The 57,671-nt window shown below is 68.3% G+C and carries 47 protein-coding genes (2 of these 47 only partly in view); 27 read left to right on the plus strand and 20 right to left on the minus strand.

Annotated features, from left to right (window positions below; translation table 11 throughout):
• From E5679_RS08715 to E5679_RS08740, 6 genes are all read left to right on the plus strand, one after another.
• On the plus strand, positions 1-137 hold the 3' end of the coding sequence (locus E5679_RS08715) for a TetR/AcrR family transcriptional regulator (protein ID WP_138414861.1). Its footprint begins 481 nt before the window's first position; 137 of the gene's 618 nt are visible here — the last part of the coding sequence; its start codon lies beyond the left edge, outside the window; its stop codon occupies positions 135-137.
• A 55-nt stretch (positions 138-192) separates the two neighbouring features.
• Positions 193-2,808 carry an MMPL family transporter gene (locus E5679_RS08720; RefSeq protein ID WP_138414863.1) on the plus strand — a complete coding sequence of 872 codons (2,616 nt, stop codon included), beginning with the start codon at positions 193-195 and terminating at the stop codon, positions 2,806-2,808.
• Between the two features lie 73 nt (positions 2,809-2,881).
• Entirely contained in the window at positions 2,882-4,567 is a 1,686-nt protein-coding gene (locus tag E5679_RS08725) for a helix-turn-helix transcriptional regulator (RefSeq protein ID WP_138414865.1), read from the plus strand.
• A gap of 95 nt (positions 4,568-4,662) precedes the next feature.
• On the plus strand, positions 4,663-4,959 hold the full coding sequence (locus E5679_RS08730; protein WP_138414867.1) for a hypothetical protein: 297 nt from the start codon (positions 4,663-4,665) through the stop codon (positions 4,957-4,959).
• The gene (locus E5679_RS08735) at positions 4,956-5,570 is read left to right on the plus strand and encodes a Maf family protein (RefSeq protein WP_138414869.1); all 615 of its coding nucleotides are present in this window, start codon (positions 4,956-4,958) and stop codon (positions 5,568-5,570) included. The genes E5679_RS08730 and E5679_RS08735 overlap by 4 nt, the downstream gene beginning before the upstream one ends.
• A gap of 103 nt (positions 5,571-5,673) precedes the next feature.
• Positions 5,674-7,464, plus strand: coding sequence for an acetyl/propionyl/methylcrotonyl-CoA carboxylase subunit alpha (locus E5679_RS08740; protein ID WP_138414871.1), 1,791 nt, complete (start codon positions 5,674-5,676; stop codon positions 7,462-7,464).
• Between the two features lie 209 nt (positions 7,465-7,673).
• Here E5679_RS08740 and E5679_RS08745 read toward each other — a convergent pair whose 3' ends face one another.
• A complete protein-coding gene (locus E5679_RS08745) occupies positions 7,674-9,101 on the minus strand; it encodes an MFS transporter (RefSeq protein WP_138414873.1) in 1,428 nt (475 codons plus the stop codon).
• 258 nt (positions 9,102-9,359) lie between these two features.
• Between E5679_RS08745 and E5679_RS08750 the strand changes: the two genes are divergently transcribed.
• From E5679_RS08750 to E5679_RS08760, 3 genes are all read left to right on the plus strand, one after another.
• Positions 9,360-10,793: an MFS transporter gene (locus E5679_RS08750; protein WP_138414875.1), complete on the plus strand. Its 1,434-nt coding sequence runs from the start codon at positions 9,360-9,362 to the stop codon at positions 10,791-10,793.
• Positions 10,794-10,857: 64 nt separating this feature from the next.
• Entirely contained in the window at positions 10,858-12,993 is a 2,136-nt protein-coding gene (locus E5679_RS08755; RefSeq protein ID WP_138415201.1) for a molybdopterin oxidoreductase family protein, read from the plus strand.
• A complete protein-coding gene (locus tag E5679_RS08760) occupies positions 12,990-14,588 on the plus strand; it encodes an FAD-dependent oxidoreductase (protein ID WP_249336033.1) in 1,599 nt (532 codons plus the stop codon). Before E5679_RS08755 ends, E5679_RS08760 begins: the two co-directional genes overlap by 4 nt.
• A gap of 171 nt (positions 14,589-14,759) precedes the next feature.
• Here the strand turns inward: E5679_RS08760 and E5679_RS08765 are convergent, their stop codons facing one another.
• Entirely contained in the window at positions 14,760-15,227 is a 468-nt protein-coding gene (locus E5679_RS08765) for a hemerythrin domain-containing protein (protein WP_171042300.1), read from the minus strand.
• A gap of 134 nt (positions 15,228-15,361) precedes the next feature.
• On the minus strand, positions 15,362-16,771 hold the full coding sequence (locus E5679_RS08770; RefSeq protein WP_138414879.1) for an NAD(P)H-quinone dehydrogenase: 1,410 nt from the start codon (positions 16,769-16,771) through the stop codon (positions 15,362-15,364).
• A 54-nt stretch (positions 16,772-16,825) separates the two neighbouring features.
• On the opposite strand from E5679_RS08770, the gene E5679_RS08775 reads away from it, so the two are divergent.
• Both E5679_RS08775 and E5679_RS08780 read left to right on the plus strand, forming a co-directional pair.
• Positions 16,826-17,629 (plus strand): purine-nucleoside phosphorylase, encoded by an 804-nt coding sequence (locus E5679_RS08775; protein ID WP_138414881.1) that lies wholly within the window; start codon positions 16,826-16,828, stop codon positions 17,627-17,629.
• Positions 17,630-17,644: 15 nt separating this feature from the next.
• A complete protein-coding gene (locus tag E5679_RS08780) occupies positions 17,645-19,396 on the plus strand; it encodes a phospho-sugar mutase (protein ID WP_138414883.1) in 1,752 nt (583 codons plus the stop codon).
• Positions 19,397-19,419: 23 nt separating this feature from the next.
• On the opposite strand, the gene E5679_RS08785 is transcribed toward E5679_RS08780, so the two are convergent.
• Both E5679_RS08785 and E5679_RS08790 read right to left on the minus strand, forming a co-directional pair.
• Positions 19,420-19,875 (minus strand): Clp protease N-terminal domain-containing protein, encoded by a 456-nt coding sequence (locus tag E5679_RS08785; RefSeq protein WP_138414885.1) that lies wholly within the window; start codon positions 19,873-19,875, stop codon positions 19,420-19,422.
• 1 nt (position 19,876) lies between these two features.
• Positions 19,877-20,086, minus strand: a complete 210-nt coding sequence (locus tag E5679_RS08790) for a helix-turn-helix domain-containing protein (protein WP_138414887.1) — start codon at positions 20,084-20,086, stop codon at positions 19,877-19,879.
• Between the two features lie 163 nt (positions 20,087-20,249).
• Between E5679_RS08790 and E5679_RS08795 the strand changes: the two genes are divergently transcribed.
• Complete coding sequence (locus E5679_RS08795; protein WP_138414889.1) at positions 20,250-20,621, plus strand: VOC family protein; 372 nt, start codon at positions 20,250-20,252, stop codon at positions 20,619-20,621.
• A 13-nt stretch (positions 20,622-20,634) separates the two neighbouring features.
• Here the strand turns inward: E5679_RS08795 and nirD are convergent, their stop codons facing one another.
• Positions 20,635-21,009, minus strand: coding sequence for a nitrite reductase small subunit NirD (gene nirD / locus E5679_RS08800; protein WP_138414891.1), 375 nt, complete (start codon positions 21,007-21,009; stop codon positions 20,635-20,637).
• A 313-nt stretch (positions 21,010-21,322) separates the two neighbouring features.
• Here nirD and nirB point away from each other — a divergent pair, with 313 nt between their 5' ends.
• From nirB to E5679_RS21215, 7 genes are all read left to right on the plus strand, one after another.
• Complete coding sequence (gene nirB, locus E5679_RS08805; RefSeq protein ID WP_249336044.1) at positions 21,323-23,902, plus strand: nitrite reductase large subunit NirB; 2,580 nt, start codon at positions 21,323-21,325, stop codon at positions 23,900-23,902.
• Between the two features lies 1 nt (position 23,903).
• On the plus strand, positions 23,904-24,980 hold the full coding sequence (gene cobA, locus E5679_RS08810) for a uroporphyrinogen-III C-methyltransferase (protein ID WP_138414895.1): 1,077 nt from the start codon (positions 23,904-23,906) through the stop codon (positions 24,978-24,980).
• Positions 24,981-25,005: 25 nt separating this feature from the next.
• On the plus strand, positions 25,006-26,172 hold the full coding sequence (locus tag E5679_RS08815; protein WP_138414897.1) for a uroporphyrinogen-III synthase: 1,167 nt from the start codon (positions 25,006-25,008) through the stop codon (positions 26,170-26,172).
• Between the two features lie 73 nt (positions 26,173-26,245).
• Positions 26,246-27,061, plus strand: coding sequence for a mechanosensitive ion channel family protein (locus tag E5679_RS08820; protein ID WP_138414899.1), 816 nt, complete (start codon positions 26,246-26,248; stop codon positions 27,059-27,061).
• A 128-nt stretch (positions 27,062-27,189) separates the two neighbouring features.
• Positions 27,190-27,903 (plus strand): deoxyribose-phosphate aldolase, encoded by a 714-nt coding sequence (gene deoC / locus E5679_RS08825; RefSeq protein WP_138414902.1) that lies wholly within the window; start codon positions 27,190-27,192, stop codon positions 27,901-27,903.
• A 19-nt stretch (positions 27,904-27,922) separates the two neighbouring features.
• Positions 27,923-28,156, plus strand: a complete 234-nt coding sequence (locus E5679_RS08830; RefSeq protein ID WP_138414904.1) for a DUF2207 domain-containing protein — start codon at positions 27,923-27,925, stop codon at positions 28,154-28,156.
• A 210-nt stretch (positions 28,157-28,366) separates the two neighbouring features.
• Positions 28,367-29,323: a hypothetical protein gene (locus E5679_RS21215; protein WP_249336034.1), complete on the plus strand. Its 957-nt coding sequence runs from the start codon at positions 28,367-28,369 to the stop codon at positions 29,321-29,323.
• Positions 29,324-29,373: 50 nt separating this feature from the next.
• On the opposite strand, the gene mfd is transcribed toward E5679_RS21215, so the two are convergent.
• A complete protein-coding gene (gene mfd, locus E5679_RS08840; protein WP_171042301.1) occupies positions 29,374-33,015 on the minus strand; it encodes a transcription-repair coupling factor in 3,642 nt (1,213 codons plus the stop codon).
• 124 nt (positions 33,016-33,139) lie between these two features.
• Here mfd and E5679_RS08845 point away from each other — a divergent pair, with 124 nt between their 5' ends.
• The 4 genes from E5679_RS08845 to nhaA all read left to right on the plus strand — a co-directional run bounded on the left by E5679_RS08845 (position 33,140) and on the right by nhaA (position 35,803).
• Complete coding sequence (locus E5679_RS08845) at positions 33,140-33,574, plus strand: VanZ family protein (protein WP_171042302.1); 435 nt, start codon at positions 33,140-33,142, stop codon at positions 33,572-33,574.
• 60 nt (positions 33,575-33,634) lie between these two features.
• Positions 33,635-34,138, plus strand: coding sequence for a DUF2505 domain-containing protein (locus E5679_RS08850; protein ID WP_138414908.1), 504 nt, complete (start codon positions 33,635-33,637; stop codon positions 34,136-34,138).
• Positions 34,138-34,359 carry an SCO4848 family membrane protein gene (locus tag E5679_RS08855; RefSeq protein ID WP_138414910.1) on the plus strand — a complete coding sequence of 74 codons (222 nt, stop codon included), beginning with the start codon at positions 34,138-34,140 and terminating at the stop codon, positions 34,357-34,359. The genes E5679_RS08850 and E5679_RS08855 overlap by 1 nt, the downstream gene beginning before the upstream one ends.
• Before the next feature lie 163 nt (positions 34,360-34,522).
• Positions 34,523-35,803: a Na+/H+ antiporter NhaA gene (gene nhaA / locus E5679_RS08860; RefSeq protein ID WP_138414912.1), complete on the plus strand. Its 1,281-nt coding sequence runs from the start codon at positions 34,523-34,525 to the stop codon at positions 35,801-35,803.
• Here nhaA and E5679_RS08865 read toward each other — a convergent pair.
• The 6 genes from E5679_RS08865 to E5679_RS08890 form a co-directional block, all read right to left on the minus strand.
• Positions 35,757-35,987 carry a hypothetical protein gene (locus E5679_RS08865; RefSeq protein ID WP_138414914.1) on the minus strand — a complete coding sequence of 77 codons (231 nt, stop codon included), beginning with the start codon at positions 35,985-35,987 and terminating at the stop codon, positions 35,757-35,759. The two genes, nhaA and E5679_RS08865, sit on opposite strands and share 47 nt — an antisense overlap.
• Positions 35,988-36,088: 101 nt before the next feature.
• Complete coding sequence (locus E5679_RS21040; protein WP_212746918.1) at positions 36,089-36,847, minus strand: hypothetical protein; 759 nt, start codon at positions 36,845-36,847, stop codon at positions 36,089-36,091.
• Positions 36,848-36,904: 57 nt separating this feature from the next.
• Entirely contained in the window at positions 36,905-37,630 is a 726-nt protein-coding gene (locus E5679_RS08875; protein WP_171042303.1) for a sortase family protein, read from the minus strand.
• A 124-nt stretch (positions 37,631-37,754) separates the two neighbouring features.
• Positions 37,755-38,627, minus strand: coding sequence for a hypothetical protein (locus E5679_RS08880; RefSeq protein ID WP_138414917.1), 873 nt, complete (start codon positions 38,625-38,627; stop codon positions 37,755-37,757).
• A gap of 87 nt (positions 38,628-38,714) precedes the next feature.
• Positions 38,715-39,650 (minus strand): RodZ family helix-turn-helix domain-containing protein, encoded by a 936-nt coding sequence (locus E5679_RS08885; protein ID WP_138414919.1) that lies wholly within the window; start codon positions 39,648-39,650, stop codon positions 38,715-38,717.
• Positions 39,651-39,682: 32 nt separating this feature from the next.
• Positions 39,683-40,450 carry a sortase family protein gene (locus tag E5679_RS08890; protein ID WP_171042304.1) on the minus strand — a complete coding sequence of 256 codons (768 nt, stop codon included), beginning with the start codon at positions 40,448-40,450 and terminating at the stop codon, positions 39,683-39,685.
• A 649-nt stretch (positions 40,451-41,099) separates the two neighbouring features.
• On the opposite strand from E5679_RS08890, the gene E5679_RS08895 reads away from it, so the two are divergent.
• The 4 genes from E5679_RS08895 to E5679_RS08910 all read left to right on the plus strand — a co-directional run bounded on the left by E5679_RS08895 (position 41,100) and on the right by E5679_RS08910 (position 51,217).
• Positions 41,100-41,705: an N-acetyltransferase gene (locus E5679_RS08895; protein WP_138415209.1), complete on the plus strand. Its 606-nt coding sequence runs from the start codon at positions 41,100-41,102 to the stop codon at positions 41,703-41,705.
• Positions 41,702-44,296, plus strand: coding sequence for a WecB/TagA/CpsF family glycosyltransferase (locus E5679_RS08900; RefSeq protein WP_171042305.1), 2,595 nt, complete (start codon positions 41,702-41,704; stop codon positions 44,294-44,296). Before E5679_RS08895 ends, E5679_RS08900 begins: the two co-directional genes overlap by 4 nt.
• Before the next feature lie 124 nt (positions 44,297-44,420).
• Entirely contained in the window at positions 44,421-49,721 is a 5,301-nt protein-coding gene (locus E5679_RS08905) for a DUF4082 domain-containing protein (protein ID WP_171042306.1), read from the plus strand.
• 32 nt (positions 49,722-49,753) lie between these two features.
• Positions 49,754-51,217 (plus strand): glycoside hydrolase, encoded by a 1,464-nt coding sequence (locus E5679_RS08910; protein WP_138414925.1) that lies wholly within the window; start codon positions 49,754-49,756, stop codon positions 51,215-51,217.
• Here the strand turns inward: E5679_RS08910 and E5679_RS08915 are convergent.
• The 7 genes in view from E5679_RS08915 to E5679_RS08945 are tightly spaced (at most 23 nt apart) and all read right to left on the minus strand, a layout consistent with a single transcriptional unit that may run on beyond the window.
• A complete protein-coding gene (locus E5679_RS08915; RefSeq protein WP_138414927.1) occupies positions 51,201-52,541 on the minus strand; it encodes an O-antigen ligase family protein in 1,341 nt (446 codons plus the stop codon). The genes E5679_RS08910 and E5679_RS08915 overlap by 17 nt on opposite strands.
• Complete coding sequence (locus tag E5679_RS08920; protein ID WP_138414929.1) at positions 52,538-53,173, minus strand: hypothetical protein; 636 nt, start codon at positions 53,171-53,173, stop codon at positions 52,538-52,540. The genes E5679_RS08915 and E5679_RS08920 overlap by 4 nt, the downstream gene beginning before the upstream one ends.
• A gap of 23 nt (positions 53,174-53,196) precedes the next feature.
• Positions 53,197-54,003: a hypothetical protein gene (locus tag E5679_RS08925; protein ID WP_138414931.1), complete on the minus strand. Its 807-nt coding sequence runs from the start codon at positions 54,001-54,003 to the stop codon at positions 53,197-53,199.
• A 2-nt stretch (positions 54,004-54,005) separates the two neighbouring features.
• Positions 54,006-54,908, minus strand: coding sequence for a glycosyltransferase (locus tag E5679_RS08930; RefSeq protein WP_138414933.1), 903 nt, complete (start codon positions 54,906-54,908; stop codon positions 54,006-54,008).
• Positions 54,898-56,082: a glycosyltransferase gene (locus E5679_RS08935; protein WP_171042307.1), complete on the minus strand. Its 1,185-nt coding sequence runs from the start codon at positions 56,080-56,082 to the stop codon at positions 54,898-54,900. The genes E5679_RS08930 and E5679_RS08935 overlap by 11 nt, the downstream gene beginning before the upstream one ends.
• Positions 56,079-57,128, minus strand: coding sequence for a glycosyltransferase family 2 protein (locus tag E5679_RS08940; RefSeq protein ID WP_171042308.1), 1,050 nt, complete (start codon positions 57,126-57,128; stop codon positions 56,079-56,081). Before E5679_RS08940 ends, E5679_RS08935 begins: the two co-directional genes overlap by 4 nt.
• Positions 57,128-57,671 carry the 3' portion of an oligosaccharide flippase family protein gene (locus E5679_RS08945; protein ID WP_171042309.1) on the minus strand. Its footprint extends 902 nt past the window's final position, so only the last 544 of its 1,446 coding nucleotides appear in the window; the start codon falls outside the window, past its right edge — the gene reads right to left on this strand; it ends in the stop codon at positions 57,128-57,130. Before E5679_RS08945 ends, E5679_RS08940 begins: the two co-directional genes overlap by 1 nt.

The raw sequence follows: 57,671 nt of genomic DNA on the forward strand, positions 1-57,671 counted from the left end.
TGTCCTGCGGCAAGGCGGCGCTCGAGGTGTGGCTGGCCGAGCGCGGAGGCGACCTCTCGCCGTCGTCCCTCAGCCGCCTCCGCGAGCTCCTGGTGACTTCGTTCGAACACCTCAAGTCCGGCTTCAAGACCTCCTAACCCCTTCTCACCCACCCCCCTTCTCACCCACCCCCGCCACCCCCAAGAAGGCATCATGGCTTCCCTCCTCTACCGGCTCGGCCGGTTCGCGTACGATCGCCGCTGGCTCGTTCTCTCCGCGTGGATTGTGGTCCTCCTCGCGGTCGGCGGCTCCGCTCTGGCGTTCCACGGCGCGCTGAGCAACACGTTCCAGATCCCGGGCACGGAGACCCAGCGGATGGCGGACAAGCTCAAGACGGACCTCCCGTCGTCCTCCGGTGGCAGCGCCAGCATCGTCTTCGAATCGCCGGACGCACCGTTCACGGCGGACCAGAAGAAGGGCATCACCGACGCCCTGAACAAGATCAAGGGTCTCGACGGCGTTCAGAACGCCACCGATCCCTTCTCCACTCAGGCCCAGCTTGATGCCGCCGCGGCGCAGATCGCGGACGGTCAGAAGCAGATTGCGGCTGCCGAGGCCCAACTCGCTGCGGGCCGGCAGCAGCTCGCGGCGTCCGCGCAGCAGCTCGCCGATTCGAAGGCGAAGCTCGACGCAGGGCAGGCACAGCTCGATGCGCAGAAGCAGGCGCTCGCGGCGCAGGGCTACCCGCAGGCCGCCGTCACGCAGGCCACCGCGTCCGCGCAGGCGCAGCTCGACGCGGGCAGGGCTCAGCTCGCCGCGGGCCAGGCGCAGTACGACGCGGGCAAGAAGCAGGCGGACGACGGCGCCGCGCAGCTTGCGCAGAAAAAGGCTGAGCTTGCGCTCGGGGAGCGTCAGGCGCGGGCCTCGCAGGGACTCCGTTTCGTCTCCACCGACGGCAAGGCCGCGATCGCCACGGTCCAGTTCACGAAGTCGACCGACGGCCTGCCCGCCGACCTGCGCCAGAAGGTCCAAGACCTCGCCGCCGCGGTGCCGGGCGTCCAGTCCCATGCGAGCAAGGAGCTCACGCAGGATATCTCGAGCCTCTTCGGCGCTTCGGAGGCTATCGGCGTGATCGTCGCCGCGATCGTGCTGCTCGTCATGCTCGGCACGTTCGTCGCGGCGGGCCTGCCCCTGCTCATGGCCCTGATCGGGGTGGGAGTGGGCGTTGGCGGCACGTTCGCGCTGACGGGCGTCATCCAGATGAGCTCCACCACGCCGATGCTCGGCCTCATGCTGGGCCTCGCGGTGGGCATCGACTATTCGCTGTTCATCGTGAACCGGCACCGCACGCAGCTCCTGCAGGGCATGGCCCCTCGCGAGTCGATCGCCCTCGCCACGGGAACGTCGGGCAATGCGGTCCTGTTCGCGGGCCTCACGGTGATCATCGCCCTGGCCGCCCTCGTGGTTCCGGGCCTGCCGTTCCTCGCCGTCATGGGCGTGGCCGCGGCGGCAACGGTGGCCGTCTCCGTGCTGGTAGCAGTGACCCTGCTCCCGGCCGTCCTCGGCTTCGCCGGCCGTCGGATCATCTCCAAGCGGCGGTGGGCCAAGGCTGAGAGGAAGAACGCGAAGTCTGACCACGAGCAGGAGGAGGCTCGCGAGGACCTCGCCAAGTCGCAGCGCGGCTGGGGCGGCTGGGTCACCAAGCACCCGTGGCTCGCACTTGTCGCATCGGTTGTGCTCCTCGGCGCGCTCGCGCTGCCGGCGGCGCAGCTCCGCCTCGCCCTGCCGGACGGCGGCTCGGAACCCGTGGACTCAAGCGCCTTCAAGGCCTACGACGCCACCGGCAAGTACTTCGGCCAGGGCATGACCGGCCCCATCATCGTGGTGGGCGAACTGCCCGCCGGGCTCGACGCGAACGCCGCGAAGTCCAAGCAGTTCGATGTCGCGGACCGGCTCAAGTCGGTGGCCAACGTGACGGCGGCAGTCCCCGTGGCCTTGAGCCCGGACCGGCGCACGGCCGTCTTCCAGGTCATCCCGACCGACGGCCCGGCGAGCGCGAGCACGGTCCAAGTGGTCCACGACCTGCGCGCCAAGGGCGCCCAGATCCAGGCGGACACGGGCACCACGATCGGCCTCACGGGCCAGACGGCCGCGAACGTCGATGTCTCCACGAAGCTCGCTGACGCGCTCCCGCCCTACCTGGCGATCGTCGTCGGGCTCTCGCTCGTGCTGCTCCTGCTCGTGTTCCGCTCGCTCCTGGTGCCGCTCCTCGCCACGGGTGGCTTCCTGCTCTCCCTCGGCGCGGCGTTCGGCGCAGTCGTCGCCGTGTACCAGTGGGGCTGGCTCGGGCCGGTGTTCGACGTAACGCACCCCGGCGCGGTGCTGAGCTTCCTGCCGATCCTGCTCATCGGCATCCTCTTCGGCCTCGCGATGGACTATCAGGTGTTCATCACGTCCGGCATCCGCGAGGCGTACGTGCACGGCCAGGAGGCGCACCTCGCCGTGAAGACCGGCTTCCGCCACGCCGCCCGAGTGGTGACCGCGGCCGCCATCATCATGGTGAGCGTCTTCGCGGGCTTCATCTTCAGCCACCTGACGATGATCCGTCCGCTCGGCTTCGCCCTCGCGCTCGGCGTGCTGCTGGACGCGTTCGTGGTCCGCATGACCCTGGTTCCCGCCGTCATGCGCCTCCTCGGGCGCTCCGCGTGGTGGCTGCCGCGCTGGCTGACGCGGATCCTGCCGGACTTGGACATCGAGGGCGCCAAGCTCGAACGGACGACGGCGGCGCACCACCCGAAGCATCGGGAGCCCGAACCCGCGGGACGCTAGCAAGCGCGCGCCGCCGGGGCTATCCTGACCGCAAGGCGCGCCCAGGGGGAGCGCGGACAGCCCGGAGAGTTCAGTGTCGACGTCGAGCGCTGTGGACCGCGGACGCACGGCGTATGCCGCGCGCCGGTGGCAGGACGCGTTCGAGGAGCTCACTGAGGCCGAACGGGACTCGGGTCTCGCCGCCGAAGACCTGCTGCGGCTGGGCACCGTGGCCATCCTCATGGGGCATTTCGGCGATGGCATCGGTCATCTGGCGCACGCCCACGAGGAGTACCTCCTCGTGGGCGACGTCCGCACCGCATCACGGATCGCCGCGTGGCTCGGCATCTATTTCATGGCCGCGGACGAGCCGGCCGAGGCCTCGGGATGGCTCGGCCGGACGCTCCACCTGCTCGACGAGCTCGACGAGTCCGTCCCAGAGCAGGCGTTCGCGCTCTTCCCCCAGGCGCAGGAAGCCCTCTACGGCGGTGACCCGGCGGACGCCCTCGACCTCTTCCGCCGCGGAGAGAACCTTGCGAGCTCCGGGCAGGATCCGGAGATCACGACCCTCTGCCATCTCGGGCGCGGCCAGGCCCACGTCAAGCTCGGCAGCATCGAAGAGGGCATGGAGCTGTTCGACGAGGCGCTGGTGGCAGTGATGTCGGGAGAGGTCGGCGCCTTCGCGTCCGGCATCGTCTACTGCTCGGTCATCGAAAGCTGCCAGCTCGCGTTCGATGTGGCTCGGGCCCAGGAGTGGACCAGCGCCTTGGATCGCTGGCGCCTCTCGCAGGGGGGCCTCGTCGCCTTCAGCGGCCGCTGCCACTACCACCGGGCCGAGCTCTTCTGCCTTCATGGCGCTTGGGACGAGGCGGAGGAGGCTGCCCGCCAGGCAGTGAGCATGCTCAAGGCCGGCGACCGTTCGGCCCGCTACGGCGCCTACTACCAGCAGGGCGAGATCCAGCGCCTCCGCGGTCATTTCGACGCCGCCGACGTCTCCTATGAGCAGGCCCGGCGCTCTGGCTACGAACCGCAGCCTGGATGGGCGCTGCTCAGGCTGGCGCAGGGCCGCCCCGGCGAGGCGCTGTCCATGCTCCATCGGGCGGCCCACGGCGTCGGCCCCACCGAACGCCGGCTGCTCTTGCCTGCCTTCGTGGAGACAGGCCTCGCGGCCGGGGATGCTTCCACCGCCCACGACGCTGCCGAGGAACTGGCCGCGCTGACTGCCGCCCGCCCCATGCCATGGCTTCAAGCACTCTCGGACTACGCCACAGCCGCCGTCCTGCTCGCTCAGGGCAGGGCCGAAGAGGGGCTTGAGCGGGCAACCGCCGCCTGGCGCCGATGGTGCGAGCTGGACGCGCCCTACGAGGCGGCCCGGTCGCTCGTCCTCAAGGGACGCGCACTCGGCGCCCTCGGCGACGAGGACGCGGCTCGGCTGGAGCTGGCTGGCGCGGGGCGCATCTTCGCCGAGTTGGGCGCAGCCCCGGACCTCGACCAGCTGAGCCGGCTTGCGCCGTCGTCGTCCGCTGCCCTCCCAGCCCCCACCCTCCTCGCGGAGCCGCCAGCCCCCGACCCCGGGCCGCTCAGCCCCCGCGAGCTCGAAGTGCTCGCCCTCGTGGCCTCCGGCGCGGCCAATCGCGCGATCGCCGCCGAGCTCTTCCTCAGCGAGAAGACCGTGGCGCGCCATGTGAGCAACATCCTGCTGAAGCTCGGGCTCCCCTCCCGCACGGCCGCAGCCGCGTACGCCTTCGAGCACGGGCTCGCGGGCACCGTCGCATGGTGACTGCGCAGAATTGCCCAGTCTGCACCTGAGGACCGCGGCGAGATTGCGCATTTCTCCCGACGCGGCGGCCTCTCCCCGATTCGTACCGTGGAGCCATGGAACTCCCGGTCCTCGCAGGCATCATCTCCACGGTGCTCTTCGCATCCAGCAACCTCCCGATGCTGGTCAAGGCGGCGCGGACCAAGGACCTGCGGTCCTACAGCCTCTCGAACCTCCTCCTCGGCAACGTGGGGAACGCCGTCCACTCCATCTACGTCTTCAGCCTCCCGGCCGGTCCGATCTGGGTGCTCCATTCGTTCTACATCGTGGCGATGCTCCTGATGCTCATCTGGTACGTGCGCTACGGCGCCCGCCATCATGAGGCGTCGGCCGGACTAGGCTTGACCACGTGATTCCACTCATCCTGGCCTCGAAGTCGCCCGCGCGGACGAAGCTCCTGACGGAGGCCGGGATTCCGCACAGCATCGTGGTCTCGGAGGTGGATGAGGAGGCGCTTGCCGCCTCGCATCCGGACGCGACGCCCGGCGAGACCGCCCTGCTGCTGGCCCGTGCGAAGGCCGAGGCGGTGGCCGCACTGCCCGACGCCGCAGGCGCCTTCGTCCTCGGCTGCGATTCGGTCTTCGAGTTCGACGGCGACGCCCTCGGCAAGCCCTACACCCCCGACGTGGCGACCGAGCGGCTGCGGGCCATGAGCGGCCGCGCGGGTGTCCTGCACACGGGGCACTGGCTCGTCGACTGCCGCGACTCGCGCGCGGGATCGGGGCGGCTCTCCTCGGCGGGGGTCGAGTTCACCGAGATGTCCGACGACGACATCGCCGCGTATGTGGCGACGGGCGAGCCCCTGCACTGCGCCGGGTCGTTCACGATCGACGGGCTCGGCGGCGCATTCCTCGCCCGGGTCGACGGAGATCCGCACACGGTGGTGGGCCTGTCCGTGTCGACGCTGCGCTCGCTCTTCGCGGAGGCTGGCGTGCGGCTCACTGACTTCTGGGGAGATTTGTAGAAGGTCCACAAAGGATCGGCCCCTCCCCCGCTGAAATCGCCACCAATATGGGCGATTCCACCAAAGGAGCGCTAGGCTCACGGGAGTACAGAACGGAGTTGCCTTGTCCCCCAATGCTGGAAGCAAGCCCATCACGAAGGTCCTCATCGCCAACCGCGGCGAGATCGCCGTTCGCGTCATCCGCGCGGCGCGCGACGAGGGCATCGCCTCAGTGGCCGTGTACGCCGACCCGGACCGGGACGCACTGCACGCACGCCTGGCCGACGAGGCTTTCGCTCTCGGGGGGACGACGGCGGCCGAGTCCTATCTGGTGATGGACAAGATCCTCGATGCTGCGCGCGCCTCCGGTGCGGATGCCATCCACCCCGGCTACGGCTTCCTCTCGGAGAACGCCGAGTTCGCCCAGCGCGTCCTCGACGCCGGCATTACGTGGATCGGCCCGTCCCCCGACGCCATCGCGGCCCTCGGCGACAAGGTCCGCGCCCGCCACATTGCCGAGAAGGTCGGAGCACCGCAGGTACCCGGCTCGAAGGATCCGGTCGGCTCGGCGGACGAAGTCGTTGAGTTCGCCCGCGAATACGGACTGCCCGTGGCCATCAAGGCCGCGTATGGCGGCGGCGGGCGCGGCATCAAGGTTGCCCGCACCATGGAGGAGATCCCCGAGCTCTACGACTCGGCCGTTCGCGAGGCCATTGCGGCGTTCGGCCGCGGCGAGTGCTTCATCGAGCGCTTCCTTGACGCGCCCCGCCACGTCGAGACCCAGTGCCTCGCAGACTCCCACGGCAACGTCGTCGTCGTCTCGACCCGCGACTGCTCGCTGCAGCGCCGCAACCAGAAGCTCGTCGAGGAGGCCCCCGCGCCCTTCCTTACCGAGGAGCAGACCAAGCGGCTCTACGAGTCCTCCAAGGCGATCCTCAAGGAGGCCGGGTACCTCGGCGCGGGGACGTGCGAGTTCCTCGTCGGCCAGGACGGCACCATCAGCTTCCTCGAGGTCAACACGCGCCTCCAGGTGGAGCACTGCGTGTCCGAGGAGGTCACGGGGATCGATCTGGTGCGGGAGCAGTTCCGGCTCGCCCGCGGGGAGGAACTCGGGTACGACGACCCCGAGATCCGCGGCCACTCGATCGAGTTCCGCATCAACGGCGAGGACCCGGGCCGCAACTTCATGCCCGCGCCCGGCACCGTCGAGACGCTCAAGTACCCAGCCGGCCCCGGTGTGCGCGTGGATTCGGGCATCGAGGCCGGCGAGGTCATCAGCGGCAACTTCGACTCGATGCTCGCCAAGCTGGTCGTCTCGGGTGCGACTCGCGAGCAGGCCCTTCAGCGATCCCGCCGCGCCCTCGACGAACTTGTCATCACCGGCATGCCCACGGTCGTGCCGTTCCACGCAGCCGTAGTGCGCGACCCTGCGTTCGCCCCCGAGTCCGGCCCCTTCCGCGTCCACACGCGGTGGATCGAGACCGAGTTCGTCAATGACATCCCGGCGTGGACCGGGCAGCCCGCCGCTGGCGATGCGACGGACGACGGCGGCGAGCGCCAGAACGTCGTCGTCGAGGTGGGCGGCAAGCGCCTCGAGGTGACGATCCCCGCTGGGCTCGGCGGCGTCGTCGCGAAGCCCGGCAAGGGCAAGTCGAAGAAGGGCCGTGGCTCCCGCGGCGGGGCTGCCGCGGCGGCCGGCGGCAATGCCCTGACCGCGCCCATGCAGGGCACCATCGTGAAGGTGGCCGTCTCGAACGGCGACCAGGTCGCGGAGGGCGATCTCGTCGTCGTCCTCGAGGCCATGAAGATGGAGCAGCCGCTCACGGCGCACCGCGCGGGCACCATCCACGGCCTGACCGCGGAGCCGGGGCAGACGGTCTCGGCGGGTTCCGTGATCGCCAGCATCGAAGACTGAACCCCAGGCAGCAGAAAGGGAGGCCGGCGCAGAGCGCCGGCCTCCCTTTCGTTGTACCGAGTTCCCCAGTTTCACCGCCGAATTCCCCAACTTTCGGCTTCAGCCCGCGGCGCGGCGCCCGGAATTCCCGGTGCGTCGAGCCGTCTGCAACTGAAGTTGTGGGGAGCTCGGCGGCAAAGCTGGGGAGCTCGGCCGGAGCGGACTAGCCGTCAGGCCGAGATGTTGTCCTCGAACTCGCGGTCCTTGGTCTCGCGGGTGAGGAGCAGCGCGACGAGCGTGAGCACCGCGGCGACGGCCAGGTACACGCCGACCCACACCGTGCTGCCCTTGCCGAACTGCCAGAGCGCAATCGCCACGAACGAAGCCGGGGCAGCGCCGAGCACCGAGGACAGGTTGTACGCGATCGCCGAGCCCGTGTAGCGGACGTTCGCGGGGAAGAGCTCGGGGAGGATGGCCGCCATCGGGCCGAACGTGAGCCCCATCAGGGTGAAGCCCACGATCAGGCCCACCATGGCTGCGGCCGTGCCGGGACCGAACATGAAGCCCCATGCGGCGCCGAACACGAGGATGCCGACCGTGACCCAGATGAGGAACTTGCGGCGGCCGTACCTCTCGGCGAGCGGGCCGGAGACCACGGTGAAGATGCCGAAGAACACGACGCCGATGATGAGCATCCACAGGAAGAGGCCGCGGTCGATGCCGAGGCCCGGCACGAACGAGGCGGGATCGAACTTCTGCCCGGCCTTCTGGGCTGCTGCGCGGGCCACGTCGACCTTGTCCGTCGCGGTGCCGTAGGTGAGGGTGAAGCTCGTGGTCAGGTAGAAGAGCACATAAGTGGCGAGCATGATGAACGTGCCGGCGATGACGGCGCGCCAGTGGTGCTTGAACGTCGCGGCGAGCGGCACCTTGGCGACCTTCTCCTCCTTGACGACCTTGCGGAACGACGTGCTCTCCACGAGCTTGAGACGCACGTACAGGCCGAGCGCCACCATGATGATGCTGAAGAGGAACGGGATGCGCCAGCCGAAGTCCTCGAACTGCTTCGCGGTGAGGAAGCTGTTCATGATCACGTACATCGTGTTCGCGATGATGAAGCCTATCGGCGCGCCGAGCTGGGGGAAGGTGCCCCACACGGCGCGCCTGTTCGCGGGCGCGTTCTCCGTGGCGAGCAGCGCCGCGCCGGACCACTCCCCGCCGAGGGCGAGGCCCTGGAGGAAGCGGAAGACGACGAGCAGGAGCGGCGCGAGCACGACCCAGCCGGGCGTCGCCGCCGGCGGCAGGAGACCGATCAGGAAGGTCGCGACGCCCATGGTCAGGAGGGACGCGACGAGGGTTCCCTTGCGGCCGAGCTTGTCCCCGAAGTGGCCGAAGATGATCGAGCCGACCGGCCGTGCCACGAACGCGACACCGAAGATCGCGAACGAGGACAGGATCGCGTTGATGTCCGACGCGCTCGGGAAGAAGAGCTTGGGGAAGACGAGGACCGACGCGGTCGCATAAGCGTAGAAGTCGAAGAACTCGATCGTGGTGCCGATCAGGCTCGAGAAGATCACCCGTCCGCGGGTGTTCCCTGCCTGCTGCTGGCCGGAATTCTGCGGATTCTGCGCAGACGGCTCGGCCACCGCTGGTGTAGCCATGGGTGCTGGTGCCTTTCGCATTCTGGACCCCGCGTTGACAGGCGTCCGAAAGATGAGTACAGGCCACCATAGGCCAGATGTCCGATAACTGAACATTCGGTCCGAATGCCGAGACGCGCCTCACGTCTCACAGCCGGAACCAGTGAGGCGAGAGGTCGATGTCACGGAGCGTTTACACCTCGCGCCGCTTCCGGAAACGCGCCGTTCCTAGCGTGGAACCAGATCGAAATTCCCCCACGCACTCACCTAGGAGGGCACATGAGCACCGACCCCCAAGCGCCCGCTCGCAGCACGACGGCGCCTGCCTCCCCCGCGATCCAGCTGGACTTTCGCTCTGGTCGCTGGATCGAGCACTGGAATCCCGAGGACACGGCCCAGTGGGAGCGCGAAGGCCGCCGGATCGCCAAGCGGAATCTGAACTGGTCCATCTTCGCGGAATTCCTCGGCTTCGTCGTCTGGCAGCTCTGGTCGATCGTGGTCGTCTCGCTCCCGGCGGCGGGCTTCTCGTTCGACACCTCGCAGACGTTCTGGCTGATCTCCATGCCGAGCCTCGTCGGCGCAACGCTCCGCATCCCCTACACCTTCACGGTCTCCCGCTTCGGCGGCCGGAACTGGACCATCGTCTCCGCCCTGCTGCTCCTCATCCCCACGATCGGCCTGGCCCTGTGCGTGGCCAATCCGGGGACGCCGTTCTGGCTCATGCTCGCCGTCGCCGGACTGGCCGGTCTCGGCGGCGGCAACTTCGCGAGCTCGATGGCGAACATCACCTTCTTCTTCCCTGCGCGGGAGAAGGGCTGGGCCCTCGGCCTCAACGCGGCCGGCGGCAACCTCGGCGCGGCCATCGCCCAACTCGCCGTTCCGATCGCGGTGAGCCTCACGGCCGTCGTCACCACCGGCGCCGCCAGCGCGAAGGGCGGCTCGAGCCTCGCCATCGCGGGCCTCATGTGGGTTCCCCTCATCCTCATCGCGGCGATCGGCGCCTGGCGCCGCATGGACAACCTCTCGAACGCGAAGGGCGACCTCGCGGGTTCGCTCGCGGCCCTCAAGGAGCCGCACCTGTGGATCGTGGCTTTCCTCTACATCGGCACGTTCGGCTCGTTCATCGGCTTCTCGGGCGTGTTCCCGAAGCTGATCAAGGACTTCTTCCCGTCGTACTCGTCGTTCGCCATTGGCGCGGCCGCGCTGTCCCTCGCGTTCCTCGGCCCGCTCGTCGGCTCGCTGTCGCGGCCGTACGGCGGCAAGCTCGCCGACCGGTTCGGCGGCGCGCGGATCACCGTCATCGCCTTCGCGGTGATGGCCGCCGTGACGCTCACGGTCATCGCGACGCTCCCGCTCAAGAACTTCTGGCTCTTCCTGGCCCTGTTCCTGGCCCTGTTCGCGGCGAGCGGGATCGGCAACGGCTCCACCTATCGCATGATCCCGGTGATCTTTGCCCGGGCGAGCCGCGCGGCGAAGGCCGGAGCGGCGCCGTCGCACACCAACCGCCTCGCCTCGGCGGCACTCGGCCTCGTCTCGGCGATCGGCGCCTACGGAGGGTTCGTGATCCCTCAGCTCCTCGGCGCCTCGAGCAGCGCCACGGGTTCCTACGTTCCGGCGTTCTTCTGCTTCGTCGGCGCGTATGCACTCATGCTGATCGTCGCGTGGGCCTGCTACCTGCGCCGCAGCAGCGCGGTCGCACAAGCAGGAGCCTGACGTGGCCAGCCCTCTGGATCCCCCTACCGCCACCCACTGCCCGTATTGCGCGCTCCAGTGCGCCATGAGCCTCTCCCCCGTTGAGAATCACGCCTCGCCCCTTGAGGTCGCGGGCCGGGACTTCCCCACGAACCGGGGTGGACTCTGCCGCAAGGGCTGGACCGCCGCGGAGCTCCTGCGGCACCCCGATCGGCTCACCGAGCCGTTGGTCCGCGACCAGAGCGGCGTGCTGCGGGCCGCGAGCTGGGACGAGGCACTCGGGCGAGTGGCGGCGGAGATCCAGAGGGCACAGGCCGCCCATGGGCCGGACGCCGTCGGCGTCTTCGGCGGCGGGGGCCTCACGAACGAGAAGGCCTACCTGCTCGGCAAGTTCGCCCGTGTGGCCCTCCGGACCTCGCGGATCGACTACAACGGCCGGTTCTGCATGTCCTCCGCTGCGGCTGCGGGCAACCGCGCCTTCGGCCTGGACCGTGGCCTCCCCTTCCCGCTCGCGGATCTCGATGCCGCGGACACGATCCTGCTGCTCGGGTCGAACGTCGCGGAGACCATGCCCCCGTTCGTCCAGCATCTCGCGGGCGCGCGGGCGGCGGGCGGCCTCATCGTCGTCGACCCCCGGCGATCGGCGACGGCCCGCCTCACGGACGACGGCGGAGGAACCCACCTCGCTCCCGCCCCGCACACGGACCTGATCCTGCTGCTGGGGCTCGCCCATGCAGTCATCAACGATGGCCTCCTCGACTCGCGCTACCTGCGCAAGCGCACCCACGGCCTCGAGGCCGTCATCCGCTCGGTGGCGCCGTGGTGGCCCGAGCGCGTCCAGGCGGCGACTGGAGTCCCTGCCGACCTCGTGCGCTCGACGGCGCAGCAGCTCGCGCGGGCGGCCCGCAGCGGCTCGTGCTACATCCTCACGGGCCGGGGCGTCGAGCAGCATGCCGACGGGACGGATACCGTCACCGCTGCGATCAACCTCTCGCTCCTCCTCGGCCTCCCCGGCTCGGAGCGAGGCGGCTACGGCACCCTCACGGGCCAGGGCAACGGGCAGGGCGGCCGCGAGCACGGCCAGAAGGCGGACCAGCTCCCCGGCTATCGCAAGATCACCGATCCCGAGGCGCGCGCCCACCTCGCCCGAGTGTGGGGCGTCTCCGAGGCGAGCATTCCGGGACCGGGGGTGCCCGCCGTCGAGCTCCTGAGCACCTTGGGAACGGACGACGGCGTGCGCGCCCTCCTGGTCCACGGCGCCAACGTGGTGGTCTCCGCGCCGGACGTGTCCGCGGTCCAAGCCGGTCTCCGTCGCCTCGACTTCCTCGCGGTGTGCGACTTCTTCCTGTCCGAGACGGCGCGTGAGGCGGACGTCGTCCTCCCGGTGCTGCAATGGGCGGAGGAAGAGGGCACCATGACAAACCTCGAGGGTCGCGTCCTGCGGCGGCGGCGGGCGATCGAGCCGCCGGCTGGGGCGCGGTCCGAGCTGTGGATCCTGAACCGACTGGCAGAACTGCTTGACGCGCCGTCGTCGTTCCCGGCCGATCCGGAGACCGTGTTCGAGGAGCTCCGGGAGGCCTCCGCGGGCGGCCTCGCCGATTACTCGGGCGTCTCCTACCGCCTGCTGGACGCGGGCGCCGAGGCCTACTGGCCGTATCCGAAGGGGTCTCGCGGCACCCCGCGCTTGTTCCGCGACCGCTTCGCCCACGAGGACGGGCGTGCGAGGCTCGTGGCAGTCCGCGCCGGAAACCCGGGCTGGGCCGCCGCCAGCCCTGCCCTCGAGGAGTTCCAGCTCGCTACCGGCCGTCTGCTCGAGCACTACCAGTCGGGGGCCCAGACGCGGCGTGTGGCAGCGTTGGCGGAGTCGCAGCCCGAGCCGCGGCTCCAGCTCCACCCCGCGCCTGCGGCGCGGCTGAGGATTGCGGACGGGGCGTGGGTGCGGGTGACGCGCTCGAATGGGGCGGAGCAGGCCGAGCCCGAGGTCTTGTGCCGTGCGGAATTGACGCTCGACATCAGGCCCGACACGGTCTTCCTGCCCTTCCACTTTCCGGGCCTGGCCGCAGCGAACCAGGTGACCGAAGGCCGAACCGATCCGATCTCGGGCATGCCCGAGTTCAAGACCACCCGTGTCCTCGTCCAGCCGGCCGATTTTCCCCCAGCAGATGTGCCCCCTGTCGGCAGCAGGCTGGTCTCAGCCGTCCCACGAGAGGAGCGCCTGTGAGCGCGAGCTCTGTCCCTTTCCCGCCCCCTGCACGCGGTGTGACGACAACGCCGGAGAGGATCGTCGTCGTCGGCTACGGCCCTGTCGCGGCGCGCTTCGTGGACGAGCTGCGACCAGCCGCCGCTGCGGGCGCTGCCCAGGTGACGGTGGTCGGCGAGGAGGAGCACGCTGCCTACAACCGCGTGCTCGTGGCGGATCTCGGGGTCGGTCGCACCTCGCACGCCGCCATGCAGCTCTCCGATCCGGAGGAGCTGGCCCTCGACGGCGTCCGCGTCCTGGTCGGGACACGCGCCGCGCGCTTCGACCGCAGCCGCCGCCTGCTGCACCTCTCAGACGGCGAGGCGCTCCCGTACGACCGCCTTGTCCTCGCAACCGGCGCGCGCGCGGCGATCCCGAATCTCACGGGACTCAACCCGGACCCGCTGCACCCCGTGCTCCCCCAGGGAGTGACGTCGATGCGCGACCTCGCCGACGCGGAACGGCTCGGCGAGGCAGTGCGAGGTCGACGGCGGATCGTGGTCCTTGGCGGCGGGGTCCTCGGCCTTGAGGCCGCGCTAGCTGCCGTCGAGGAGGGGGCAACGGTCACCCTCGTGCACCACGGCGACCGGCCGCTGGGCCGGCAGATCGACCGCGGCGCCGGCTCCACGCTCTCAGCAGCTCTGCGCCGGCAAGGCCTGCGGCTCGCCCCCAACGCGCGCGCGACCGGCATCGAGACGGGGACGGACGGCGCCTTCCGCGCCCTCCTGCTCGACGACGGGTCCGCGGTCGACGGCGATCTCCTCGTCCTGGCGTGCGGGGCGCGCCCGCGCCGCGAGCTCGCCGAAGGCGGCGGGCTCGCCGTCGATACCGGCATCCTGGTGGACCACACCCTCGCCGCGCTCCACACCGAGCACGTCTTCGCGATCGGCGACTGCGCCGAGGTCCGCTGCGCAGACTCATCGTGCCCGGCGTGCCGCCGCAGCACCGGACCCAGCGGGCTCATCGCCCCGGGATGGCGGCAGGCAGACTGGCTGGCCGCGGCGTTCCGCGCGCGCCTGCTCGGTGAGGCGGCCCCAGCGCCCCTTCCCGAAGAGCGCCCCGGCGTCATCCTCCTCAAGGCTCGGGGCATCAATCTGGCCGCAGCGGGCGATGTCCAGACGGATCCCTGGGACGCCGTCGCCTGGGATGCGGACAGCGCCGGCCGGGCGCCCCTCGAGGTCTCGCTGTGGGCAGACCCCGCGCACGGGCGCTATGTCAAGATGTGCACCCGTGACGGTGTACTGGAGGGCTTCGTTGCGCTCGGCATGCCCCGCGCGGCGGGCGAGCTCACCCTCCTCTTCGGGAGCGGGGCCGAGCTCCCGGCCGATCGATCGGTGCTCCTGCGGCTCGACGGCCCCGAGAGCTCCCTCGGCGTGCCCGGCTCCTCCGCAGGACCTGAGTCGACCCTCTGCCGCTGCGCCGGCGTGAGCCGGGGAACCGTCCACGATGCCGTCACGGGGGGCTGCTCTACGGTCGAAGAGGTCTCGAAGGAGACCAGGGCCGGGACGGGCTGCGGGGGATGCCGTGACACAGTGCGCGAACTCATCGAGGCACATTTTTCTGCTCTGCCGGCGTAACCTTTCGGCACCGCCGGACGATCACCTGAGTGGAGCCTTCGAGCTGGACTGCCCCCAGCTTCTGGCTCTGCCCCCAGCAGCTGGGTCGGGCTGGAACCTTCCCCCAGTAAGTTTCAGCCCGACCGGGCTCCACTGCTGCTAAAGATGCCGGCTGCTATACGGAAGCGGCTGCTATACAGCGCCGACGACCTCCTCGAGCCCCTCGACAGCCGCGCCGAACCCCAACTCCGGATCGCCGGCCAGGGCAGGAAACAGCAGGCTGTCCTCCTTGTCAGCGTGCAGGGCGAACGCCCGCACGATCGACTGCCCCACTGCGGCCGCCCGAACGCCGTCGGACGCCCTGAGCTCCTCGATGAGCGCGGCGATCGCCTCGTGATCGTGCCGGAGGGCCTCGACCAGAAGTCCCGCGCCGGCTACTCCGTCAGCGAGCCCGTACAGACGCTCCTCCGCCGTGCAATGCGGCACGAGGTCGTCCGCGCACCACTCGATGAGGTTGCCGCGCTCGTCATACACGGTCGACGCGTCGCCAGCCTCGACCGCAGCCGTGAGGGTCTGCGACAGCGCGCTCGCGCGGTCCAGCATCGACGTGTGGTGCTGCCTGACGGCGGCGAGGGCTTCCCGATCCGAGAGGTGTGACATGCACGCCATGATGCGCGCCCGGCGCGGGGGCCTCAAGGGTTGGCGCGCTGCAGGTGCCTTACGTGTGGACAGGTGCCTTACGTGTGGACAGGTGCCTTACGTGTGGACAGGTGCCTTACGTGTGGACAAGTGCCTTACATGTGGACGTGCAGTCGGCGCGCGGCCTCCGAGATCGAGCCGGACAGTGATGGGTACACGGCGTAGGTTCCCGCGACGTCGTCGACATGCAGCTTCTGCTCGACCGCGAGCGCCAGCCCGAAGATGAGTTCCGAGGCGTTCGAGCCCATGACCACGGCCCCGATCACCGTCCCGGTTCCCTTGCGGGCGATGATCTTGACGAACCCGTCCGTGGTGTTGCGCATCTTGGCGCGTGCATTGCTCTTGAGCCTGAGCGTCACGACGTCGCCCGCGACCTTGCCGCTCGCAACGTCGGCCTCGGAGACGCCCACCGAGGCGATCTCCGGCGACGTGAAGATGTTCGAGGCGACGTGGTTCAGGTTGAGGGGGGTCACCTGATCGCCGAGGAAGTGCGCCACGGCGATCCGCCCCTGCATCGCCGCCACCGAGGCGAGCGCGAGAACTCCCGTGCAGTCGCCCGCGGCGTAGACGTTGATCGCCGTGGTGCGGGAGACGCCGTCGACCTTGATGTGCCCGCTCTCGGAGAGGGCGATGCCGGCCTCCTCGAGGCCGATGTCCGCCGTGTTCGGGATCGAGCCGACGCACACGAGGCAGTGCGATCCGGTCACCTTGGTGCCATCTCCGAGGACGACGGCGACCCCGTCGCCCGTGCGTTCGACGGCGGCAGCGCGAGAGCGGGCGAGGACATTGACGCCGCGGCGGGCGAAGACGCGCTCGAGGAGTTCGGCGCCGTCCTCGTCGTTGCCGGGGAGGACACGGTCGCGCGAGGAGACGAGCGTGACCTGGGAGCCGAGGCCGTTGTACGCGGACGCGAACTCCGCCCCGGTGACGCCAGAGCCGACCACGATGAGGTGCTCCGGGAGCTCTTCGAGCTTGTAGAGCTGGGTCCAGTTGAGGATCCGCTCGCCGTCGTAGCGGGCGGTCGGGAGCTCGCGGGGATGCGCGCCCACCGCGAGGATCACGGCGTCGGCCTCGATGCGCTCGACCCCATTCTCCGTAGTTGCCTCGATCGTGTGAGGTGTGAGGAGCTTGCCCTCCCCCATGATGATCCGCACGCCGAGCTGCTCGAGTCCTGCGCGGATGTCCTCGGACTGCTGGTGGGCCAGGCCGAGGAGGCGCTCGTTGACGGCTCGGATGTCGGCGCGCTTGATGGCCTTACCGTCGTTCGTGCCGAAGCGCACGCCCAAGGCCGAGGCCTCCTCGACGCGCGTCATGAGGTCTGAGGTTGCAATGAGCGTCTTCGAGGGCACCACGTCGGTGAGGACGGCCGAGCCGCCCAGGCCCGCTCGCTCGACGACGGTCACTCGGGCTCCGAGGGATGCCGCCACCGAGGCCGACTCGTATCCGCCGGGGCCGCCGCCCAGGATCGCAATATGGGGAACGCTGAAGTCCGGGTTCATCGTCACGGAAAAACATTCTGCCACCCGCGCACAGGTTCCACTCGTTGATAGGTTCTACCTGTGACCACTTCCGAGCCTTTCGCGTTGGCACAGGCCGCCGCTGACCACATTGCCCGGGCCACAGGCGTGCCCTCGCACGAGATCGCGCTGGTCCTGGGGTCCGGCTGGGGCGCTGCCGCGGACCTCATCGGGGAGGTCGTCGCCACGCTCCCGGCCGACGAGGTCCCCGGGTTCTCCGCCCCCGCGGTCGTGGGCCATGTGGGCACGATCCGGTCGATCCTCACGCGGGACGGCAAGCATGCGCTCGTGCTCGGCGCCCGCACGCACTACTACGAGGGGAAGGGCGTGCGCGCCGTCGTCCACGGGGTCCGCACGGCGGCGGCTACGGGGTGCCGTGTCCTCGTGCTCACCAACGGCTGCGGGGGGCTGAACCCCGACTGGCAGCCAGGGACCCCCGTGCTCATCCGCGACCACATCAACCTCACGGCGGCCTCCCCGCTCGAGGGCGCGACCTTCGTCGATCTCACGGATCTCTATTCGTCGCGGCTTCGGGATCTGGCGCGAGAAGTGGATCCGAGCCTCGGGGAGGGCGTCTACGCCCAGTTCCCCGGCCCGCACTACGAGACGCCGGCCGAGGTCCAGTACGCGAAGCGGATCGGTGCCGACCTGATCGGCATGTCGACGGCGCTCGAAGCGATCGCGGCCCGCCACACAGGACTCGAAGTGTTCGGCATCTCTCTCGTGACGAACCTTGCCGCGGGCATCAGCCCCACGCCGCTCAGCCACGAGGAAGTCCTCGAGGCCGGCCGCGCCGCTGGTCCCCGCATCTCGCGCCTCCTCGCGGACATCGTCGCGAAGATCTGACGACTGGACTCTCCCATGACAACGATTGACGAAGAACTGCGTGCCCGTGCCGAAGCCTGGGCTGCCTCCGACCCTGACCCTGAAACCGCGGCCCAGCTCCGCGCCGCCGTCGAGCAGGCTGACCACGGCAACGCGGCGGCGGCCCAAGAGCTTGCGGACTCGTTCCACGGAACGCTCCAGTTCGGAACGGCCGGCCTGCGCGCTCCCCTCGGCCCCGGGCCGAACCGGATGAACCGGGTGGTCGTCCGGAGGGCCGCGGCGGGAGTAGCGGCCTTCCTCCTGGGCCGCCTGAGCGGGGCGCCCACGGGCGACCGGCCCCGCGCCGTCGTCGGCTTCGATGCGCGCAAGAACTCGCAGGCTTTTGCGCTCGACACCGCGGCCGTCTTCACCGCAGCGGGCGTCGAGACTTTCCTTATGCCGGCTCCCCTGCCGACGCCAGTCCTCGCCTATGCCCTCCGCGTGCTCGAGTGCGACGGCGCGGTCATGGTGACCGCGAGCCACAACCCTCCCCAGGACAACGGCTACAAGGTGTACTTGGGCGGAAGGGCGGTCGACGACGACGGGCGCGGCGCGCAGATCGTCGCTCCCATCGATGCGGAGATCGCCGGTCTCATCGATGCCGCGGGGCCCGTGGGCGACATCCCGCTCGCCGCCTCGGGGTGGAACCTCCTCTCGCCGAACCTCGCCGCGGACTACCGCGCCGCCGTCGTCCGCCTTGCCCGAGCCGACCTGTTCCCAGCGCGCGACCTCAAGATCGTCCTCACCCCGCTGCACGGCGTGGGCGGCACCACCGCCGTCGGCGTGCTGCGCGAGGCCGGATTCGCGGACGTCTCGCTGGTGGCCGAACAGGCCGTCCCCGACCCCGGCTTCCCGACGGTCGCGTTCCCGAACCCCGAGGAGCCCGGCGCGCTGGATCTTGCGCTCGCCGCGGCGCGCGAGGCTGGGGCCGACGTCGTCATCGCAAACGATCCGGACGCCGATCGGTGCGCAGTAGCCGTGCCGCAGCCCGAGAGCGGTGAATGGCGGATGCTGAGCGGCGACGAGGTGGGAGCGCTGCTCGGCGCCCATGTGGTGCGCCGGCTGGGCCTCTCCCCCGCGGAAGGCGCTGGAGATGCCGTGAATGAGGACTGCGTCTTCGCGAACTCGATCGTCTCGTCGCGGCTGCTCGGTCGTATCGCGGCGGCCGCGGGGATCCGTCATCGGGAGACGCTCACGGGCTTCAAATGGATCTCCCGCGTCCCCGATCTGGCTTACGGGTATGAGGAAGCCCTCGGGTACTGCGTGGCGCCTGAGCTCGTCAAGGACAAGGACGGCATCTCCGCCGCGCTGCTCGTCGCCGAACTCGCCGCCGACGCGAAGGCCCAGGGGCAGTCCTTGTTCGACCTGCTCGATGCCCTGCACACGCTTCACGGCGTGCATCTGACCGACCAGCTGAACGTGCGCGTCGCCGATCTCGGGCTGCTCGAGGCGATGATGCTCCGCCTGCGGGAGAACCCTCCCAGCTCGTTCGCCGGCTCGCCCGTGGAGACGGCCGTGGACCTTTCCGAGGGCTCGGATGAGCTGCCGCCCACCGAGGGGCTGCTCTGGGTCACGCGCGACGACACACGGGTGATCATCCGCCCGAGCGGCACGGAGCCGAAGCTCAAGTGCTATCTCGAGGTGATCCGGCCCGTGGACAGCTCGGCGGAGCTCGCCGACGCTCGGCAGGCGGCTCGTCAGACGATGGATGCGGCGCTCGACGACGTCCGCGAGGCTTTGGGGCTTTAGCGCCGCAGGCGCGGCTAGCCCTCTTAGCCCTCGAGACGGGACTTCACGTCCTCCGCAACCACCCCGAGCCTGGCGAGAAGCGCCGCCGCCGGGTCGGGGGTCCGGTTCTCGAGGAGGGCGAGGACCACGTGCCGGCCAGTGATCGTCCGGCTTCGGTCTGCCGCCGCGCGGCGAACGGAGTGGGCCAAGACGCCCTTCGCTGCAGAGGTCATCGGCAGACGGCCGGCGGCGGGTCGCGGCATGGCGAGCGGCCCTGGCCCGGGATCAACACCCACGGCAGCGAGAGCCTCCCGATCGAGAGCCTCTTCGGCGGCCCGCGCCGCCTCCAGGCTCACGCCCAGGGTGGCCGCGCTCGACGGATCGTGGAGGAGCCCGAGGAGGAGATGGTCCGTCCCCACGCGGCGGTCTCCACGCCTCGCCGCCTCCTTCACGCCCTCTGTGACGGTGCAGCGGGCCGTCTCGCTGAAGCGCTCGAACATCTCAGCCGTCCTTTCCGTATTTGGCGTGGACGGACTGGCGCGACACGCCGAGCGCGTCGCCGATCTGCTCCCACGTCCACCCGCGCTCGCGCGCTGCGGCGACCGAGCGGGCCTCGGTGAGCTCGGCGAGCCGATGAAGGGCGCCGACGGCACGGAGGCCGACCGCCGGGTCGTCGGCGCGGAGTGCATCGGATAGGTCAGGTCCATCCATGCCTGTCAGTCTAGATTGACAGGAAGATGTCTGTCAATGCAGGCTGACAACACCCTCCGGATCTGACGGCGCAACGGGAGGAGGCGGCAGAGGATTGCGCCGCGGACGGGGCCGCGCCACCCTGATCTCGTCAGAATCACGGCACCTTCCCCAGGAGGTCACGATGCTCATTGCAACCATGGTCGTCGCCACGATTCCCGTCACCGATCTGGAGAAGGCGAAGCAGTTCTATGGGAAGGTCCTCGGCCTGACTCAACTCTGGGAGAATCCGGCCTCGGTCCGCTACCGCTGCGGGGAGTACAGCGAACTGTCCGTGTTCAGGCGACCAGCCCTGGAAACGGTCCACACGCTCGCCCACTTCGAAGTCGAGGACATCGAGCAGACGGTGGAGGATCTCGAATCCAAGGGCGTCGACTTCCTCGATTACTCGGAAGGGCCGCTCAAGACCACGAAGCACATCGCGCACCTCGGGCCGGCCTTCGGTGCGTGGTTCAAGGACCCCGACGGCAACACGCTGGGGCTGCGGCAGGGCTGACTGGCGGTCTTCGTCAGGCGGCGACCTGGACGATGCCGTCCACGACCCGGGCGGGGAACGCGGCGAGCGGGGCGCCGTCGGCGTCGAGCCGCTCGCCCGTACGGAGGTCGTAGACCTGTTTGTGGAGCGGGGAGGCGATCGTCGGGCGATCCCCACGCGAGCCGACGATGCCGCGGGCCATGACGTGCGCCTCGCTCGCGGGATCCTTCTGATCGACGGCGTAGACCTCCCCGGACGGGAGGAGGAAGAGCGCAATCTGGCGCCCGCCGACAAGCGCGGCCTCGCCCCAGTTGGGCTCGAGGTCACTCAGGTTGCACACGCTGTGCCACGTCGAGAGGACGGAGGCTTCGAGGGCGTCCATGTCAGGTGCAGAGGCAGTGATCGTCATGCCTCAACGCTACGAAGTGGTGCGTTTCGCCCGGGTTGAGTCTGTGTCACGCGAAAGTAAAACCGGCCTCACTGATGCTGAAACATGCTCGTGACAGCGAAGTTAATCGGCCGTTACACCGGGGCAACTGACGCGAAATCGCCGATTCCTAGGCTGAAGGAAATCCTGCGCCACCGTTTTCCTGTGGCGCCCCTTTCGACGGAAGGCACTCCCAGTGAGCAACTCCCGCGCCACCGAGCCCAGCACTCCCGACCAGCCGCGACGCGTCGTCGTCATCGGGGGCGGTCCCGCCGCCCACCGCTTCGTCGACGCGATGGTCGCGCGCGGCCTCGACGGCTTCCAGATCACGGTGCTGACCGAGGAAGCACACCTCCCCTATGATCGCGTGGCCCTCTCCAAGGCCCTCCTCTCCGACGTCGACCTCACCCTCGGCGAACCGTCGATGTGGGGCACCCGCAACGTCGCCCTGAGGACCGGAGCGAAGGCGGTGCGCCTCGACACCGAAGCGCGCGTGGTCCACGCGGAGGATGGCAGCACCCACGAGTACGACGAGCTGGTGCTCGCCACCGGTTCCAACGCGGCCCGTCTCCCTATCCCGGGGGCGGCCAAGTCCTACGTGTACCGCACTCTGGAAGACGTCTGGTTCCTGCGGGCGGAGATCGGCCGCCTCGCCGAAACGCTCGACCGCAAGCCCCGCGTCGCCGTCATCGGCGGCGGTCTCCTCGGCATCGAGGCTGCTGCTGGCGCCCAGTCGCTGGGTGCCGAGTCCGTCATCATCGACGGCTCGCCATGGATGATGAACCGGCAGCTCGACGAAGGCGCCGGCCAGGCGCTGGGCCGCCTCATCGCGTCCAAGGGCTTCACCGTCCACGGCGGGGTGTTCCCGTCCGAGATTCTCATGACTGAGTTGGAGCCGGGGGCCGATGCCGCGCCAGAGCCCGACGGCGGCACCGTCACCGGAGTCCTCCTGGCCGACGGGCGCGTGATCGACGCAGACCTCGTCGTGGTCGCGATCGGGGTGCGGCCCCGCGATGAGCTGATCCGGGCCGCGGTCGACGAGGGAGCCCCGCTGGAGGTCGGCCCGCGCGGCGGCGTGGTGATCGACGAAACCTGCGCCACCGCCGTCGACGGCGTGTGGGCGATCGGCGAGGTGGCCTCGTTCGGTGGCATGTGCCTCGGCCTCGTGGCCCCGGCGAATACGATGGCGGAGATCGTCGCCGACCGCCTCCACGGAGGCGAGGCCACCTTCCCCGGCTTCGACACCGCCACGAAGCTCAAGCTCTCGGGCGTCGACGTGGCGAGCTTCGGCGACGCGTTCGCCAAGGAGCCCGGCGCGCTCGAGATCGTCTACGCCGACCCGGCCCGCGGCGTCTACCAGAAGATCGTCACGACCGACGACGCCACGACCCTCCTCGGCGGGATCTTCGTGGGCGACGCGACCCCGTACCAGAGCCTCCGACCGCTCCTCGGCCGCGAGCTTCCAGCCGAGCCCGGCGCGTACCTCACGGCCGCTGGCGGAGGCGAGGCCCCGGAGACCGAGCTCCCCGACGACGCCATCCTCTGCTCCTGCAACAGCGTCGCCGCGGGCACCCTCCGCGACGCCGTCAACGCGTGCGGCACGTGTGAAGGCAAGGAACCGGTGCGCGACGTTCCCGGCCTCAAGGCCTGCACACGGGCCGGAACGCAGTGCGGCTCGTGCGTGCCCATGATCAAGAAGCTCCTCGAGAAGGAGCTGCAGAAGTCCGGCATCACCGTCTCGAAGGCGCTCTGCGAGCATTTCGACCTCTCCCGCCAGGAGCTCTTCGACAAGATCCGCATCCTCCAGCTCACCTCGTTCGAGGACATCCTCGCCCGGTTCGGAACCGGCGCAGGCTGCGACATCTGCAAGCCCACCATCGCGTCGATCCTCGCGTCGCAGCACTCCGCATACGTGCTCGACTCCGGCCGCGGCACGCTCCAGGACACGAACGACCGGGCCCTCGCGAACATGCAGAAGGATGGGACCTATTCGGTAGTCCCGCGCATCCCCGGGGGCGAGATCACCCCGGACAAGCTCGCGGTGATCGCCAGCGTCGCGAAGAAGTACAACCTGTACACGAAGATCACGGGCGGCCAGCGCATCGATATGTTCGGCGCCCGGCTCGAGCAGCTTCCCGAGATCTGGAAGGAGCTCATCGACGCCGGCATGGAGTCGGGCCAGGCGTACGGCAAGAGCCTGCGGACCGTGAAGAGCTGCGTCGGGTCGACGTGGTGCCGTTACGGCGTGCTCGACTCCGTGGGGATGGCCATTAAGCTCGAGCTGCGCTATCGCGGTCTGCGCAGCCCGCACAAGCTCAAGCTGGGCGTCTCGGGCTGTGCCCGCGAGTGCGCGGAGGCCCGGGGCAAGGACGTCGGGGTGATCGCGACCTCGGACGGCTGGAACCTCTACGTCGGCGGCAACGGCGGCGCGAACCCCGCGCACGCGCAGCTTCTTGCCGGCGGCCTGGACGACGAGACGCTCGTGAAGTACATCGACCGCTACTTCATGTACTACATCCGCACCGCCGACCGCCTTCAGCGCACCGCCCACTGGCAGGCTGACCTCGACGGCGGGCTCGACCACGTGCGCCAGGTCGTCGTGGAGGACTCGCTCGGCATCGCCGAGGAGCTCGAGGCCGCCATGGCGGCCCACGTGGAGAACTACGAGGACGAATGGGCGGCGACGCTCAAGGACCCCGACCGCCTCCGTCGCTTCCGTTCCTTCGTCAACGCCCCGGATGAGCCCGACGGTTCGATCGTCCACGTCGCCGAACGCGATCAGATCCGGCCCGCGAGCCCCGCGGAGCGCGAGGAAATCGGCCGCGTTTCGCTCGGCGCCACCATCCCTGTCCGTTCCCAGCTCGAGGACGCCTAGCATGCAGCTCGACATCTCCCTCAACGGGACCGCCGTGGTCCTGCTCGGCGAGGCGGACGCCACCCGCCAGGCCGCGCGCCGCTACCGCCGCGCGGGCGCCCGGCTCGCACACTTCGACTCGCCCGCCGCGTTCCGCTCCGCCGTCGCCCTCCCGGCGCGACCGGGGCTCGTCGCCGTCGTCGGCAAGGCCTCCTCAGGGCGCGGCGCGGACGACGGCGAGTGGGCACCTGTGCTGGAGCACTACCGCAACGCCGGGGTGCCGATCGTGAGGGAGTCCTCGGCAGGACCCCGCGGGCACGTCACCCTCGTGGGCGGCGGCCCCGGCTCGCGCGGGCTCCTCACCCTCGACGCGATCGAGGCGCTGCGGGACGCGGACGTCGTTCTCTTCGACCGCCTCGCACCGTGGCGCGAGCTCGAACAGCTCACGACGGCGCAGCTCATCGATGTCGGCAAGCTCCCCGGGCATCACAAGGTGCCGCAGGAGGAGATCAACAGGCTGCTGGTCGAGCACGCGAAGGGCGGCGACGGCGGCCGCGGCTGCAACGTGGTGCGGCTCAAGGGCGGAGATCCGTTCGTGTTCGGCCGCGGCGGCGAGGAGGCGGCGGCCTGCGCGGAGGCCGGCGTTCCCGTGCGGATCGTCTCGGGGATCTCGAGCTCGATCGCGGTTCCGGCCGCGGCCGGCATCCCGGTGACCCACCGCAACGTGAGCCACTGCTTCACGGTCGTCTCCGGCCATGCCCCGCTCAGCGCGGACGAGCATGAACACCTCGCCGGACTCGGCCGGTCGGGCGGCACGATCGTGGTCCTCATGGGCGTCGCGAATCTTCCGCACCTCGCCGCAGGCCTGCGCAGGGCGGGCCTTCCGCTCGAGACGCCGCTCGCCGTCGTCGAACGCGGCCACCAGGCGGGCCAGCGCACCACGGTGACCGAGCTCGGCCGGGCCGAGAGCGAGACCTCCGCGTGCGGCAACCCGGCGGTCATCGTGATCGGAGAGGTCGTGCGGCTCATGGACACGGTCAGCGGCAGCAGCGATGACCGCGAGCTCCGGGACCTCGCGGCCTCGTTGCTGGATGCGTGACCATGAGAAGGGGACGGAAGTTCAGATGAACGGAGCAGCAGCCATCATGACCACGGAAGCGAAGCCCGCGCCGGCCGAGCTGGAGACCGCGCTCAAGGGGTTCCGGGTCGGGGTGACGTCGCACCGCCGAGCGGAGGACCTCATCGAGGCTCTCGAGCGACGCGGCGCGGAGGTGCTCCACGCGCCCGTCCTGACGATCGCGCCGGTAGGGCAGGACCTCGGCGTCATCGAGGACACCAGGCGGACCATCGACGCCCGCCCCGACCTCTGCATCGTCACGACGGCCTACGGCATGCGCCGCTGGCTCGAGGTCGCCGACGCGGCCGGGCTCGGAGAGGACCTCCAAGAGGTGCTCAGCGCCTCCGCCCTCTACGTGCGCGGCCCCAAGGCGCGGGGTGCGGTGCGCGCCGCCGGACTCGCCGACGTCGGCATCTCCCATGACGAGACGACCGCCACGCTCGTGGACCTCGTCCTCCGCGACGCCGGCGGTCGACTCGACGGGAAGCGCGTGGTGATCCAGCTGCACGGGTACACGGATGGGGCGCAGCTCGACCGGCTCCGTACCGCGGGGGCAGAACTCATCACGGTGACGCCGTACCGGTGGGTGCGGCCGGAGGGCGAGGACCGGCTCGAGGCCCTCATCGCCGCCGTGTGCGCGGGCGAGCTCGATGTCGTGACGTTCACGAGCGCCCCCGCCGTCGACGCGCTCTTCAGCGCTGCCCACGAGCTCGGGCTGCACGCGCAGCTCATCGCGGCGTTCCGGCAGCGGGTGGCCACGGCCGCCGTCGGCCCCGTCACCGCCGCGCCGCTCGAAGCGGCGGGCCTGCGCCCGTGGGTGCCGGACCGCTTCCGCATGGGCGCGCTCATCAAGCTCGTCACGGACAACCTCTCGCGGCGCCAGGTGCGCCGGGTCGAGACCCCCGCCGGCCCTATCGAGCTCCGCGGACGGACCATGACACTCGCCGGGGACGAGCTGTGCCTCGCGCCCGCGGCGATGCTCCTGTTCCGTGCCCTGTTCGATGCCGGCGGGGCAGTGGTGCCACGGGAAGCCCTCGCCCGGCTCCTCTCGCAGAGCGGCTCGAGCCACGCGCTCGACATGGCCGTGAACCGCCTCAGGAACGCCCTGCCCTCCCCCGATCTCGTGCAGACGGTGGTGAAACGCGGGTACCGGCTCCGCGTCGAGCGACGCTAGACATATCCGTTTAGCGGAATGTGATCCGGGCAACACCTTCGCGTACTACTCGCTCTAGCGAAGGAAAGCGGCAATGCAAGACGTCCTTGCCGACATTCTCCGGAATCTCGCCGACTTCCTCCCGAAGTTCGTCCTGTTCCTTGTCATCCTCATCGTCGGCCTCATCATCGCGGCACTCATCGCGAAGGCCCTTCGGATGCTCTTCAACCGCCTCGGCTTCGACCGCCTGATCGACCGCGGCGGCATGCGGAGCTTCCTGGCCAACGCGCGCCTGGACGCGGCCGAACTCATCGTCAAGGTGATCTACTACGCGATCGTCCTTCTCGTGCTGCAGTTCGCGTTCGGTGTCTTCGGGCCCAATCCGATCAGCGCGCTCCTGAACACCATCGTGGCCTACCTGCCGAGGGTCGCGGTCGCGCTCCTCATCATCGTGATCGCGGCGGCCATCGCCGGCGGGGCGCGCAATCTCGTCAACACGGCGCTCGCGGGCACGAGCTACGGGCGGGCCCTCGGGACGGTCACGTATGCGGGGATCCTCGCGATCGGGATCATCGCGGCGCTCAACCAGGTGGACATCGCCGTGACTGTCACCACCCCGATCCTCATCGCGGCCCTCGCGACGCTGGCCGGCATCCTGATCGTCGGCGTCGGCGGCGGTCTGATCGGGCCCATGAGCCGCCGGTGGGAGGGCTACCTCTCGCGGGCGGAGGACGAGGCTTCGCGCCGGCGAGGTGCTGCCGGGACAGGAGCTCGACGGAGTGCCGTCGGGGCAGACGCCATGAGCTCTCCTGCCGCCACGACGACAACCCCATCCACTCCGTCCACGGTCACAGATGAGGAGCTCTCGCGCCGGCGGGCACGCGGCGACGTCCCGCCGACGCAGTACTGATCCCATCGTTTGAGTCCGCTTGCGGAGGGGCCGGCGCCGCGCCGGCCCCTCCGACGTGTTCGGGAGCCGTTCTCCTCCGCCCCACGGGCGTGTGCCAGTATGGGATCACCCGAAGAAAGGACGCCGCTGTGTCATCCGAGCCCGTGTCTTCCAGGCCTGCAGCCCTCAGCCCGACGGACATCGCCGGCTTCATCGACCACACCCTTCTCAAGCCCACCGCGAGCGAGGCGGACATCCTGCAGCTGTGCAGCGAGGCTGTGGAATATGGCTTCAAGTCCGTCTGCGTGAACCCCCGCTGGGTCAAGACCGCGACGACGGCCCTCCGGGGCAGCGGCGTCCTCACCTGCTCGGTGGCCGCGTTCCCCTTCGGGGCGACGCCGACGGATGTCAAGGTGTACGAGGCGCGCGGCGCGACGCTCGACGGCGCGGACGAGGTGGACGTCGTCATCGACATCGCGGCGGCGCAGGCCGGGGACCGCGGCGCCCTCGTCGACGACCTGACGGCCGTCGCCGAGGCGGTGCACGGGAGCTCGTCGATCCTCAAGGTCATCATCGAGACTGCCCTGCTGACCGACGCACAGAAGGTGCTCGCCTGCGAGGCCGCCGTGGAGGCCGGAGCAGACTTCGTCAAGACGTCGACCGGTTTCAACGGGGCCGGGGCGACCGTCGAGGACGTCGCCCTCATGCGGCGGATCGTTGGCCCGGGGATCGGCGTGAAGGCGTCCGGCGGCGTGCGCACCCTCGAGGATGCGCGGGCTATGATTGCAGCTGGTGCCAACCGGATCGGCGCGAGCTCCGGGGTGGCCATTGTGACCGGCGGCAGCGGCGCCGGATCGTATTAGAAGGATCTAAGGAGAGAGCATGGCCGAGAACGCCAAGAACCGACCGGTCGAGAACGAGAACCCGCTCGTCGGCAACGTCATCATCTTCGTGGTGATGATGGCGCTCTTCCTCCTCGGCCTCGTGCTCGTCTCGTGGCTCGACTTCACCACCGTCTGGCCGATGGCCGCCCTGATCCTCTGCTTCGCGGGCGCCTTCTTCATTCCGATGACGTTCCTCGGCCGCTCGGACTCGGGCGCCGACCACCGCCGCTAACCCCTCCCCCGTCTCGGGTACAGATAACTTCGTGCTGAGGCGTTTCGGGTACGGATAACTTCGTGCTGAGGCGTTTCGGGTACGGACACGGCCCGGCTGGATCATCCCAGCCGGGCCGTCTTTGTCCCTGCACAATCAGTTCGTGTACCCGAGACCTCTGGGCTGTGGATAACTCCCGGTGGCTCGGCGGGATCTGTGGCTCAATGAGGCATGCCCCCAGAACGGTCCTTGCCTCGTGAGCTGCTGACGTCGTCGTTCTCCGTCGAGGAAGCTCTCGCCTTAGGTGTGAGCCCGCGTCGCCTGAAGGCCGCCGATCTCATCCGGCCCAGCCGAGGAATCCGCACCCCCGAACTTGCCCGCGAGACCCTCCTTCAGCGTGCGCGCCCGTACACGGCCATCCACGATACGACGGTCCTCAGCCATCTGAGCGCAGCCATGGTGCACCGGATTCCGTTGCCCTCCTGGGCGCAGGACCCGACGTTGATCGACCTCTCGCGCATCGGTGCCGCCGCCCCTGGGAGCAAGGAGCGCCTCGGCCAGCCGCGGAGGCCAGAGATCCGCGGCCACAGACTGCGACTCAAAGAGGACGAGGTGGCGGTCCTCGAAGGCTCCAAAGTGACAACACCGGCGCGGACCTGGCTCGATCTCTGCGGCAACCGGCGGCTGCGGATGGATGACATCATTGCCGCGGGCGAGTACCTCGTGTCCCAGCACGAGCGGACGTTCCATCGGCGGACTGCGATCGTGCCGCTCGCTGACCTGCGGGCCTATGTCGAGAGCCGGCATCGCGTGGTGGGACTGGGCCGGGCGCGCATCGCGCTCGACCTGCTTGCCGTGGGCGTGGATTCCCCACAGGAGTCGTACCTGCGCCAGATGCTCGAGCGCGCGGGGCTGCCGCGCTTCATCCCCAATTGCCCGGTCGTGGACCCTTGGGGAGGAGTTATCTGGGTTGACGTGGGCAACGTCGAATACCGGACGGCCCTTGAGTACGAAGGCGAGCACCATTTCACCGAGGAGCAGATGGCGCTGGACGCTTGGCGCGACCGACGGACACGGGCTTCGGGCTGGAATCAGGTGAAGATCACCAAGCACGACATGGCCCGCGGCGAACCGTACGTCGTCAGGCTTGTGGTCGATGCCCTCAGAGACCATGGGTATCGAGGGTGAGCTGGTGCACCCGAAACGCGGTGGGGCGGGAGTTTGTGTACCCGAGACGGTTAGTCGGTGAAGATGGCCGCGACCACTTGGTCGGCCCAGTCGAGGATCTCCTTGTCCTGCAGGTCACGGCCGCCGACGGCCGCCGTCTTGGGCTTGGGGATCAGCGCGGCGTTGAGGCTCGCCTTGTACTGCGCCCCCTTGTACATGCGGGTGAGCCGCATGACCTTCGACTCCGGCAGATCCGCCGGCGCGAATCTCACCATATTGCCTTGGAGGGCGACGTCGGTCAGGCCGGCAGAGCGGGCACGAACCCGGAAACGGGCGACGGCGGCCAGGTTCTGCACGGGGGCGGGGGGCTCGCCATAGCGGTCGGTCAGCTCGTCCATGACCTCGGCGATGGCAGCGTCGTCGCTCGCGGCGGCGAGCTTGCGGTACGCCTCGAGGCGCAGCCGCTCCCCCGGCACGTAGTCGTGCGGGAGGTGTGCGTTGACCGGCAGCTCGATCTTCATCTCCGCGGTCTTCTCCTCGGACTCCCCGCGGAAGTCCGCGACGGCCTCACCGACGAGACGGATGTAGAGGTCGAATCCAACGCCCGCGATGTGCCCCGACTGTTCGCCGCCGAGGAGGTTGCCGGCACCGCGGATCTCGAGGTCCTTCATGGCGAGCTGCATGCCCGCACCGAGCTCGTTGTGCGCGGCGACCGCCTTGAGCCGCTCGAGTGCGACCTCGCCGAGCGGCTTCTCCGAGGGATAGAGGAAGTAGGCGTACGCCCGCTCGCGGCCGCGGCCAACGCGCCCGCGCAGCTGATGCAGCTGCGAGAGGCCATACGAGTCGGCGCGATCCACGATCAGGGTGTTCGCGTTCGAGATGTCGAGGCCGGTCTCGATGATCGTGGTGCAGACGAGCACGTCGAACCGCTTCTCCCAGAAGTCCACGATGATCTTCTCGAGCCTGCTCTCGGACATCTGCCCGTGCGCCACCTCGACACGTGCCTCGGGAACCAGCTCGCGGATGGACGCGGCGGTCTTCTCGATGGTCGAGACGCGGTTGTGCACGAAGAACACCTGGCCTTCGCGCATGAGCTCGCGGCGGATCGCGGCCGAGACCTGCTTGTCCGTGTAGGGCCCCACGTACGTGAGGACGGGATGCCGTTCCTCGGGCGGAGTCGCCAGGGTGGAGGTCTCGCGGATGCCTGTGAGGGACATCTCGAGCGTGCGCGGGATCGGGGTCGCGGACATCGCGAGGACGTCCACGTTGGTGCGCATCTTCTTGAGCGCCTCCTTGTGCTCCACGCCGAAGCGCTGCTCCTCGTCCACGATGACGAGGCCGAGGTCCTTGAACTCGATCTCCTTGGACAGGAGCCGGTGCGTGCCGATGACCACGTCCACGCTGCCGTTCTTGAGGCCCTCGACCGTCTCCTTCGCCTCGCCGGAGGTCTGGAAACGGCTCAGCGCCTGCACCCGCACGGGGAACCCCGAGAACCGCTCGGAGAACGTCTCGTGGTGCTGCTGCGCGAGCAGCGTGGTGGGCACGAGGACCGCGACCTGCTTCCCGTCCTGGACGGCCTTGAACGCGGCGCGGACGGCGATCTCGGTCTTGCCGTAGCCGACATCGCCGGAGACGAGGCGGTCCATGGGGATGTCCCGCTCCATGTCCGCCTTGACCTCGTTGATGGTGGTGAGCTGGTCCGGCGTCTCGATGTAGGGGAAGGCCTCCTCGAGCTCGCGCTGCCACGGCGTGTCCGGCCCGAAGGCGTGACCGCGGGAGGCCATCCGAGCCGAGTACAGGCGGATGAGCTCGCCTGCGATCTCCTTGACGGCCTTCTTGGCCTTGGACTTCGTCGCGGCCCAGTCCGCGCCGCCCATCTTCGAGAGCGCCGGCGTGTCGCCGCCAACGTATCGGGTGACCTGGTCGAGCTGGTCCGTGGGGACGAACAGGCGGTCCCCGGGCGCACCGCGCTTCGAGGGCGCGTATTCGACCACGAGGTACTCCCGCGTTGCATCGGTGCCGGCTCCCGCACGCCGCTGCACCAGCTCCACGAACTTCCCGATGCCATGCTGCTCGTGCACCACGAAGTCGCCGGCGTGGAGCTGGAGCGGGTCGACGGCGTTGCGCCGCCGGGAGGGCATCTTGCGCATGTCGCGGGTCCCCGCGGCGCTGGCCCGCCCGAGCAGGTCGGCCTCGGTGAGCAGCGCCAGCTTGAGCCCGTCGAGCACAAAGCCCTTGCCCGCCGTCGCCGTCGTGATCTCGATGATGCCCGGCTCGGGCTCGCGCGCGAGGCTGTCGACGCGGCTGCACGGGATGTCGGCGTCATGGAACAGCTCCGCGAGGCGCTGGGCCGGGCCGGGGCCGTCGGTGGCGACCACGATGCGCCACTGGTCGGCCACCCGCGAACTGATGAACTGCGTCATCTCCGCGACATCCCCACGGTAGCCGCGCGGCTCACGCGCGGCGATGGTGAGGACGTCGATGTCGAGGACGGTCTCCTCGTCGACGCCGAGCGAGGTCACCGACCACCAGGAGATGGAACGGGAAACCGCGGCAGCCCGCGTGTCCGCGAGCGTCGCGAAGCTCGCGTCCTCAAGCCTGCCCGCGTGCGCCTCCGCCTCTCGGTCCGATGCAGCGCCGGCCACGCTCAGATCCAAGGGCGCGGCGCCGCCATCGGACGCTGTGGCCCAGGCGGCTGCGAGGAACTCGTCATTCGTGGCGGCAAGGTCGTGGGCGCGGGTCCTCACCTTCTCGGGCTCCATGAGCAGCGCGACCGACCCTGAGGGGAGCTCGTTCACGAAGGGGACCATCGCGTCGACGAGAAGCGGCGCGAGGGACTCCATGCCCTCGACCGCAATGCCCCCGGCAATCTTCTCGAGCATGTCCTCCGCGGCTGGAAGACTGCCCTTGAGCCGGGCGGCCCGGCTCATGACCGACGGCGTGATGAGAAGCTCGCGGCACGGCGCGGCGAGCAGTGCGGTCGGATGGTGGATGTGGGGACCCGTGAGCGAGCGCTGGTCGGCGACGGCGAACCATCGCATCTGCTCGATCTCGTCGCCGAAGAACTCGACGCGGACGGGGTGGTCCTCAGTGGGCGGGAAGACGTCGATGATGCCGCCGCGGACGGCGAACTCGCCTCGGCGGCTCACCATGTCCACCCGGGCGTAGGCGGCGGCTGCGAGGCCGCGCACCACCTCGTCGAACGGGCTGTCCTGCCCCACCATGAGCGAGACGGGCGCGAGTTCGCCGAGCCCCGCGACGAGCGGCTGCAGCACCGCGCGGATCGGGGCGACGACGACGCGCAGCGCCGGGCCGGGCGAAACCTCCGGATGCGCCAGACGCCGGAGGACGGCGAGGCGGCGGCCGACGGTGTCGGAGCGCGGCGAGAGCCGCTCGTGCGGGAGGGTCTCCCAGCTCGGGAACAGCGCAAAGGTCCCGGCCGGCAGATACGCGGCGAGCGAATCCACGAGGTCCTCGGCCTCGCGCTCCGTGGCCGTCACGGCAAGGAGGACGCCCTCGTTCTCTGGGAGCGCGTCGAGGATTTCGGCGGCGATGACCGGCCGCATTCCGGGAGGCGCCGCGACTTGGAGATCCTGACTGCGCCGGTCGGCCGGCTTCGCCGCGTAATCGCGGAGGCGTGCGACGGTCGGGTCCTCGGCCAGGGCGCGACGCAGGCCTTCGAGGGATGTCGGCGGGAGCACATCGACGGACACAGGATCCTCCAGGGCAGCACAGAAAACCCGGAACAGCGCCAAATAACTATGCCAAGTAGCTATGCGGCAAGCCCGGGGATTACTCCAAGCCTACAGCGTGGCGTGAACCCCTAGGATGGACCCGATGACCGAGATCCCCGTACCCCGGACCCCCGGGCCGGTCGTGCGCGTGCTCGGGGCGCTCTACCTCGCGTTCATCGCAGGGGTCGTGTTCTGGCCCACCCCGGTGGACCGGCCGGCGTCGAAGACCATTGCCCAGATCTTCGTGTGGCTCCACCGACACGGCGTTCCGAACTGGATCGGGTACTCCTTGTTCGAATGGCTCTCGAACGTCGCGTTCTTCGTGCCCTTCGGCGTCCTTGCGGTGCTCGTGACCCGGCGGGTGCTGTGGTCGGTCGCCCTCGGATGCGGGATTTCGACGGCGATCGAGCTCACCCAATGGCTGGTCCTCCCGGAGCGCACCGGGTCAGTCCTGGATGTCCTCGCAAACACGAGCGGGACGCTCGTTGGCGCGGCGATCGCAGCCCTGTGGCTCCGGAGGCGTCGCGAGGGCACCTAGGATGGTCCACGGCGCTCATCCCCGCCGAGCGCCTGAGCCCAGACAGATTGGAAGGACTCCATGGCCCTCGAAGCCACCACTACCCTGAACCACCCGGTCAACCAGGTTGCCGCAGTGTTCGCCGACGAGGCGTTCCAGCGCCACGTGAGCGAGCTCGTTGGCGGCAAGCTCGAATCGTTCACCGTCGACGGCGACACCGCGAGCGCCTTCACGGCCACGATCGTCCGGCAGGTCCCCACCGGCCGCCTCCCCGAGCTCGCGAAGAAGTTCGTCGGCGAGCACCTGACCGTCACCCAGGTCGAGAAGTGGACCGCGCCGGACGCCGACGGCTCGCGGCACTCCGACATCTCGGTCAAGGTCGCCGGCGCCCCCGTGGACGTCACGGCCGTCCAGCGGCTCATCGCCGAAGGGGCCGGCACGCGCCTCGAGCTCTCGGGCACCGTCTCGAGCTCCATCCCGCTGCTCGGCGGGAAGATCGCCGACGCGGCTGAGCCGTTCGTCGGCAAGGCCCTCAACATCGAGGCCACCCAGGCCGAGGCCTGGCTCGCGGGCGAGATCCACTGATGCAGCTGCCCGCCGCCCTCTCGTGGCTCCTCATCGTCGCCGGCGTCTGGAGCATTGTGGTGTGGCCGCAGTTCCTGCGCCGCGTCATGAAGGATCCCCGCGCGCGTGACGAGTCCGGGCGGCCAACGCGTTTCCTCTCGGTGCACATCTTCCTCGTGGCCATCTCGGTGACGCTCGGCGTCGCCGTGGCGGTCGTCGGTGTGAGGACCCTGTTCGCCTAGGACATCCGTCACCTGAGGAGCTTGCTCATCGACTGCTCCGTAACTGTCGTTGTGAGGGCTCAGAACGACAGTTACGGAGCAGCGGATCGCTAGACTTGAAGAACTGGTGTGCCGGGAAGTCTGGTCGGCGTGTTCCTTCGACGTCGACAGCACCAGGAGCCTCATGGTCTTCCCCACGCCACCATCCGCCGAATACCGCCGCATCAGCGAGATCCTCCGCAAGGAGACGGTCGGCGGCGCCCTCCTTCTCCTCGCGACGGTCGTAGCCCTCGTGTGGGCGAACTCGCCCTGGTCCCCGTCGTATGACTCGCTGCGCGACCTCCGCGTGGGCTACGCGCCCTGGCATCTCGACCTCACGCTGGGCGAGTGGGCCGCCGACGGCCTGCTGGCGATCTTCTTCTTCGTGGCCGGCCTCGAGCTCAAGCGCGAGTTCGTTGCAGGCGATCTCCGCCGCCCCGCCACCGCCGTCGTCCCCGTTGTCGCCGCATGCGGCGGCGTCGTCCTGCCGGCGATCCTGTTCACCGCGGTCAACCTGACCAGCGGAGGCGATGCCCTCCGCGGCTGGGCGATTCCGACGGCGACCGACATCGCCTTCGCCCTCGCCGTCCTCGCCGTCATCAGCACCCACCTGCCGGCCGCGCTTCGCACGTTCCTCCTCACCCTCGCCGTGGTGGACGACCTGCTCGCGATCGCCATCATCGCCGTCTTCTACTCCAGCGGGGTGCATCTTCCGTTCCTCGCGCTCGCCCTCGTCCCGCTCGCCCTGTTCATCTGGCTCGTCCAACGCCGCGTCCGCGCGTGGTACCTCCTCCTCCCGTTGGCCGCGGCCACGTGGGTCCTCATGCATTCCTCGGGGATCCACGCGACGGTGGCGGGCGTTCTGCTGGGCTTCGCCGTGCCCGTGCTCCGGAGCGAGAAGGCGGGCGGCCCCGAGGCAGGGCCCGGGCTCGCCGAGCACTTGGAGCATCGTTTCCGTCCCCTGTCGGCGGGCGTTGCCGTACCCGTGTTCGCGTTTTTCTCGGCGGGGGTAGGAGTCGGGGGCTGGGACGGGATTCGAGGCGCGCTCGCCGATCCGGTCGCCGTCGGCATCGTGGTGGCGCTCGTCGTCGGCAAGACGGTGGGAGTCTTCGGTGCCACGTGGCTGGTGACGAAGTCCCGGCATGCAGGTCTCGATCCTTCCCTGGCGTGGATCGATGTGCTCGGCCTCGCGCTCCTCGCGGGCGTCGGCTTCACCGTCTCGCTGCTCCTGGCCGAACTCGGATTCGGTGCGGGTTCAGTGCACGACGACCACGCGAAAGTCGCCATCCTCGCAGGTTCGGTCATCGCGGCAGTTCTGGCCGCCGTCGTCCTCCGCTCGCGGAACCGCCACTATCGGAAGGCGTCCGCCGAGGAGGAGGCTAGAGCGGCGGGAAGAATTCCGCCGCGAGGGTCTCCCGCAGAATAGGGCACGGCCAAGGCTGGCCGCACTTGCAGCACGGCTGCCCCACGTATTCGCCGCAGGGCCGATGGGCATCGACGAGCGGCGCCCAAGTGTCCGCCTCGACCTTCTGCTGCGCCGACCCGCGCTGCTGGACCGCCCGCAGCCGCTCCACGATCTGCTGGTAGAGGGGCTCGGCGCGATCCTGCATTGGGTTAGATTAGCCCCTTTGCTCTCGCCTGACAGGCAGCACTCGTCGCGGGCAGCAGAACGGGTCGCGCAACCCGCGCGACCCGTTCCAGAGGGCAACTGCTATGCGTGGCGTCCACGACGCGGGCGTGCCGCCTTGGCCCCGACGAGGGACAGGAGCAGGAGCAGTCCTGACGCGAAGAGGGACGTGGAGACGGTCGAGTCGGCCGCAGGAGCACCAACTCCGGTCTGCGCCTGGATGGTCACCTCGCCGGCCTGCCCGGCACCAGCTCCGGCACCCGCTCCCACAGCAGCACCGACGCCTCCCGCTGCGACCACGGCGCCCGATGCTGCGGGCGAGGTCGACCCACCGACTCCCGGGACCACCGGAGCGGTAGTGCTCTGCGTGGCGGTGGGCGTCGGAGTCTTCGTCTCCGTCTTCGTCGGCGTCGGAGTCGGCGTCTTCGTCTCAGTCTTGGTGGGCGTAGGCGTCGGGGTCTTCGTCGGCTTTGGAGTGGGGCTCGGCTTCGGAACCTTGCAGCCGTTGTCCCAGATGGCCTTGCCAGACGCAGTCCAGTTCAGTCCCGGGAACGAGATGGTCTGGCCCTTGCCATTCACGTAGGTGAACGCAGGGATGATGTCCCGCTGGTCCTGGTGCTCCCCGTGGGCCTCTGCGATCGAGGCCTTGTCGACGGTGATGACGACGAACGGATTCGTCTCGGAACCCGTGGCGTGGCAGATCGTCACCTTGTGCGAGGTGTCGCCGGACGGCGGGCTGGCGAGCGCCGGACTGGTGGCAACGCCGGCGGCCATGAGCCCGAGGGACCCGGCGAGGAGCAGCGAGCTCACTCGGTTCTTCTTGATCGTGGAAATGAGCGGCATAGCGACCGCCTCCTTTTTCACTGAGCGACATTGTTGAAGAGACCAGGGGTGGCATTTTCAGGTGCACTGTCCGCATCGGAAGGTGAGGAGGACGATGTCGGCGTCGGGATTCTCCACGCTGCAGGAGAAGACGACGACGAGGCAGGGGTCGTTGGGAAAGGTGAAGGCTTTGGACTTATCGGTGATCCTCCGATCTTCGAGGGTGCAGGGAACGGCTGTGCCGCTGGCATCGGTCAGGGTCGCCGGCTGCCCGGCGGACCAACCCGCGTAGCTGAGCCTGTTGAACGGGAACGTGCTGTCGTTGCAGAGCGGCACCTGCACATGGCAGGTGTGGGCGGCGAGGACCACGGGTCGCAGGGCCGCCGATTGGCCCGTGCCTTCAAGCCAGTGGCCTACCGGATCGAAGTTGTTCGCATCCAAGGGCGGGTCGACGGTCTGGCCCGGCGTCCAGGCCATCGGCACAACGTCCACCGCAAGGCCCGCCGCCGGCCACGCGAAGGCCTTCGGCGGGAGGGCGAGCGGAGGCGGGCTGGGCGGCGCCTCAGTGGCGGCGATGGCGGACGACGGCGGCGCGGTCACCTGCGGCGGCGAGGAGACGGCCGACGGCGGCGAGCTCGCGAGCTGCTGGGCGGCGCTCAGCCGGGCCTGGTCACGGGCGCTGGCATCGACCTGATGGACGACTGCCACGAGGGCGAGGGCGAGCGCGAGTACGAGAGGGAGCAGCCTGAGCCACCCCCAGTGGATGCGTCCCCGTCTCCGCCGGCGCACGCCGTCCCCCGTCATCCTCGCTTTCGCGCGCGGTCTCAACTGCTGGAACGCGCGAGCTTTGTGTCAACAGCGGGTTCAGTTCAGCACTGGTGTGAAAGCGCGAACTAGCACCAGAGAATGTGCAGTTCGGGATGTCGTCTCAGCGAATTCCTCTTTTTCCGGAGGACTTCTTTGGGTGGGAAAACTGCCGGTTGGCGGCCTGTTCCAGCGTCAGCCCGTCGCCGTTGTCCAGCAGGGAGACGAAGAGCGCCAGCGCCGCCGTGCCCAAGACGGACTCCCTCCGTTCGTGGTCCAGCAGGGGTTCGTCCACGCCGGCAAGGAGACGCACCCCGAGGCCCTCCGAGACCGACTGCAGGATGACGTTGAGCTGCCACGCGGAGACCCCCGGGCGGAGCGCAAGGTCGAAGGAACCGGCGATCTGCTCGTAGAGCTCGAACCAGGATGCGGTCAGGGAAGAGTACATCTGCTTGATGGACCGCGAGACCCCAGGGTCCGCGGCGGCCGAGGCAATGGTCAGCAGCTGCAGGCGATAGGCCGGCAGTTCGAGCACGAGCTTTGCTCCCTCATAGGCAACGCGGTGCACGGCGGTGGCGAAATCAGTCCCGGCCGAGAGCAGCTCCGTCGACCACTCCGCCAGGGCTCGGCGCATGCTCGCGTGGCGGGCGAAGAGGGCGTACGCGATGAAGTCCTCGAGGAAGTCCTGATGGCCGGCCCAACGGTCGCGGAACTTCGCCTCCGTGGGAACGAGCTCGGGGTAGTCCTCCCTCGCTCGGCTGAGGACCCGAGGTCGCGAGAGGTAGGCGAGCGTCGGCGGAACAGACTCGGCAGGGTCACCCCCGCCCAGCGAGAACACGTCCTCGGTGAGGGCGAGACCCGAGTTCAGGAAGGCCCGGGTCAGCTCGGAATTGGCGAGACGTGCCCGGTTCTTCGCCTTGATGCGGTTGAGCTTGGTGACGGTCGCGGAAAGGTCCTCGTCCTCGATTCCCGGGACGTCAGACTCGGGGCTGGGCATACGGCGAACCTCCTCAAACATCCGTGCCGTCGTCCCAACGCGGTTGGCGTCGGGACGACGGCACGCCCCCCAATGGGTCTTCTCTGCTTACAGATGACGCCCGCGCCGCCCCTTGGAGAACCGCGGGACCAGGGCGCCGAGGAGCATGAGCACTCCCGATGCGAAGAAGGCGTTCGAGGCCGTGGAGTCAGCCGCTGGCGCGGAGGCGGCCGTCTGAGCGCGGAGGCTCACCTCGCCGCCCTGGGCCACTGCCTGGCCCGCCGCCGCCGGCTGCACAACCGCCTGCTCGCCCCCGACTGGCGCCCCAGAAACGCCAGCCGAGGGACTCGCCGGCGTCGTCGCCGTCGACGACGTCACGCTCGTCGAAGGCGCAGGGGCCGACGACGGGCTGTTGCTCACCACCGGAGGCAGAGTCTTCTGCGTCGAGGGAGCGGGAGTCGTGGGCTCAACCACCACGGGGTCCGACGTCGGCGTCGAGGGCACAGGTGACGCCGACGTCGGGGCTGTTGTGGGCTCGGAGGTTTGGGTCGGCGGGGTGGTTACCGTCGTCACAGTAGGCTCCGTCGGCACAATCGTGGGGACGATGGTGGGAGTCACCGTCGGGATCACTGTGGGAGTCACCGTCGGGATCACTGTGGGAGTCACCGTGGGGGTGGGAGTGTTGACCGGGGCCACGCAGCCGTTCGCGTAGAGCGCCTGGCCCGCCGCATCCCAGTTCTGCCCGGCTACTTCCTGCGTCTGGCCCTGTGAATCGGTGTACGCGAAGGGCGGGAACACGTCATTTGTGTAGAGCGGCCGCGAGTTCACGATCGACGACTTGTTGGTCAAGACAGATACGTACTTGTTCCCCTGCGACCCAGTCAGGTGGCAGATCGGGATCTGCGGGGAGTCCGCCGCGCCGGGAGCGGCCATGGCAGGGCTCGTGACAACCCCGGCCACGAGGAGCGCTCCCGCGCCGGCCGCCAACAGGCCGCCGCTGTAATTCTTGGATTGAGGGTTCTTCTTAAGTGCGGGAATCAGCATCTTCCTGCCCGCCTCCTTTCAGTCTGGGATGGTCACGTGCATTGCCCGCAGCGGAATGTCACGAGGACAATCTGGCCGTCGGGATCGTCGTAATTGCAGGAGAAGGCAACCACGTCGCAGGGGTTGTTCTCGAAGGAAAATGCCTTCGACTTGTCGACGACTTTCCGGTCCACGAGCGAACAATTCACGACCTGTCCCTTCCCATCGGTCAGGGAGGCTGGCTGCCCCACTGCCCAGCCCTGATAGCTGAGTCGATTGAAGGGAAAGGTCGCATCGGTGCAGAGCGGCACACCCTGATGGCAGGTGTGCCCGGCGAGCACCACCGGCCGGACGCTCGATGACTGCCCCGTACCGACGAGCCAGTGGCCCACCGGGTCGAAGCCTTGGGCATCCAGCGGAGGGTCGACGGGCGCCGCCGGGCTCCAGTCCATCGGAACGACGGCGGCCGTGAGTCCCGCCGCCGGCCAGGAGAACGTCCGAGGCGGCAGGGCCATCTGCGCCAGTTGGAGGGCAGGCTGCGATGGGACGGCAGGCTCCGACGGGGCGGGAGCTGCCGACCGGACCGGGGCCGGCGGAGTAGCCGTGCCCGGCACTGCCGTGGGAGTCGCCGTGCCAGATGAGGAGAGTGGGGGCTCCGGAACCGAGGCCGCCAGCTGCTGCGCTGCCTCGGCCCGGAGCTGCTGGCGCGCATCGTCCCCGAGAAGATGCAAGCCCGCGAAGACGGCGAGCGCGGAGGAAAGGCCGAGGGCCAGAATTCTGACCCACCGCCATTTCTTCACCCGCGCATTTCGCCGCCGCATCACGACCCCCGAAATCGTTGTCCCCAGCTTTGACGGAGTGGTATTCGCCGGAAGGCCCCCGCACCTCCGGAATTTCCCAGCACGCCGGCTGGGCCGACGCGTCCGGCTGAATACCGAACTCCATGTATTCCAGTACAGCGGGCGGAATCCCGGGGGTCACCAGTAGTCGGTACCCGGCTTCCAGAGGGGCCCTGAAAGGCCACCTCTCAGGAGTACGCGGAATTGGAGAGAGGGGTACGCAGGTGGACTACGCAGACGGTCCGGGGGTGAGCGCAGATACTTGGAAATCGGCGTCTCGGCTCGAGCGGGAAGCCGCCTTCACGGAGCGCACCGCACTCACGCCCCACTAGGGCCGTGTGGCCCGTCTTGCTCGGTTCTTCCATGATTTTTCACAGTTTTCCGGCCCTCGCGCATCCCCGTAGTGAGTACGCAGGCACGCTCCGGCCCCCTCCGCCGACTACTTGCGGCCCTCGCGGACCCGTACTCGGGGGCTCGCAGCTCAAAACGTTGGCATCACCCGATTCTGGGGCGGGGAGGACCCGTTTCGTCCCGACCTCCTTGTCCGCCCTCTCCCCCGGTCCCGACCTTAGAAGTCAGGAGCAGCCGCGTGGCAGCTGCGCACCAGACGGTGACGGGGTTGGAGGGGTGCATGGTCCGGAACCATCAGACCGCGGAAATCGAAGAAGGAGCCGAGGTAGGCGAGGGAACCGTGGTGTGGCAGCACGCGCATATCCGGGCGGGAGCCCAGGTTGGCCAGGAGTGCATCATCGGCCGCGGCGTCTACGTGGGACCCGGTGTTCGCATCGGGAATCGGTGCAAGATCCAGAACTACGCGCTCGTCTACGAGCCTGCAGTCGTGGAAGACGGCGCCTTCATCGGTCCCGCCGTGGTCTTCACGAACGACCTGAACCCCAGGGCCGTCAATCCGGACGGCACGCTGAAGAGCTCCGACGATTGGCTCGCCGTAGGCGTGAGCGTGGGTACCGGGGCGTCGATCGGCGCCCGCGCGGTCTGCGTGGCGCCCGTCCGCATCGGTGCGTGGGCCACGGTGGCGGCGGGCGCCGTCGTCGTCAAGGACGTCCCCGACTACGCGCTCATGGCGGGAGTGCCCGCCCGGCAGATCGGCTGGGTCGGCGAAGCCGGCCACCGCCTCAAGGAGGACGTCCGCAACGGCAGCGGCGCCACGTGGCTGTGCCCGGTAACCGGGCGGCGCTACGTAGAGACCGATGGACGCCTGTGGAGGGCCGATTCGTGAGCAACCGGGTGACGCTCGGCGGCACTGAGGTGACACTGCTGGACACCGGCGATTCGGTCGACGCGATCCTCGGGGGGTGCCGGGAGCGCGAGCGGCCGCTCGGCGTGGTCTCGGCCAACCTCGATCACGTGTACCATTTCGGCACCGGCGGGAGGTGGCAGCGTTCGCTCGGGTCGTCGGACGTCGACTGGCTCACGCTCCTGGATGGCGCTCCACTCGCGGCGGAGGCGGAGCGCCTGACGGGCCGGCCTTGGCCCCGGCTGGCCGGCAGCGATCTCATCGGACCCATCCTGGACCGCTGCGAGGCCGAGGGGCTGACGGTCGGCTTCCTGGGTGGGAGCCCCGACGCCCAAGTCCTCCTGCGCGGACGCCTCGCGGAGAGACGGCCCCGCCTGCGCGTCTCCGGGTTCTGGGCCCCGAGCCGGGGCGAGCTCGAAGATCCGGCGATGTCCGCCGTCGTCGCCCATTCGATCGCCGCGGCCGGGACCGACGTGCTCGTCGTTGGTCTCGGCAAGCCGCGGCAGGAGCTGTGGATCGCAGAGCATGGGCCGGCAACCGGGGCGCACGTCCTGCTCGCGTTCGGCGCCGTCGTCGATTTCCTCGCAGAGCGCATCAAGCGGGCCCCTGTCTGGGTTGCCGAGCACGGACTCGAGTGGGCCTGGCGGCTCGCGCTCGAGCCCGCTCGCCTCTCGGAGCGCTACCTGGTCCAGGGCCCCGAGGCCTACGTGCGGATGCGGCGTCACAGCACTGATTCCGTGGCCAGCGGCCCAGTAGCGCTCTCAGCCGAAGCCCGCCGCTCCGCCGCCGTCGCCTCGGCCCGGTTCGCGCACCCAGCCGGCCAAGGCCTCTTCGCCCCCTCGGGCGAGCCTGCCGACGTCGCGGTGCTCATCCCGACCTACAACAGCGCCGACTCTCTGCCCCAGCTCATCGATTCCCTGCGCAGCGCCGCGCGGAGTCTCCGGCTGCGGGTCGTGGTCGCGGACAACTCCCCCGACCGCCTCACGCTGGACGCCATCGCACACTGCAAGGACGTCATCGCCTTCCGCACTGGCGGAAACCTGGGCTACGCCGGTGCCATCAATGCGGCGACCGCCGCGGCCGGCGAGGCCGAGGCGTTCCTCGTGCTCAACCCCGATACCGAAGTGCTCCCCGGCGCCGTCGACGCCCTCCTTGCCCGCTTGCGGGCCGCCGGCGCCGGGGCCGTCGTCCCCCTTATCCTCGAGGACGACGGCGCCCGCTATCCCTCGCTCCGACGCGAGCCCACCGCCATGCGAGCCTGGGGCGACGCACTGTTCGGTGCGCACCTCCCGCGGCGCCCCCAGTGGAGCGCCGAGACGGACTACGACGCCGAGAGCTACGCCCACGCCCACACCGTGGACTGGGCGACGGGCGCCGCGCTCATGGTCTCCGCCGACGCCGCCCGCGTGGTGGGGCCCTGGGACGAGCGCTTCTTCATGTACTCCGAGGAGACGGACTACTTCCGGTCGCTGCGGCAGCACGGGTTCGAGATCTGGTTCGAGCCCGCGGCGCGCGTGATGCACTCCGGAGGCGGCTCGGGAACCTCGAGCGCCCTCGCCGCGCTCATGTCAGTCAACAAGATCCGCTACATGCGCAAGCACCACCCGGGTGCCGCGGCGGCGTTCGCTACCGCCGCCGTCGTCACCCGGGAGGTGCTTCGCGCGTACGACGGCGATCATCGCCGTACGCTTGCACTCCTCCTCCGCCCCGGGCGGTGGGAGGCACTCCCCCGGCCCACTGCCCATCCTTCGGCGCAGGAGCACCCGGAGGGGTGCGTGATCATTCCTGCCCACAACGAGGAGGGCGTGATCGGCCGCACCCTCGAAGGGCTGCGCCCGGCGCTCGAGAGCGGGCGGGTTGAAGTCATCGTCGCGTGCAATGCGTGCACCGACCGGACCGCAGAGATCGCGGCCCACTACTTGGGGGTGCGGGTCCTTGACCTGCCGGAGCCCGGGAAGGCCCGCGCCCTCAACGCCGCTGACGCCGTCGCGACCCGGTGGCCCCGCGTCTATCTCGACGCGGACATCGAGGTTCCGCCCGCGGCGCTCGCCGGGATCCTCGCCGAGCTGTCGCGGGGCGAATACCTGGCCGGGCGGCCCGACTTCCGGTACGACACGTCCGGGTGCGACCCGTTCGTGGCCGCCTACTACCGGGCGCGCGTGCGGATTCCCTCGAATCGCACCGCGCTCTGGGGCGCCGGGTGCTACGCCATGACGGAGGAGGGGCACCGGCTTATGGGCGCCTTCCCCGAAGGCGCCGCCGACGACTACTTCGTGGACACCGTGTTCGATCCGGGGCACAAGGTGTTCCTCGACGGCGAGCCGGTGGTGGTGCGACCCCCACGGACCACGTCGTCCCTCGTCTCCACCCTCCATCGCGTGTACCGCGCCCCCGCCTCCACAGGAGGGGGCACCCCGATGCGGACGTTCCAGGGCCTCGTGGCCTCCGTGCGCGGACCGCTCTCCGCCCTCGACGCCGCGGTCTACGCGACGTTCGCCCTGATGGGGCGGCGGCAGTCGCTCCCGTCCACCGGCTCCCAGCTGTGGGAGCGCGACGAGAGCAGCCGGCGATGAGGCTTCCGATCAGCCGTGCCGTGACCGAAGTTCCCCAGTCCAAGAGCCCTTCCGAATCAAGAGCCCTTCCTAGCGAGGAGTCGCCGTGGGCCAGCGAGTAGCATCCCGATCCAGCCGCCGTTCCGTGTTCCAAAGCACCCGGCGGCCCCTTGCCGCGTGGGTCTCTGCGCTGCTGTTCGCGGCAGTCTTCGTCGCGATCGCTCCCCAGACGGCGGCGCCGCCTGCACAGGCGGCCGCCAATCCCTGCGCCGCGCCGGTGGTGAGCGCGGTGGCCTGTGAGAACACGCAGACCGGCACGCCCCAGACCGACTGGATGATCTCCGGCGCCGGCGACTCGACCATCCAGGGCTACGCCACGCAGATGAGCGCGAACGTCGGCGAGACGGTGACGTTCAAGATCAACACACCGGCAAAGGCCTACCACTTCGACATCCTCCGTCTCGGGTACTACAACGGGGATGGTGCGCGGAAGATCGCCGCGAACCTTCTGCCCACCGCGACCCTTCCTCAGACGCAACCCGCATGCCAGACCTTCTCTGACACGGGGCTCATCGATTGCGGAAACTGGGCGGCCTCAGCGTCTTGGACTGTCCCTGCCAACGCCGTCTCGGGCGTCTACATCGCTCACCTCGTCAGAAACGACACTGGCGGCAGCAGTTGGATCACCTTCGTCGTGCGAAACGATGCGTCGACCAGCTCTATCCTCTTCCAGACATCCGACGAAACCTGGCAGGCCTACAACACCTACGGAGGCAACAGCCTCTACCAATGCACCGTCGCCTGCCCGCCGGGCAACCCGCTCGCCTACAAGTCGGCCTTCAAAGTCTCCTACAACCGTCCGTTCCACACCGCTCTGGACGATCAGGGACGCAGCTGGCTGACCCAAACGGAACTCCCCATGATCCGGTTCTTGGAAGCCAACGGCTACGACCTGAGCTACCAAGCCGGAAACGATACGGCAACTCGCGGTTCGCTCCTCCTCAACCACAAGGCCTTCCTGACCTCAGGACACGACGAATACGTCTCCTATGATCAACGCACCAACATCGAGACCGCCCGCGACAAAGGCGTGAACATCGCCATGTTTTCCGGCAACGAGCTCTTCTGGCGGACGCGGTGGGAGCCGAGCCAAGCTGGAACTGCAACTGCCGGGCGCACACTCGTCTGCTACAAGGACACTCATTTCAACGCCCCCACAGATCCCGTGACGTGGACCGGAACGTACGCCGATCCGCGCTTCGGAACCGCAAACGGCGCTGGCAACCCCCAGAATTCGCTGACAGGCCAGTTCTTCAACGTCAATTCCGGTTCCACTGACATCACCGTGCCAGCGAGGTTTGCCGGATTGCGAATTTGGCGGAACACCCAGGTCGCTTCCCTCACGGGCAGCCAGACGCTCACCCTCGGCGCCAACCTTGACACCCTCGGCTACGAATGGGACATCAATCCTGACAACGGGTTCAGGCCTGCAGGGCTATTCCCGCTCTCCTCTACGACCAACACCAGCTCAGAGGTCTTCACGGACTACGGGAGCACAACGACGACCGGGAAGACGGCCACGCACAATCTCACCGAATACCGTGCTCCAAGCGGCGCGCTGGTCTTCGGCGCCGGCACGGTCCAGTGGTCCTGGGGGCTTGATAACTTCACGACCGGCGCCAAGACGGACGCGAACATGCAACAGGCCACCGTCAACCTGCTCGCCGACATGGGGGCACAGCCCGTGACCCTTCTCGCTGGACTCAAGGCCGCCACGGCGTCGACCGACACCACCGCGCCTACATCGACGATCACCGCCCCCGCGGCTAACGCCTCCGTCGCAGACGGCACCGCCATGACGATCTCGGGAACGGCGAGCGATACCGGCGGCGTGGTTGCCGGAGTCGAGGTCTCGACCGACGGCGGCACCACCTGGCATCCCGCCACCGGCACCACGAGCTGGACGTACTCCTGGGTTGCGCACGGCAATCCGACCACAACCATCAAGACTCGCGCAGTCGATGACACCGGCAATCTGGAGAAGCCGGGCGCCGGCATCGTGCTGAGCGTGAACTGCCCATGCTCGCTCTTCGGCACGGGGACCAAGCCCGCGAACCCCGATTCGGGAGACCCGAGCTCGGTCGAGGTCGGAGCTCAGTTCTACTCGGACGTGGCCGGAACCATCACCGGCGTCCGCTTCTACAAGGCCGGCACGAACACGGGCACCCACGTCGGGAACCTGTGGACCACTTCCGGCACCCTGCTGGCGACTGCGACCTTCTCGGGCGAATCGACCTCCGGGTGGCAGAGTGTGACGTTCTCCAAGCCTGTCGCCATCACTGCCGGGACGCGGTACATCGTCTCCTACTACGCACCGAAGGGTCACTATTCCGAGGACTCGGGCTACTTCTACAACAACCCATCACCGCAACCGGCGGGCGGAGGCTCGGTCGACTTCCCGCCTCTTCACTTCACGCGAAGCCTGCCGGGCGCACCCAACGGCTTCTACGTCTACAACAATGGGTCGGCGTTCCCGAACAACCCGTACAACGCCGAGTACTACTGGGTGGACGCGATCTTCCAGCCGTCGGGGCCCACTCCTCCGGCAGTCACTTCGACATCGCCGGCATCGGGCGCAACGGGCGTGGCAGTCAACGCTGCCCCTAGCGCAACCTTCAACCAGGCCGTCACGGCCTCGTCAGTGTCCTTCACCCTCAAGGACGCCAGTGGAGCGACAGTCAACGGCACGACGGCGCTCAACGGAGCAGGCACCACGGCAACCTTCACGCCTTCCTCCTCGCTCGCGTACAGTACGCAGTACACGGCGACCGTCACCGGCGCGACCAACTCCACAGGGCAGACCATGTCTCCGTATTCGTGGAGCTTCACCACGGTTGCCGCGCCGCCCGCGCCGACAGTCAGCTCGACCTCGCCTGCTTCCGGCGCGACCGGAGTAGCGGTCAGCGTTACGCCAAGTGCGACCTTCAGCCAAGCCGTCACCACGTCCTCAGTGACCTTCACGCTCAAAGACGCGTCCGGGACATCCATCTCCGGCAGCACCTCCCTGAACGCTGCAGGCACGACCGCGACATTCACGCCGTCGTCGGCTCTCGCCTACAGCACGCAGTACACGGCGACGGTGAGTGGCGCGACCAACTCCACGGGGCAGACGATGGCCTCCCCGTACACGTGGAGCTTCACGACCGCCGCGGCGCCGCCGGCACCGGCAGTGAACTCGACCTCGCCGGCTTCCAATGCCACGGGTGTTGCGATCAGCGTGACGCCGAGCGCAACCTTCAACCAGGCCGTGACCGGTTCATCTGTGACGTTCACGCTCAAGGACCCTGGCGGTAATGCGGTCAACGGCAGCGCGGCACTCAACAGCGCAAGTACGACGGTGACCTTCACGCCGACGTCGGCTCTCGCCTACAGCACGCAGTACACGGCGACCGTCAGCGGAGCCACGAACTCCGCAGGTCAGACGATGGCCGCGCCGTACACGTGGAGCTTCACCACCGCCGCGGCGCCGCCCGCGCCGAACGTGTCCTCCTCCAATCCGGGGCCCGGCGCCACAGGGGTGGCAGTGACGGCAACTGTCAACGCGACCTTCAGCCAGAACGTGTCCGCATCGTCGATCCAGTTCGTGGTCACGGACCCGACGGGCGCGAGTGTCGGCGGAAGCGTCTCCTACTCGAGCGCCACAACAACCGCGACCTTCACGCCTGCTGCCGCTCTCGCCTACGGGACGCAGTACACCGCAACGGTGAGCGGCGCCACGAACTCGACGGGCCAGACGATGTCGCCCTACAGCTGGAGCTTCACCACTGCAGCGGCACCGCCCGCCCCCAATGTGTCCTCGACGATCCCCGGCCCAGGGGCCACCGGAGTTGCAGTCACTTCTCCGGTCAGCGCGACCTTCAATCAGAACGTGACGGCATCGTCGGTCCAGTTCGTGCTCAAGGATGCTTCGGGCGCTACGGTAGCCGGCTCGGTTTCCTACTCGAGCTCGACGACGACGGCGACGTTCACTCCGACGTCAGCGCTCGCGAACAGCACGCAGTACACCGCGACTGTGAGCGGCGCCACAAACTCGACGGGTCAGACGATGTCGCCCTACAGCTGGAGCTTCACCACAGCACCGGCCTACACCTGCCCGTGCTCGGTCTTCGCCTCGAGTGCCACGCCCGCAACCGCGAGCGCCAATGACACCAGCGGTGTCGAACTCGGGATGAAGTTCCAGACCGACACAGCGGGCCAGGTCACTGGGGTTCGCTTCTACAAGGGTTCGCTCAATACGGGAACGCACGTCGGAAATCTGTGGTCGGCGAGCGGAACAAAGCTTGCGAGCGTGACCTTCTCCGGCGAATCGGCCTCTGGCTGGCAGCAGGCATCCTTCTCGACGCCAGTAGCGGTAACGGCCAACACGACCTACGTCATCTCCTACTACGCGCCGAATGGCGGTTACGCCTACACCGGCAACGGCTTCGCGTCTGCCCAGGGATCCTCGCCGATCTTCGGTCTCTCGAGTGGTTCGTCGGGCGGAAACGGCGTGTTCTCCTACGGCTCGGCCTCGACCTTCCCGACCGGATCGTTCAACGCCACGAATTACTGGGTCGACGCGGTATTCAATGCCGGCTCGACCTCAGCGCCGAAGGTCGTGAGCGTTTCCCCGAGCCAAGGGGCAACATCGGTTGCGGCCACGACCACTGTGTCCGCCACCTTCGACCAGGCGATTGACACTTCCTCGGCAACCTTCAGCCTCGCCCCGAGCGGCGGGTCCGCGGTTGCCGGGAACACGACGACCGCTTCGACCAACGGCACCTACACGTTCACTCCGAGCTCGGCGCTTGCGGCCAACACCACCTACACGGCTACCGTGACGGGCGTGAAGAATGCTACAGGCCAGGCGATGACTTCCGCCTACAGCTGGAGCTTCACGACGGGATCTGCGTCGTTCACGTGCCCCTGCAGCATCTTCGGCGCCTCGTCCACTCCTGCCACGCCGAACGTCAACGACGCGAACGCCGTTGAATTGGGTGCCCAGTTCACTGCAGACGTCTCGGGATCGGTGACGGCAATCCGGTTCTACAAGGGAGCGCAGAACACGGGAACCCATGTCGGCCACCTATGGACGGCGAGCGGGACCCTGCTGGCAACCGTGACGTTCACCGGTGAAACCTCGAGCGGATGGCAGACTGCGACGCTCTCGAGTCCGGTCGCAATCAGTGCGAACACGACCTATGTCGTCTCGTACTACGCTCCGAACGGTTTCTACTCGGCGAACGGAGGCTACTTCAACACCGCGGCTGATGCTCCCCCGCTGCACGGCCTGGCGAGCACGGCAAGTCACCTGAACGGGCTGTACCGGTACGGCGCCTCGGCATTCCCGACGGACAGCTACAACGCGACCAATTATTGGGTCGACGTCGTCTTCGCTACACCGTGAGCGGAGTTGCCAAGAGGAGAGCGCGGCGACGGTTGACCGCCGCCGCGCTCGGCCTCATCCTCCTGCTGATCGCGGGCTGCGTGGCTCCCGAGCCCGAGACCACCTCCGCGCCGGCCGCGCAGCGCCCCACAGCGGCCCCGCCGATCCTCGATTCAGAGAACTCCTCTCCGGCATTGCCGCCCGCAGCGGTCACGAGCGGAGCCCTCACGACTGATGAGCTCGTGATCGATGCGGGCAGCAGGCAGCAGATCGTCAGCGGTTTGGGGATCGACGCGAATGTGCACAGCTGGAAGGGCGGACAGCTCAAACCGGCGATAGATGCCTACTCCGCCTGGGGTCCCCTGACGTGGCGCGTCATCATCGAGAAGTCCGATTGGGAGTCCGCCCAAGTGGGTGACCCAAACGCGATCGATTGGGCTTACTACAACTCGGTGCTCACGTCTCCGAAACTCGAAGATCTCTGGGACACCATCGCCTACATCGAATCAAAGCCAGGCCAGACGGTCTCGCTGAGCCTCATGGGCGGGGTGCCAGCGTGGATGGGAGGAACGCACATCCTGCCCGATAAAGAAGACTATTGGGTGCGGATGGTTGCCTCACTCGTGGGCTACGCCCGCGAGAAGCGGGGACTGAAACTGAATCTCCTCAGCCCACTGAACGAGCCAGACCTCAACGGAATCGAAGGTCCTAAAGTCGACCCAGACCAGACGGTGCGGTTGTTTGACAAGCTGGGACACCGACTGGAATCGATGGGACTCGGGGACGTCAAATTCGTTGCACCCGACGCTTCAAGTGTGGAGGGCGCGAAAAGTGCGTACGCGCCCCTTCTGATGGCCGATCCCTATGTACGGTCGAAGATCGCGCACCTAGGTGTCCACACCTATTCGGGTGACCTGGCGGACCTCCCCTCCACGCTCAAAGAAGGCGACCCCGACGTGTGGGTCACCGAATTCAACACCGCGTGCGACAGCTGCGACAGCGGAGTGAAACCGGACGATTCATGGAATCGCGCGACGTCGACTGCTTCGATTCTGCTCTCCCTGCTTGAACAGGGAGCCTCCGGGGCCCAGTTGTACGATGCTTGGGACGGCTTCTACGAGCATCACGGGGCGTTCGGCTATTGGGGGGCTTTGGCCTACGACGCCCAGAGCGGCACCTACATTCGGCGCCAGACCTTTGAGGTCCTCAAGCTCCTCTATAGATACCTGCCCCCTGGCTTCGTTCGAGTGCGATCTCACGGGGCATCTGCCGTCACGGCAGTGGCCTTTGCCGATCCCCGGTCCGGGGCGCTGACAATCGTCGGTGTCAACGGCACAAGTTCTTCCCAGCGATTCCGCATTTCGGATTCATCAGCTCGCAGTGCCTTCTCCACCACGGAATTCTCGGCCCTCACGGATGACGGCGTGACGTCATCGCCCCAGCCCCTCTCAGACGCCTCAAGCCTCACCGTATCCGTCCCGCCCGATTCCGTCTTTGCCGTCAGCGCAAAGCGCTGACACCATCGGCGGAACGTTGCGACGAATTGATGTCGAGGCCAACGAAGATTCCGCCTCGGGCTGATGACACGCGGTGGTAGGCGCCAGCCAAGCCGGCGAGAAGGAAGATGAAGGCCGACGAAAGCGGGAAGGACAGCGCGTCGAAGAAGGTGAAGCTCACAGCACTCGCGCAGACCGCTGCCGCGATCGAGCTCCCGATCTGCCTCTGGAAGGGGGTGCGCGCATGCATGGATGATCGCCAGGCGGCGCCAATTCCCAAGACGAACAGGCTGACGACCGCAATCAGTCCCACGAGACCGAGCTCGACGACCACACCGAGGTATTGATTGTCCAAGTAGACATAGCTAGGCAGGAGAGTCCCGAATCCCCGTCCGAAAATTGGTGTCCGCGCTACCATGCTGAAGGCCACGTCATAACTGTTGACGCGCGAAGCCACGCTGGGGTCGCCCGCGGCCCCGGTGAACATCCCCACGATGGTTCCCGCAAATCCCGGAACCGAGACGTACACGACGCCGAAGAGCCCCACTCCGAGCATCGAGGCAAAGAGCCTGCGCCTCGGGGGCCAGGCGGCGAAGAGAACACACACCGCCACGATGGCCGCGACAAGAGCGGAACGCGAAACCGACAGGAGGGTGGCGGCTCCCATCGCTGCAGCCGGCCACCAGCGGGAGAGGAGGCTGCGCTCTCGGTCCTCGAGCGCCAGCCCGAGGGCGAGGGGGAGAATTGCGCAGAGGACCAGCCCGTATTCGAGCGGATGTGTTGCTGTTCCCGCCGCACGGACAAAACCGCCCCTCTGGTCGATTGCGCCCGCAGTGTCACCGGTCATGCCCGGGATGCTGATCCAGCCGAGCAGAGAACTCTTGGTCACGAACTGCGCCAATCCGAGAAGCGCCATGAGGGCGCCCGCCGTGACGATCCGGCGAACCATGATGATGATGTCGTCCATGCTTCGCAGGCCATCGTGGACCAGAAGGAAGAGCCCGCACCATCCCACCAAGCGGAGCAGGCCCGTGTCCGCAGGGCTTACCTCTGCAACCGGCAATCCCCTGAACATCGCGGCTGCATAGCTCGCGAGCACCGCGAGGAAGACCGCAGCAAGCGCCCATCGTACAGGCTGGAAGCGCCACGGCGTCGGTACGTGACGGCGGAGCCGGTCCGCCAGCCACCACGCGAACATGATGAGAGTCAGCAGCGTGGTGGGGCGCCCCACCGCCCCGATGACGGAGAACGTCAGGTACGAAGGCACGAAGCACAGGATCAGGAAGATCGACAGCATGGTCTTCGCGTCGAACGTCCTCCGGATCGCGTGTGAGAACGTGCTCACGCCGTCATCCTCCCCCGACGCGCGAAATTCCTGTGCCTGATGGATCGGTCCAGAATGGCGATGGCCATGCCGGTCAGGAATACGCCGATGGACACCAGCGAAGCCTCCGCCCTCATCCGTGTGCCAAGGGATGCTCCACCGTCGACAACCTCAACCGAGGAGACGGAGGTTGAGATGAAGGCATCGGGTGGGATCGACAATCGTGCCTGAAGCTCAGACGCCGCCGCCGTGATCTCTTGAATCAAGGAGCTCGCCTTGGCCGCCGCCATTTCTGGTGTCGCGGCGACCGACTCCACTTGCAGTCTGGGCTGGTTGTACTCCACTGACCACTGGCCGCCCGAATTCGGCAGCACAACGGTGAAGCCGTTCCGGACCCCGGCACCGACGAGCGAGCCTCCGAAGGAAGTGCTTTCCTGGGCCTGCCCGTCGTCAATGGCCAAACGCACCATGGCCGCGAAATTCACCAGAGCTGCAAGACCGCCGTCGTCCGTCTTGGAGAGTGAGATGGAGCCGGGCCAGAGGAAGGTAACGGATCCCCGGGCCGAGTAGACGTGCTGCCCTGGCCACAGGAAGACGCAGCTGGCGGCGACCGCCATGAGCATGGCAACGACGGCATACCATCGTCTGCTCATTGCAGCGAAGAATTCGGCGGGCGTCATCGCGCCGCGCTCGCACTCCGGCTCGGCCTCCGGTGCATCCCCCTTGCCGGCTCCTCAGGGTCCTCCTCAGCCGAGGCAGTCCGCTGCTGCGCATCGGCGTCGACGTGCGCGGAGACAAGGAGAGCAGCATACGCCGGTTCCGCCGCGTGGCTGGCGGAGCCAGAACGAGCGGCAATCTTCCGCCCGCCGCCACCCTCCCGACGTCGCTTCTGGCGCAGGAGCAGGCCGTCCAAGAGGGCCGTGAACAGCACCACGAGAACGATCCCTGCCGCGCCGACGGCTCCCACTGCCTGGATCTGTCCCTTCGTGTCGGGGACAGGCGGCGACGGGTCGGCAACTGGCATCGACGAAATGCGCGACGTCGCCGGCACGTGCAGCGAGTCCTGCATTGCCGTGAGCTCGGTGGGGACGTCGGCAAGAATTGCCGCCAGAGCCTGTTCCGCCGTGGCTGAAGATCTCGCCTTCACCGCCACCACAAGGATTGAGCTTCCCGACGTGACGTCCGGCAGAGCCGTGTACGACATCTTCGGGTACTGCGCCGAGAATTTATCCACCGTCTCGGCGGCCGCCATCCGTCGAGTGAGCACGTCCATAGCCTGCCCCAGCCCGCCGAGGAAGAGGTAGGGGTTGCCTCCGGATCCCACGCTCTGAGCCGAAGGGAGCAGGACAAGGCTACCGCTCGCCTTATAGTCGACCGGGACGGAGACATACGCGAGGGCGCACGCCGCACCGACGACGATGAGTCCTGCTAGAGCCGCATACCACCTTCGTACGAGAGCCCATCCCACCATTCTGAGCTTCATTGTCACGCATCCTTACTGGGCGTTGACGCCCCCCGTCTTCCCCGCATCCGGTCCCGAACACGATCTAGCGCCGACCGCCCGGCTGTGGCCACAATGACGCGCTTGGCAGCGCCTCGAGCGGCCTCGCGACCCCAGCGAAGAGGGCGCCTGACGGAGGAATCGAACAACCGGTCCATTTCAGAAGGCTGGAGCCAGCCGTCCTCAAAGATTCCGGGGAAGAGTGCTGCGTAGGCGCCCGGAGAAACCATCGTGCCGTGCACGCGATTGCTCACATTGGTGCCATGGATGACCTGCAGCCAGGCCGGTTCGCCCCAACCGAGCTTGACGGGCATGTGCCGATGCAGTTCGTTATGCCAGTCCTTCCAGCACGTCGCAGCGTCCTCCCAGCTTGAGCTCACGCTGCAGAACGCGTTGACGCGGTCCACGCGCCGGTAGACGAAGGGGACTGCACCGATGAGACCTCGAGCGAGGTAGATGGCGGCCGTTGAGCCGTGCTCGGCCAGGCCTTGGATGCGCTCGATGAAGTCGCGGGCTATAGCGTCGTCGTTGTCCAAATTCGTCGTCACCAGAGTCCTCGTGTGCGCGCCGGAGACGTTCGCCAGGTCGGACAACAGCTCGCCTGCACTGACCTCGGAGCGGAAGATCGGCGTGAGTGGGCTCCTTCCCGCCCACGCCTCAATTCGCTCTCGCAACCACATCGGACTTGCCGGATCAAAATAGGCGATCCATGAAAAGGCCTGAGTCGATTGTGCTGAAACCGTTGGCAGACAATATCTCTCGAAGAGCGACACCCGCTGCTCGAGCCACCCCTCACGCTCCCGCACTGAACGCTCAAAGCCGGGAGATGGCAGGTTGAATCGCGTCAGGATGACGTGGTCGACCGCATTCCGCGTTTCAGCGTCCATCAGAGGCCCCCGCACGTCTCAGGCCGATCCCCAGAACCGACGCCACCGCTTCGGCCCGACGATCCCAGCTGTGGTCTTGGGCCAGGTTTCGCCTCCGTAGGTCGCCGGCGGCATCCCTCCCCAGGGAGAGCAGTCGATCGACCTCACCGACGAACCGATCGGGTTCGGACGCGACATGGATGTCCTCCGAGCCGATCCACTCGACCCCCGGAAGCGGTGTGGACACCACGGGGAGGCCAGCCGCGAGGTACTCGAGCGTCTTGAGCGGAAAGCTCGCCAGGTTGAAGCGGGACCTCGTGTAGGGCACCAGGGCGACTTCTGCTCCGGCCATGTAGGCCGGCAGGCTCTCGAAGGGCCGTGGTCCGACCCACTGGACGCCAGGGAGCTTCGCAAGAGCCTCGAAACGAGACCTTTCTGCCCGCTGATGCAATGGCCCCACCAGCAAGAGGCGAATGTCCTCGGAAGCCAGCCGCTCGAGAATGGTCAGATCGATGCGCTCACCCAAATGGCCCACGAATACTGCGTAGGGGCGTTCCAGCGATACATCCGAGGGGACATCTTCCGTCGCCGATCGGGAGAAATGCTCCGCATTGCAGCCGAAAGGCACGAGGTGCGCGTCCCTGCCTCGGCTTCTGAGGGCTGCCGCTACGCGGGGATTAGCGGCAATGACAACGTCGGCACTCGCCACGAGCCGTGCGTCCCCCCGCGCATAGGATTCGGCTGCCCCACCGACCAGACCTGCCAATGCCTCAAAATCGTCCTGAGCCCAATAAACAGTCCTCGACTCACCGATACCGCCGGAGATGGGTGCGAGGACATTTGCCTCAATTGAAGCGAATGGATCAGCGGCCAGTCGGCGGAGGGCGGCCCGGACCTCGAAGGCCGAGAGTCGCGCATTGATGTTCGTGATGCCCCTGTGGGAAATGCCGGGGAGGCCCTCGGGCTCGAGACGAGCCAGTCTGGGGCCGAGAAAAGTCAGCCCTGGGCGGGCCCTCCGTGCAGAGCTCCAGCCGCGCTCGCGGATCCGCGTCGCGGCGGACTGCACTGGATCCACATAGAGCACCGGCATGAACTGAGACAGACTCGTGGCGAGCTGCTGGTCCGCCATCCACATGTCATCCCACCGGTTGGCCGCGTTGAGGACGATCGTGCGTCCGAAGGGGGCCATGGTCATGCCACCCCGGTCCTTCGGATTCGGGCCAACTCGGCGGTGGCGGCCATCCGCCGGTGTGCGCGCCCAACGACGGACAACGCCTTCCGCGCGAGGGCCCTTTCGGCGAACGTCTGGCGCCGCCGAAGCGCAGACCATGCGTCCAAGCCGTCGAGCTCCACCCCCTGTTCGTGGGCAAAGCCGATATACCTCGCAGCCAACGGCCCATGACCACGACCCAGATCGTATTCCCGGGCAGCCCGCGCCAGCGCTTCTCGCGCAAGCGCCGTCCGAGCAGAAACGGCTGTCGTGGCAAGTTGCGGCGACGACAGGAACAACTCGAACATCCGCGACCGTTCTACGAGATCGCTCAAGTCGTCTTCCCCGAGATGCATGTTCCCGCCATGGATTCGGTAATAGGCCTGCGGGGGTCCTTCGATGCGTCCAACACGACCGAAGGTAGCGGCCTGAAGCCAGAAGTAGAGGTCTGCCGTATGCGGAAGGCGAGCGTCGTAGCCTCCTGCCCGTTCCACCACTTCCCGGCGGACGATGGCCTCTGGATTGGCGATGACGTTCGTGGCACGGCGGCAGATCCGCTCGATCCACTCGGAGCCACTCCATACAGTCCAGGAGACTGGGCGTTTGACGGGGCGCGGAGGCTCCTCCGAGAACGACGGCGCCCTTCCATAGACGAGCGCGAGGCCGGGTCTTGCCTCAAAGAGGGCTGCCGCACGGGCGAGGGCGCCGGGGGCGAGGAGATCGTCGGCGGACAGCAGGACGACGTAGTCGCCTCTGCACAGCCGCAGGCCGTCGTTGTAGGTTGCGATATGGCCGGCGTTGACCTCATGCACTACTGCCGTGACCCGCGGATCTGAGGCCGCGATACCTTCTGCCATCCGCGCACTGCCGTCCGGAGAGGCATCGTCGACGACGATGACTTGGACATCTACACCTGGCTGCTCGAGAACGCTCTGAACCGCGCGCGGAAGAAAGTGGCCGTAGTTGTAGCAAGGGATGACGACGGAGACCGTCGGCCGCCCTGTCAGCGGGGTAGGACGCATCCGCCGCATCACATACCTCCAACAGGTGATGGGCGCGGTTGTCTCAGGAGCGCGACCCGGGCCCGCCAGACGGGCCGTGTGCCGAGTACGTAGATGCCGGCGCCGATCGCCCCTCCGGCGAGAATCCTCAGCCATTCGGGAGAAATGGGGATGGTGACCGTGAAGGCGACCAAGGAAGCGACGGCGGTTGCTGCGACCGGTCGTCCCAGATCCCGCCACAAACCGCCGAGCGAGCCGGGAACCGCGCGACGGACCAGCAGAACCTGCACGGGAAGGACGACGCCCAGCAACACCACCACATGGGCCCACGCGACCCCCATGAGGCCAAGAGGACCCAATCCCACGAGCATTCCGGTTGACAGGGCAATCAGCCAAATGCACTGGACGAGGAAGGCGGAACCAGTGCGCCCTACTGCCACGAGAAGGTTCGAGAGCATGAGCTCAACGAGCATCGGCACGCTATACAGCGCGAGCACAGCCACAACGGGTGCCGCGCCGGCCCACGCCGGACCGTAGAGGACAGCGACGATCTCGTGAGCGAAAACGGACGTG

The sequence above is a fragment of the Sinomonas gamaensis genome (assembly GCF_005876955.1).
Taxonomy (GTDB): domain Bacteria; phylum Actinomycetota; class Actinomycetes; order Actinomycetales; family Micrococcaceae; genus Sinomonas; species Sinomonas gamaensis.

Bases quoted from the DNA above. Each gene is read 5' to 3' on its own strand.
- E5679_RS08720 (WP_138414863.1), top strand. From the start codon at position 193: ATGGCTTCCCTCCTCTACCGGCTCGGCCGGTTCGCGTACGATCGCCGC.
- E5679_RS08730 (WP_138414867.1), top strand. From the start codon at position 4,663: ATGGAACTCCCGGTCCTCGCAGGCATCATCTCCACGGTGCTCTTCGCA.
- E5679_RS08745 (WP_138414873.1), bottom strand. From the start codon at position 9,101: ATGGCTACACCAGCGGTGGCCGAGCCGTCTGCGCAGAATCCGCAGAAT.
- E5679_RS08750 (WP_138414875.1), top strand. From the start codon at position 9,360: ATGAGCACCGACCCCCAAGCGCCCGCTCGCAGCACGACGGCGCCTGCC.
- E5679_RS08755 (WP_138415201.1), top strand. From the start codon at position 10,858: ATGAGCCTCTCCCCCGTTGAGAATCACGCCTCGCCCCTTGAGGTCGCG.
- E5679_RS08765 (WP_171042300.1), bottom strand. From the start codon at position 15,227: ATGTCACACCTCTCGGATCGGGAAGCCCTCGCCGCCGTCAGGCAGCAC.
- E5679_RS08780 (WP_138414883.1), top strand. From the start codon at position 17,645: ATGACAACGATTGACGAAGAACTGCGTGCCCGTGCCGAAGCCTGGGCT.
- E5679_RS08785 (WP_138414885.1), bottom strand. From the start codon at position 19,875: ATGTTCGAGCGCTTCAGCGAGACGGCCCGCTGCACCGTCACAGAGGGC.
- E5679_RS08790 (WP_138414887.1), bottom strand. From the start codon at position 20,086: ATGGATGGACCTGACCTATCCGATGCACTCCGCGCCGACGACCCGGCG.
- E5679_RS08795 (WP_138414889.1), top strand. From the start codon at position 20,250: ATGCTCATTGCAACCATGGTCGTCGCCACGATTCCCGTCACCGATCTG.
- nirD (WP_138414891.1), bottom strand. From the start codon at position 21,009: ATGACGATCACTGCCTCTGCACCTGACATGGACGCCCTCGAAGCCTCC.
- nirB (WP_249336044.1), top strand. From the start codon at position 21,323: ATGGTCGCGCGCGGCCTCGACGGCTTCCAGATCACGGTGCTGACCGAG.
- cobA (WP_138414895.1), top strand. From the start codon at position 23,904: ATGCAGCTCGACATCTCCCTCAACGGGACCGCCGTGGTCCTGCTCGGC.
- E5679_RS08815 (WP_138414897.1), top strand. From the start codon at position 25,006: ATGAACGGAGCAGCAGCCATCATGACCACGGAAGCGAAGCCCGCGCCG.
- E5679_RS08820 (WP_138414899.1), top strand. From the start codon at position 26,246: ATGCAAGACGTCCTTGCCGACATTCTCCGGAATCTCGCCGACTTCCTC.
- E5679_RS08830 (WP_138414904.1), top strand. From the start codon at position 27,923: ATGGCCGAGAACGCCAAGAACCGACCGGTCGAGAACGAGAACCCGCTC.
- E5679_RS21215 (WP_249336034.1), top strand. From the start codon at position 28,367: ATGCCCCCAGAACGGTCCTTGCCTCGTGAGCTGCTGACGTCGTCGTTC.
- E5679_RS08845 (WP_171042302.1), top strand. From the start codon at position 33,140: ATGACCGAGATCCCCGTACCCCGGACCCCCGGGCCGGTCGTGCGCGTG.
- E5679_RS08850 (WP_138414908.1), top strand. From the start codon at position 33,635: ATGGCCCTCGAAGCCACCACTACCCTGAACCACCCGGTCAACCAGGTT.
- E5679_RS08855 (WP_138414910.1), top strand. From the start codon at position 34,138: ATGCAGCTGCCCGCCGCCCTCTCGTGGCTCCTCATCGTCGCCGGCGTC.
- nhaA (WP_138414912.1), top strand. From the start codon at position 34,523: ATGGTCTTCCCCACGCCACCATCCGCCGAATACCGCCGCATCAGCGAG.
- E5679_RS08865 (WP_138414914.1), bottom strand. From the start codon at position 35,987: ATGCAGGATCGCGCCGAGCCCCTCTACCAGCAGATCGTGGAGCGGCTG.
- E5679_RS21040 (WP_212746918.1), bottom strand. From the start codon at position 36,847: ATGCCGCTCATTTCCACGATCAAGAAGAACCGAGTGAGCTCGCTGCTC.
- E5679_RS08875 (WP_171042303.1), bottom strand. From the start codon at position 37,630: ATGACGGGGGACGGCGTGCGCCGGCGGAGACGGGGACGCATCCACTGG.
- E5679_RS08880 (WP_138414917.1), bottom strand. From the start codon at position 38,627: ATGCCCAGCCCCGAGTCTGACGTCCCGGGAATCGAGGACGAGGACCTT.
- E5679_RS08885 (WP_138414919.1), bottom strand. From the start codon at position 39,650: ATGCTGATTCCCGCACTTAAGAAGAACCCTCAATCCAAGAATTACAGC.
- E5679_RS08890 (WP_171042304.1), bottom strand. From the start codon at position 40,450: ATGCGGCGGCGAAATGCGCGGGTGAAGAAATGGCGGTGGGTCAGAATT.
- E5679_RS08895 (WP_138415209.1), top strand. From the start codon at position 41,100: ATGGTCCGGAACCATCAGACCGCGGAAATCGAAGAAGGAGCCGAGGTA.
- E5679_RS08920 (WP_138414929.1), bottom strand. From the start codon at position 53,173: ATGAGCAGACGATGGTATGCCGTCGTTGCCATGCTCATGGCGGTCGCC.
- E5679_RS08925 (WP_138414931.1), bottom strand. From the start codon at position 54,003: ATGAAGCTCAGAATGGTGGGATGGGCTCTCGTACGAAGGTGGTATGCG.
- E5679_RS08930 (WP_138414933.1), bottom strand. From the start codon at position 54,908: ATGGACGCTGAAACGCGGAATGCGGTCGACCACGTCATCCTGACGCGA.
- E5679_RS08935 (WP_171042307.1), bottom strand. From the start codon at position 56,082: ATGACCATGGCCCCCTTCGGACGCACGATCGTCCTCAACGCGGCCAAC.
- E5679_RS08940 (WP_171042308.1), bottom strand. From the start codon at position 57,128: ATGCGGCGGATGCGTCCTACCCCGCTGACAGGGCGGCCGACGGTCTCC.